The 43,019-nt window shown below is 54.1% G+C and carries 36 protein-coding genes and 2 pseudogenes (1 of these 38 only partly in view); 25 read left to right on the forward strand and 13 right to left on the reverse strand.

Annotation, left to right across the window (positions count from 1 at the left end):
* The 17 genes from ftsL to mutT form a co-directional block, all read left to right on the forward strand.
* Nucleotides 1–34 carry the 3' end of a cell division protein FtsL gene (gene ftsL, locus NG42_RS14740; RefSeq protein WP_052900259.1) on the forward strand. Its footprint begins 290 nt before the window's first position, so the window shows 34 of its 324 coding nt (coding positions 291–324); the start codon falls outside the window, past its left edge; it ends in the stop codon at nucleotides 32–34.
* A 15-nt stretch (nucleotides 35–49) separates the two neighbouring features.
* A complete protein-coding gene (locus NG42_RS14745) occupies nucleotides 50–1,816 on the forward strand; it encodes a peptidoglycan glycosyltransferase FtsI (RefSeq protein ID WP_052900264.1) in 1,767 nt (588 codons plus the stop codon).
* Nucleotides 1,803–3,290, forward strand: a complete 1,488-nt coding sequence (gene murE / locus NG42_RS14750; RefSeq protein ID WP_052900266.1) for a UDP-N-acetylmuramoyl-L-alanyl-D-glutamate--2,6-diaminopimelate ligase — start codon at nucleotides 1,803–1,805, stop codon at nucleotides 3,288–3,290. Before NG42_RS14745 ends, murE begins: the two co-directional genes overlap by 14 nt.
* Nucleotides 3,287–4,648, forward strand: a complete 1,362-nt coding sequence (gene murF, locus NG42_RS14755; RefSeq protein WP_052900269.1) for a UDP-N-acetylmuramoyl-tripeptide--D-alanyl-D-alanine ligase — start codon at nucleotides 3,287–3,289, stop codon at nucleotides 4,646–4,648. The genes murE and murF overlap by 4 nt, the downstream gene beginning before the upstream one ends.
* Nucleotides 4,642–5,724, forward strand: coding sequence for a phospho-N-acetylmuramoyl-pentapeptide-transferase (mraY, locus tag NG42_RS14760; protein WP_052900271.1), 1,083 nt, complete (start codon nucleotides 4,642–4,644; stop codon nucleotides 5,722–5,724). Before murF ends, mraY begins: the two co-directional genes overlap by 7 nt.
* Nucleotides 5,725–5,726: 2 nt before the next feature.
* Nucleotides 5,727–7,043 carry a UDP-N-acetylmuramoyl-L-alanine--D-glutamate ligase gene (gene murD / locus NG42_RS14765; protein WP_052900273.1) on the forward strand — a complete coding sequence of 439 codons (1,317 nt, stop codon included), beginning with the start codon at nucleotides 5,727–5,729 and terminating at the stop codon, nucleotides 7,041–7,043.
* A complete protein-coding gene (gene ftsW, locus NG42_RS14770; RefSeq protein WP_052900275.1) occupies nucleotides 7,043–8,257 on the forward strand; it encodes a cell division protein FtsW in 1,215 nt (404 codons plus the stop codon). The genes murD and ftsW overlap by 1 nt, the downstream gene beginning before the upstream one ends.
* Entirely contained in the window at nucleotides 8,254–9,309 is a 1,056-nt protein-coding gene (gene murG / locus NG42_RS14775; protein WP_052900277.1) for an undecaprenyldiphospho-muramoylpentapeptide beta-N-acetylglucosaminyltransferase, read from the forward strand. Before ftsW ends, murG begins: the two co-directional genes overlap by 4 nt.
* A gap of 52 nt (nucleotides 9,310–9,361) precedes the next feature.
* Nucleotides 9,362–10,840 carry a UDP-N-acetylmuramate--L-alanine ligase gene (gene murC, locus NG42_RS14780; RefSeq protein WP_052900336.1) on the forward strand — a complete coding sequence of 493 codons (1,479 nt, stop codon included), beginning with the start codon at nucleotides 9,362–9,364 and terminating at the stop codon, nucleotides 10,838–10,840.
* Complete coding sequence (locus NG42_RS14785; RefSeq protein ID WP_052900279.1) at nucleotides 10,833–11,753, forward strand: D-alanine--D-alanine ligase; 921 nt, start codon at nucleotides 10,833–10,835, stop codon at nucleotides 11,751–11,753. Before murC ends, NG42_RS14785 begins: the two co-directional genes overlap by 8 nt.
* Before the next feature lies 1 nt (nucleotide 11,754).
* Nucleotides 11,755–12,600, forward strand: coding sequence for a cell division protein FtsQ (gene ftsQ / locus NG42_RS14790; RefSeq protein WP_052900281.1), 846 nt, complete (start codon nucleotides 11,755–11,757; stop codon nucleotides 12,598–12,600).
* Complete coding sequence (gene ftsA / locus NG42_RS14795) at nucleotides 12,597–13,853, forward strand: cell division protein FtsA (protein ID WP_052900283.1); 1,257 nt, start codon at nucleotides 12,597–12,599, stop codon at nucleotides 13,851–13,853. Before ftsQ ends, ftsA begins: the two co-directional genes overlap by 4 nt.
* A gap of 119 nt (nucleotides 13,854–13,972) precedes the next feature.
* The gene (ftsZ, locus tag NG42_RS14800) at nucleotides 13,973–15,127 is read left to right on the forward strand and encodes a cell division protein FtsZ (RefSeq protein ID WP_052900285.1); all 1,155 of its coding nucleotides are present in this window, start codon (nucleotides 13,973–13,975) and stop codon (nucleotides 15,125–15,127) included.
* Between the two features lie 102 nt (nucleotides 15,128–15,229).
* Complete coding sequence (lpxC, locus tag NG42_RS14805) at nucleotides 15,230–16,147, forward strand: UDP-3-O-acyl-N-acetylglucosamine deacetylase (RefSeq protein WP_052900287.1); 918 nt, start codon at nucleotides 15,230–15,232, stop codon at nucleotides 16,145–16,147.
* Between the two features lie 305 nt (nucleotides 16,148–16,452).
* Complete coding sequence (gene secM, locus NG42_RS14810) at nucleotides 16,453–16,953, forward strand: secA translation cis-regulator SecM (protein WP_052900289.1); 501 nt, start codon at nucleotides 16,453–16,455, stop codon at nucleotides 16,951–16,953.
* Nucleotides 16,954–17,040: 87 nt separating this feature from the next.
* Nucleotides 17,041–19,746, forward strand: coding sequence for a preprotein translocase subunit SecA (secA, locus tag NG42_RS14815; protein WP_052900291.1), 2,706 nt, complete (start codon nucleotides 17,041–17,043; stop codon nucleotides 19,744–19,746).
* Nucleotides 19,747–19,799: 53 nt separating this feature from the next.
* Complete coding sequence (gene mutT / locus NG42_RS14820; RefSeq protein WP_052900293.1) at nucleotides 19,800–20,189, forward strand: 8-oxo-dGTP diphosphatase MutT; 390 nt, start codon at nucleotides 19,800–19,802, stop codon at nucleotides 20,187–20,189.
* A gap of 48 nt (nucleotides 20,190–20,237) precedes the next feature.
* Here mutT and yacG read toward each other — a convergent pair whose 3' ends face one another.
* The 3 genes from yacG to coaE are packed head-to-tail and all read right to left on the reverse strand — an operon-like array spanning nucleotide 20,238 to nucleotide 21,816.
* The gene (yacG, locus tag NG42_RS14825) at nucleotides 20,238–20,444 is read right to left on the reverse strand and encodes a DNA gyrase inhibitor YacG (RefSeq protein WP_052900295.1); all 207 of its coding nucleotides are present in this window, start codon (nucleotides 20,442–20,444) and stop codon (nucleotides 20,238–20,240) included.
* 12 nt (nucleotides 20,445–20,456) lie between these two features.
* Nucleotides 20,457–21,200, reverse strand: a complete 744-nt coding sequence (gene zapD, locus NG42_RS14830; protein WP_052900298.1) for a cell division protein ZapD — start codon at nucleotides 21,198–21,200, stop codon at nucleotides 20,457–20,459.
* Between the two features lie 4 nt (nucleotides 21,201–21,204).
* A complete protein-coding gene (gene coaE, locus NG42_RS14835; RefSeq protein ID WP_052900300.1) occupies nucleotides 21,205–21,816 on the reverse strand; it encodes a dephospho-CoA kinase in 612 nt (203 codons plus the stop codon).
* A 243-nt stretch (nucleotides 21,817–22,059) separates the two neighbouring features.
* Between coaE and NG42_RS14840 the strand changes: the two genes are divergently transcribed.
* Nucleotides 22,060–23,100 carry a GMP reductase gene (locus NG42_RS14840; protein WP_052900302.1) on the forward strand — a complete coding sequence of 347 codons (1,041 nt, stop codon included), beginning with the start codon at nucleotides 22,060–22,062 and terminating at the stop codon, nucleotides 23,098–23,100.
* A gap of 57 nt (nucleotides 23,101–23,157) precedes the next feature.
* On the opposite strand, the gene hofC is transcribed toward NG42_RS14840, so the two are convergent.
* The 4 genes from hofC to nadC all read right to left on the reverse strand — a co-directional run bounded on the left by hofC (nucleotide 23,158) and on the right by nadC (nucleotide 27,302).
* Nucleotides 23,158–24,357 carry a protein transport protein HofC gene (hofC, locus tag NG42_RS14845; RefSeq protein WP_052900304.1) on the reverse strand — a complete coding sequence of 400 codons (1,200 nt, stop codon included), beginning with the start codon at nucleotides 24,355–24,357 and terminating at the stop codon, nucleotides 23,158–23,160.
* Nucleotides 24,350–25,753, reverse strand: coding sequence for a type II secretion system protein GspE (gene gspE, locus NG42_RS14850; RefSeq protein WP_052900306.1), 1,404 nt, complete (start codon nucleotides 25,751–25,753; stop codon nucleotides 24,350–24,352). Before gspE ends, hofC begins: the two co-directional genes overlap by 8 nt.
* The gene (gene ppdD / locus NG42_RS14855) at nucleotides 25,750–26,199 is read right to left on the reverse strand and encodes a prepilin peptidase-dependent pilin (protein WP_052900308.1); all 450 of its coding nucleotides are present in this window, start codon (nucleotides 26,197–26,199) and stop codon (nucleotides 25,750–25,752) included. Before ppdD ends, gspE begins: the two co-directional genes overlap by 4 nt.
* 203 nt (nucleotides 26,200–26,402) lie before the next feature.
* Entirely contained in the window at nucleotides 26,403–27,302 is a 900-nt protein-coding gene (nadC, locus tag NG42_RS14860) for a carboxylating nicotinate-nucleotide diphosphorylase (protein ID WP_052900310.1), read from the reverse strand.
* 185 nt (nucleotides 27,303–27,487) lie between these two features.
* On the opposite strand from nadC, the gene NG42_RS14865 reads away from it, so the two are divergent.
* The 3 genes from NG42_RS14865 to ampE are packed head-to-tail and all read left to right on the forward strand — an operon-like array spanning nucleotide 27,488 to nucleotide 30,179.
* Nucleotides 27,488–28,690, forward strand: coding sequence for an amino acid deaminase (locus NG42_RS14865; protein ID WP_052900311.1), 1,203 nt, complete (start codon nucleotides 27,488–27,490; stop codon nucleotides 28,688–28,690).
* A gap of 59 nt (nucleotides 28,691–28,749) precedes the next feature.
* The gene (gene ampD / locus NG42_RS14870) at nucleotides 28,750–29,328 is read left to right on the forward strand and encodes a 1,6-anhydro-N-acetylmuramyl-L-alanine amidase AmpD (RefSeq protein WP_052900313.1); all 579 of its coding nucleotides are present in this window, start codon (nucleotides 28,750–28,752) and stop codon (nucleotides 29,326–29,328) included.
* The gene (ampE, locus tag NG42_RS14875) at nucleotides 29,325–30,179 is read left to right on the forward strand and encodes a beta-lactamase regulator AmpE (RefSeq protein ID WP_052900315.1); all 855 of its coding nucleotides are present in this window, start codon (nucleotides 29,325–29,327) and stop codon (nucleotides 30,177–30,179) included. Before ampD ends, ampE begins: the two co-directional genes overlap by 4 nt.
* Here ampE and NG42_RS14880 read toward each other — a convergent pair whose 3' ends face one another.
* The 3 genes from NG42_RS14880 to aroP all read right to left on the reverse strand — a co-directional run bounded on the left by NG42_RS14880 (nucleotide 30,180) and on the right by aroP (nucleotide 34,089).
* Nucleotides 30,180–31,130: a glycoside hydrolase family 43 protein gene (locus NG42_RS14880; RefSeq protein WP_052900317.1), complete on the reverse strand. Its 951-nt coding sequence runs from the start codon at nucleotides 31,128–31,130 to the stop codon at nucleotides 30,180–30,182.
* Nucleotides 31,130–32,542 carry a glycoside-pentoside-hexuronide (GPH):cation symporter gene (locus NG42_RS14885; RefSeq protein WP_052900319.1) on the reverse strand — a complete coding sequence of 471 codons (1,413 nt, stop codon included), beginning with the start codon at nucleotides 32,540–32,542 and terminating at the stop codon, nucleotides 31,130–31,132. Before NG42_RS14885 ends, NG42_RS14880 begins: the two co-directional genes overlap by 1 nt.
* Before the next feature lie 191 nt (nucleotides 32,543–32,733).
* Entirely contained in the window at nucleotides 32,734–34,089 is a 1,356-nt protein-coding gene (aroP, locus tag NG42_RS14890; RefSeq protein ID WP_052900321.1) for an aromatic amino acid transporter AroP, read from the reverse strand.
* Nucleotides 34,090–34,614: 525 nt separating this feature from the next.
* Here aroP and pdhR point away from each other — a divergent pair.
* From pdhR to lpdA, 4 genes are all read left to right on the forward strand, one after another.
* Nucleotides 34,615–35,379, forward strand: a complete 765-nt coding sequence (gene pdhR, locus NG42_RS14895; protein ID WP_052900323.1) for a pyruvate dehydrogenase complex transcriptional repressor PdhR — start codon at nucleotides 34,615–34,617, stop codon at nucleotides 35,377–35,379.
* Between the two features lie 182 nt (nucleotides 35,380–35,561).
* Nucleotides 35,562–38,225 (forward strand): pyruvate dehydrogenase (acetyl-transferring), homodimeric type, encoded by a 2,664-nt coding sequence (aceE, locus tag NG42_RS14900; RefSeq protein WP_052900325.1) that lies wholly within the window; start codon nucleotides 35,562–35,564, stop codon nucleotides 38,223–38,225.
* A 13-nt stretch (nucleotides 38,226–38,238) separates the two neighbouring features.
* Nucleotides 38,239–40,140 (forward strand): pyruvate dehydrogenase complex dihydrolipoyllysine-residue acetyltransferase, encoded by a 1,902-nt coding sequence (aceF, locus tag NG42_RS14905; RefSeq protein ID WP_052900327.1) that lies wholly within the window; start codon nucleotides 38,239–38,241, stop codon nucleotides 40,138–40,140.
* 139 nt (nucleotides 40,141–40,279) lie between these two features.
* Nucleotides 40,280–41,704: a dihydrolipoyl dehydrogenase gene (gene lpdA / locus NG42_RS14910; RefSeq protein ID WP_052900329.1), complete on the forward strand. Its 1,425-nt coding sequence runs from the start codon at nucleotides 40,280–40,282 to the stop codon at nucleotides 41,702–41,704.
* Nucleotides 41,705–41,736: 32 nt separating this feature from the next.
* Here lpdA and NG42_RS14915 read toward each other — a convergent pair whose 3' ends face one another.
* The 3 genes and pseudogenes from NG42_RS14915 to NG42_RS23140 all read right to left on the reverse strand — a co-directional run.
* The gene (locus NG42_RS14915) at nucleotides 41,737–42,144 is read right to left on the reverse strand and encodes a putative T6SS immunity periplasmic lipoprotein (protein WP_052900331.1); all 408 of its coding nucleotides are present in this window, start codon (nucleotides 42,142–42,144) and stop codon (nucleotides 41,737–41,739) included.
* A 57-nt stretch (nucleotides 42,145–42,201) separates the two neighbouring features.
* Nucleotides 42,202–42,522, reverse strand: a pseudogene (locus NG42_RS23885) (putative T6SS immunity periplasmic lipoprotein); the annotation flags it as partial.
* Nucleotides 42,523–42,781: 259 nt separating this feature from the next.
* Nucleotides 42,782–43,019 (reverse strand): annotated as a pseudogene (locus NG42_RS23140) (type IV secretion protein Rhs); the annotation flags it as partial.

The following is a 43,019-nucleotide window of genomic DNA, read 5'->3' on the forward strand; positions in this document are numbered from 1 at the left end:
GGCGCAGGAAAATATAGTGGTACAGCAACAATAAGGAACCACGGACTCAATGAGAGCCGCAACCAAGACGCTTAAATTGAAAAAACAGGAAGAGAAGGCCAGCTTTGTAAGCTGGCGCTTTGCGTTGCTGTGCGGTTGTATTTTACTGGCTCTGACAGGCTTGCTGCTGCGTGTGGCTTATTTACAGGTGATTAACCCGGATAAGCTGGTACGTGAAGGGGATATGCGCTCGCTGCGCGTGCAGGCGATTCCGACCGCACGTGGGATGATCAGCGATCGCGCCGGGCGTCCGTTAGCGGTCAGCGTGCCGGTCAACGCCATCTGGGCCGATCCGAAAGAGCTGCATGACCATGGCGGCATTACCCTCGACAGCCGCTGGAAAGCGCTGTCCGATGCGCTGTCAATTCCGCTCGATCAACTGGCGAGTCGGGTGAATGCCAACCCGAAAGGGCGCTTTGTCTATCTGGCTCGCCAGGTGAATCCGGCGATTGGCGACTACATCAAAAAACTGAAACTGCCTGGCATTCATCTGCGCGAAGAGTCGCGTCGTTACTATCCCGCCGGGCAGGTCACCTCACATCTGATTGGTTTTACCAATATCGATGGTCAGGGTATCGAAGGCGTGGAAAAAAGCTTCGATAAATGGCTGACTGGCCAGCCCGGCGAACGTATCGTGCGTAAAGATCGTTTTGGGCGCGTAATCGAAGATATCTCCTCGGTGGACAGTCAGGCAGCCCATAACCTGGCGTTAAGCATTGACGAGCGCCTGCAAGCGCTGGTTTACCGCGAGCTGAACAATGCCGTGGCGTTTAACAAAGCCGAATCCGGTACTGCGGTGCTGGTGGATGTGAATACCGGCGAAGTGCTGGCGATGGCTAACAGCCCGGCCTATAACCCGAATAACCTCAGCGGTACGCCGAAAGATGTAATGCGTAACCGTGCCATCACCGATATCTTCGAACCGGGTTCAACGGTGAAGCCGATGGTGGTGATGACCGCGCTGCAACGTGGCGTGGTGAAAGAGAATACCGTACTGAATACCGTGCCGTACCGCGTCAATGGTCATGAGATCAAAGACGTGGCGCGCTACAGCGAATTGACCCTGACCGGGGTTCTGCAGAAATCGAGTAACGTCGGTGTTTCAAAGCTGGCGTTAGCGATGCCGTCCTCAGCGTTAGTAGATACTTACGCGCGCTTTGGATTGGGTAAGGCGACCAATTTGGGGTTGGTCGGAGAAAGCAGTGGCTTATATCCTCAAAAACAACGGTGGTCTGACATAGAGAGGGCCACCTTCTCTTTCGGCTACGGGCTAATGGTAACCCCGTTACAGTTAGCGCGAGTCTACGCAACCATTGGCAGCTATGGCATTGCCCGTCCGCTGTCGATTACCAAAGTTGACCCGCCGGTCAATGGCGAACGCGTCTTCCCTGAACCGCTGGTGAAAACTGTGGTGCATATGATGGAGAGCGTGGCGTTGCCAGGCGGCGGCGGCGTAAAAGCGGCAATTAAAGGTTATCGCATTGCGATTAAGACCGGTACCGCGAAAAAAGTCGGCCCTGATGGTCGCTACGTCAATAAATATATTGCTTATACCGCGGGCGTTGCGCCTGCGAGCCATCCTCGTTTTGCGCTGGTGGTGGTGATTAACGATCCACAGGCCGGTAAATATTATGGTGGTGCGGTTTCTGCACCGGTGTTTGGCGCCATCATGGGCGGCGTATTGCGCACCATGAACGTCGAGCCGGATGCGCTGCCGACCACGGACAAAAACGATGTGGTACTTAACAAGAAAGAGGGATCAGGTGACAGATCGTAACTTGCGCGACCTACTGGCTCCGTGGGTGCCCGGCGCACCGGAGCGTCCGCTTCGTGAAATGACACTGGATAGCCGCCAGGCGGCATCCGGCGATCTGTTTGTGGCGATTGCCGGCCATCAGGCCGATGGACGACGTTTTATTCCGCAGGCTATCGCTCAGGGTGTGGCGGCGGTGATTGCTGAAGCTGATGGCGTCGCAGAAGATGGTCATATCGCCGAAATGCACGGCGTGCCGGTGATTTACCTGGCGCAGCTGCCACAGCGCCTCTCGGCACTGGCCGGACGTTTTTACCAGCAGCCAGGCGAGCAACTGCGTCTGATTGGCGTGACCGGAACCAACGGTAAAACCACAACTACCCAGTTGCTGGCGCAGTGGGCCAATCTGCTGGGTGAAACCGGTGCGGTGATGGGCACTGTCGGTAACGGCCTGTATGGTCAACTGGTATCGACAGAAAATACCACCGGTTCCGCAGTAGATGTTCAGCACGTGCTGCATTCACTGGTGGAAAAGGGCGCGACCGTGGCAGCGATGGAAGTTTCCTCCCACGGGCTGGTGCAGCATCGCGTTGCGGCGCTGCCGTTTGCCGCTGCTGCTTTTACCAATCTCAGTCGCGATCACCTGGATTATCATGGTGATATGACGCGCTATGAGGCCGCCAAATGGCTGCTGTTCTCTGAGCACCAGGTCGGCCAGATGATTATTAATGCGGATGACGAAGTGGGGTATCGCTGGTTGCAAAACCTGCCGGATGCCGTTGCCGTCACCATGGAAAACAACTTGCAGCCGGGCTGCCGTGGTCGCTGGCTGAAAGCCATCGGGATCAACTATCACGACAACGGCTTCTCGGTAACTTTTGAATCCAGCTGGGGTAATGGCGTTATCGACAGCCGCCTGATGGGCGCATTTAACGTCAGCAACCTGCTGGTGGCGCTGGCGACTTTACTGTCGCTGGGCTATCCGTTGACCGAACTGATCGCTACCGCCAATCAGTTGCAGCCAGTTTGTGGTCGCATGGAAGTGTTCAGTGCGCCGGGCAAAGCGACGGTGGTAGTGGATTATGCTCACACCCCGGATGCGCTGGAGAAAGCGCTGGAAGCGGCGCGCCTGCACTGTAAAGGCCAGCTGTGGTGTGTGTTCGGCTGTGGCGGCGACCGCGATAAAGGTAAGCGCCCACTAATGGGAGCGATTGCCGAGCAGTTCTCCGACGTGGTGGTGATTACTGATGACAACCCGCGCGGTGAAGAACCGGCGGCAATTGTTGAAGGTATTCTTTCCGGCTTACTTGATGCAGGCCGCGCACGGGTAGTGCACGGGCGTGCGCAAGCGGTCACTAACGTCATTATGCAGGCGCAGGAAGATGACGTGGTGGTGGTGGCCGGTAAGGGCCACGAAGATTATCAGCTGGTCGGCAATCGCCGACTGGATTACTCCGATCGTGTGACGGTCGCCCGCTTGTTAGGAGTGGTGGCATGATCGCGCTTTCTCTGCAACAGCTGGCCGACATTACCTCGGGTACGCTACACGGCAGCGATCTGACCTTCGCTGACGTCACCACCGATACGCGGAAAGTGTCCGCAGGGGCGCTGTTTATCGCGCTGCAAGGCGAACGCTTTGATGCGCATGAGTTTGTCGGTGAGGCGATCGCTAAAGGTGCCGCCGGATTACTGGTAAGTAAGCACTTACCGGTGGCCGTGCCGCAGGTGGTGGTTAGCGACACGCGTATTGCGCTGGGTCAGCTGGCAGGCTGGGTACGCCAGCAGAGCGCTGCCCGCGTAGTGGCACTGACCGGCTCGTCCGGTAAGACCTCGGTAAAAGAGATGACCGCCGCGATTCTGCGCATCTGCGGTGAAACGCTGTATACCGCCGGGAATCTGAATAACGATATCGGCGTACCGCTGACGCTGTTACGCCTGACGCCTGAGCACCAGTATGCGGTGATTGAGCTGGGTGCTAACCATCAGGGCGAAATTGCTTACACCACCGATTTGACCCGTCCGGAAACCGCGCTGGTGAATAACCTCGCCGCCGCGCATCTGGAAGGCTTTGGCTCACTGGCGGGCGTTGCCAAAGCCAAAGGCGAAATTTTCGAAGGGCTGGCCGCTACCGGCACCGCCATCATCAATGCTGACAGCAACGACTGGCCGCACTGGCAGAACCATCTGCACCATAAAACCCTGTGGCGTTTCTCGGTGGAGCCGCAGGCGGACAGTGATTTCTTTGCCAGCAATATTCGTTTCAGCACTCAGGGCACGCAGTTCACCCTGAATACGCCAGCAGGCGCAACGGAAGTTACGCTGCCGCTGCCTGGCCGTCACAATATTGCTAACGCGCTGGCCGCTGCGGCGCTGGCATTGTCAGTGGATGCGCCACTTGACGCGATTCAGCAGGGGTTAGCCTCACTGAAAGCGGTGCCGGGGCGACTGTTCCCGATAGCGTTAAACGCCACGCAACTGCTGATTGATGACAGCTACAACGCCAATGTCGGCTCAATGACCGCCGCCGCGCAGGTGCTGGCAGAGATGCCGGGTTATCGCGTAATGGTGGTGGGCGATATGGGCGAACTGGGCGCGGAAGCCGTCGAATGTCACCGCGAAGTCGGTGAAGCGGCACGTCTGGCCGGTATCGATCGGGTGCTGAGTGTCGGAAAACTCAGCCACGGTATTAGTGAGGCCAGCGGTGTTGGCGAGCATTTTAATGATAAATCAGCGCTGGCGGCACGTTTGTCCGCGCTGCTGTCCGAGCATCAAGAGATGACCATTTTAGTTAAAGGTTCACGTAGTGCCGCCATGGAGCAGGTAGTACAGACCTTACAGGAGAAAGGAACATGTTAGTCTGGCTGGCCGAACATTTGGTCGCTTTTTATTCTGGCTTTAACGTCTTTTCCTATTTGACGTTCCGCGCCATCGTCAGCCTGCTGACCGCACTGTTCCTCTCTTTATGGATGGGGCCGCGTCTGATTGCCTATCTGCAAAAATTACAAATTGGACAGGTCGTGCGTAATGACGGCCCGGAGTCGCATTTCAGCAAACGCGGTACGCCGACGATGGGCGGCATTATGATCCTCGCCTCCATCACCATTTCGGTGCTGATGTGGGCCTATCCGTCTAACCCGTATGTCTGGTGCGTGCTGTTTGTGCTGGTGGGTTACGGCATTGTCGGATTTATTGATGACTATCGCAAAGTGGTACGTAAAGACACCAAAGGGCTAATCGCGCGCTGGAAGTATTTCTGGCAGTCGGTGATTGCGCTGGTGGTGGCATTTGCCATGTACGCCATCGGTAAAGATACCCCGGCGACTCAGCTGGTGGTGCCGTTCTTTAAAGACATCATGCCGCAGCTCGGCCTGCTTTATCTGTTGCTGGCCTACTTTGTGATTGTCGGTACCAGTAACGCGGTCAACCTGACCGACGGGCTGGATGGCCTGGCGATTATGCCAACGGTGTTTGTGGCCGCGGGCTTTGCGCTGGTGGCCTGGGCGACCGGTAACGTTAACTTTGCCGCCTACTTGCATATTCCTTATCTGCGTCATGCGGGTGAGCTGGTGATTGTCTGTACCGCGATTGTTGGTGCCGGGTTGGGCTTCTTATGGTTCAACACCTATCCGGCGCAAGTGTTTATGGGTGATGTTGGCTCACTGGCGCTGGGCGGCGCGCTCGGTACTATCGCTGTGTTGCTGCGTCAGGAGTTCCTGCTGGTGATTATGGGCGGGGTATTTGTGGTTGAAACCCTGTCGGTGATTTTGCAGGTGGGATCGTTCAAGCTGCGCGGACAACGTATTTTCCGCATGGCACCGATTCATCACCACTATGAATTGAAAGGCTGGCCGGAGCCGCGTGTCATTGTGCGCTTCTGGATTATTTCGCTGATGCTGGTGCTGATTGGCCTGGCAACGCTGAAGGTGCGTTAATCATGGCAGACTATCAGGGTAGAAAAGTGGTCATTATCGGGTTGGGCCTGACCGGTCTCTCCTGTGTTGATTTCTTTTTAGCGCAAGGCGTTACGCCACGCGTGATGGATACCCGACTGTCACCGCCAGGCCTCGACAAGCTGCCAGAAACCGTAGAGCGTCATTTAGGCTCGCTCGATGATGGCTGGTTGCAGGCCGCCGATCTTATTATTGCCAGCCCAGGTATGGCGCTGGCGCATCCTTCTTTAATGGATGCCGCAGCGGCGGGCGTGGAGATTATCGGGGATATCGAACTGTTCTGCCGTGAAGCAAAGGCACCGATTGTCGCGATTACCGGCTCCAACGGTAAAAGCACCGTCACCACGCTGGTGGGGGAGATGGCAAAAGCCGCCGGTTGGGCGGTGGGTGTCGGCGGTAATATCGGCCTACCGGCGCTGACATTATTGCAGCATCCGGCGCAGCTGTATGTGCTGGAGCTGTCGAGCTTCCAGCTGGAGACCACCCACAGCCTGAAAGCGGCGGCGGCGACCATCCTCAATGTGACTGAGGACCATATGGATCGCTATCCGCTTGGTTTGCAGCAGTATCGCGCCGCGAAGTTACGTATTTATGAACACGCGGCAGTCTGCGTGGTAAATGCCGATGACGCGCTGACCATGCCGGTGCGTGGCGCGGACAAGCGCTGTATCAGCTTTGGCGCTGACGTGGGTGATTATCATCTTAACCGTCAGCAGGGCAGCACCTGGCTGCGCGCTAACGGCGAAAAAGTATTGAGTGCCGATGAGATGAATCTCGTCGGGCAACACAATTATACCAATGCGCTGGCCGCACTGGCGCTGGCCGATGCGGTTGGCCTGCCGCGTGCGACCAGCCTGAAAGCGCTGACCACCTTTAGTGGCCTGGCGCACCGTTTCCAGCTCGCCTGGCAGCATAACGGCGTGCGCTGGATTAACGATTCGAAGGCGACCAATGTGGGCAGTACCGAAGCGGCACTGAATGGACTAAAGCTTGAGGGCACACTGTGGCTGCTGTTGGGCGGTGACGGCAAATCTGCTGATTTCAGTCCGCTGGCGCGCTATCTGCAAGGCGATAACGTCCGCGTGTATAGCTTTGGACGCGACGCGGCCGCGCTGGCTGAATTACGCCCGGAGATTTCCGTGCGCACGGAAACCCTGCAACAGGCGATGGAACAGATTGCAGCGCAGGTACAGCCGGGCGATATGGTGCTGCTGTCGCCGGCCTGTGCCAGCCTCGATCAGTTCCGTAACTTTGAACAGCGCGGCGATCTGTTTGTGCAACTGGCAAAGGAGCTTGGCTGATGCGATTTCCTGGTCTGAGCCTCGCCGGTGGTATTACTCATCGCCTGAAAGAGTGGGTGATGGGTGCGCGTGAAAGCGACGCGTCGTCAATGGTGCTGTATGACCGCACACTGTTGTGGTTAACCTTTGGGCTGGCAATTATTGGCTTTGTGATGGTGACCTCGGCATCGATGCCGGTGGGGCAGCGTCTGTCGGACGATCCGTTCTTCTTCGCCAAGCGTGACGCCTTTTATCTGTTGCTGGCGTTGGGTATGGCGCTGGTGACGCTGCGGGTGCCAATGGAAGTCTGGCAGCGCTACAGCAATATTATGCTGATGGCTTCAGTGGCAATGCTGCTGATTGTGCTGGTGGTCGGTAGCTCGGTCAACGGCGCATCGCGCTGGATTGCCCTCGGGCCGCTGCGTATCCAGCCAGCAGAGTTATCGAAGTTGTCGCTGTTCTGCTATCTCGCCAGTTATCTGGTGCGCAAGGTAGAAGAAGTCCGTCACAACTTTTGGGGTTTCTGTAAGCCGATGGGCGTGATGGTGGTGCTGGCGGTGTTACTGCTGGCGCAGCCGGACCTCGGCACGGTGGTGGTGCTGTTTGTGACCACGCTGGCGATGTTGTTCCTGGCGGGGGCGAAATTATGGCAATTTCTGGCAATTATCGGCTCGGGTATTTTTGCCGTTTGCCTGCTGATTATCGCTGAACCCTACCGTATGCGCCGCGTCACCTCCTTCTGGGATCCGTGGGAAGACCCGTTCGGCAGCGGCTACCAGCTGACTCAGTCATTGATGGCATTTGGCCGTGGTGAGTTCTGGGGCCAGGGCTTAGGTAATTCAGTGCAAAAACTGGAGTATTTACCGGAAGCGCATACCGACTTCATTTTCTCGATTATCGGGGAAGAACTGGGTTATATCGGTGTGGTTTTTGCCCTGTTAATGGTATTCTTCGTCGCTTTTCGCGCGATGTCGATTGGCCGCCGGGCGTTAGAGCTTGACCAGCGTTTTTCCGGCTTTTTAGCCTGTTCGATTGGCGTATGGTTTAGCTTCCAGGCACTGGTTAACGTCGGTGCGGCCGCGGGCATGTTGCCGACCAAAGGTCTGACGCTGCCGCTAATCAGTTACGGTGGTTCCAGTCTGATTATTATGTCGACGGCGATCGTACTGTTATTGCGCATAGATTATGAAACGCGCCTGGCAAAAGCGCAGGCGTTTACACGAGGTGCCCGATGAGTGGTAAGCGACTGATGGTGATGGCTGGCGGAACCGGCGGGCATGTTTTCCCCGGGCTGGCGGTAGCACACCATCTGATGGAGCAAGGCTGGCAGGTTCGCTGGCTCGGCACCGCTGACCGAATGGAAGCGGAACTGGTTCCTAAGCACGGCATCGAGATTGATTTTATTCGCATCACTGGCCTGCGTGGCAAGGGTGTGAAAGCACTGTTACTGGCACCGATGCGTATTTTCTCCGCCTGGCGTCAGGCGCGGGCGATTATGAAGGCGTATCAACCCGATGTGGTACTGGGAATGGGCGGTTATGTGTCCGGCCCTGGCGGCCTGGCGGCCTGGAGCTGCGGTATCCCGGTGGTGCTGCATGAACAAAATGGTATCGCCGGCCTGACCAATAAAGGGTTGTCGAAAATTGCCAAAAAAGTGTTGCAGGCGTTTCCCGGTGCGTTTCCGAATGCCGATGTGGTGGGCAACCCGGTACGTACCGATGTGCTGGCGCTGCCGTTACCCGGAGAGCGACTGGCCGGGCGTGAAGGGCCGATTCGCGTGTTAGTGATCGGTGGTAGCCAGGGCGCGCGGGTGCTGAACCAGACGCTGCCACAGGTGGCGGCAAAAATGGGTGATGGCATCACGTTGTGGCATCAGGTGGGTAAGGGCGCGCTGGAGAGCGTACTTCAGGCTTATCAGGATGTCGGACAGACGCAGCATAAAGTCACCGAGTTTATCGATGATATGGCTGCGGCCTACGCCTGGGCTGATGTGGTGGTTTGTCGCTCTGGCGCGTTAACGGTGAGCGAAATCGCTGCAGCAGGTTTACCGGCGATTTTTGTGCCGTTTCAGCATAAAGATCGTCAGCAGTACTGGAATGCACTACCGCTGGAGCAAGCGGGTGCAGCCAAAATTTTTGAGCAGCCGCAGTTTACTGCGGAAGTGGTGGCCGAAACGCTGGCAGGCTGGGATCGCCCAACGCTGCTGCTGATGGCAGAGAAGGCACGTGCGGCGTCGATTCCCGATGCTACCGGGCGTGTCGCCGATGCCGTTGCCGCCACGGCATGATAAATATGATTTTCAGGGGCCGGATAAATGCGGCTCGCAACAGGCAGAAAAGATGAATACACAACAATTGGCGAAACTGCGTTTAATGGTGCCCGAGATGCGTCGCGTCCGGCACATTCACTTTGTCGGCATCGGTGGTGCTGGCATGGGCGGTATTGCCGAAGTGTTGGCCAACGAAGGTTATGAGATTAGTGGTTCTGATTTAGCGCCGAACGCGGTTACCCAGCATCTGGCAGCATTGGGCGTCACTATTCACTTTAACCATCGCCCGGAAAACGTCAGTGATGCCAGCGTCGTGGTGGTGTCAACGGCGGTTTCCCAGGATAACCCGGAACTGGTTGCCGCGCGTGAAGCGCGTATCCCGGTGATCCGCCGCGCTGAAATGCTGGCTGAACTGATGCGCTATCGTCACGGTATTGCGGTTGCCGGTACGCACGGTAAAACCACTACCACGGCGATGGTTTCCAGTATTTATGCTGAAGGTGGACTGGATCCGACATTTGTTAACGGGGGGCTGGTTAAAGCGGCAGGCACGCATGCTCGCCTTGGCAGCAGCCGTTATCTGATTGCGGAAGCGGATGAGAGCGACGCGTCGTTCCTGCATCTGCAACCAATGGTGGCGATTGTCACCAATATTGAAGCCGACCATATGGATACCTACCAGGGCGACTTCGAAAATCTGAAGCAGACATTTATTAACTTTCTGCACAACCTGCCGTTCTATGGACGTGCAGTGATGTGTATCGATGACGCAGTTATCCGTGACTTGCTGCCGCGCGTCGGGCGTCAGGTGACCACCTATGGTTTCAGTGATGACGCTGATGTGCGCATTGAAAACTACGAGCAGCGCGGTGCGCAGGGGCATTTCACGCTGGTACGCCACGATAAACCGTTAATGAAAGTGACGCTTAACGCGCCAGGCCGTCACAACGCACTGAATGCCGCCGCTGCCGTGGCCGTAGCCAGTGAAGAGGGCATTGAGGATCACGATATCCTCACCGCGCTGGAGAGTTTCCAGGGCACTGGCCGCCGTTTCGACTTCCTTGGCGAATATCCGCTGGCCGACGTCAACGGTGCCGAAGGGAGCGCAATGCTGGTTGATGACTATGGTCACCATCCAACCGAAGTTGACGCGACGATTAAAGCGGCACGCGCCGGCTGGCCAGACAAGAAACTGGTGATGATTTTCCAGCCGCACCGTTATACGCGTACTCGTGATCTGTATGACGATTTTGCCAATGTTCTGTCGCAGGTCGATGTGCTGTTAATGCTGGATGTATATGCCGCAGGCGAGTCACCGATCCCGGGGGCTGATAGCCGATCGCTGTGCCGTACCATTCGTGGTCGTGGCAAAGTCGATCCAATCCTGGTGCCCGATCATGACGACGTGCTGGATATGCTGGCTCCGACCCTGTCAGGCAACGATTTGATCCTGGTTCAGGGTGCAGGTAACGTCGGTAAAATTGCGCGCAAACTGGCGGAGAACAAGTTACAACCGCAAATTATTAACGGAGAGGATCATCATGGCTGAGAAAGTAGCGGTATTGCTGGGTGGAACCTCCGCAGAACGTGATGTGTCTTTGCTTTCAGGCAGTGCGGTTCTGGCAGGATTACAACAGGCGGGTATTAATGCGCATGCTGTCGATATTCGGGATTTTCCGGCTACCCGCCTGAAAGAAGAAGGTTTTACAAAAGCATTTATCGCCCTGCACGGTCGTGGCGGTGAAGACGGTACTTTACAGGGGCTGCTGGAGTTTCTGCAGATCCCTTATACCGGCAGCGGCGTGATGGCGTCGGCGATCACCATGGACAAGATGCGCACCAAACTGCTGTGGCAGGGGGCGGGTCTGCCGGTGTCGCCGTATGTGGTGATTAACCGCCAGCAGATGAATGCGGGTGTGAACGGCGAACTGGCGGAACGTATCGCCGCGCTCGGTATGCCGGTGTTTGTTAAGCCAAGTTGTGAAGGCTCCAGCGTCGGCATCTCGCGCGTCAATCAACCGGATGATTTGCCGGCGGCGCTGGAAGAAGCTTTCCGACACGATAACGAAGTGCTGGTTGAGAAATTTTTAAGTGGTCCTGAGTACACGGTGGCGATTGTCGGCGATGAGATTCTGCCGTCAATTCGCATTCAGCCTGCCAGTGATTTTTATGACTATCAGGCTAAGTACATTTCTGACGATACCGAGTACTTCTGCCCAAGTGGCTTAACCGCCGAGCGCGAAGCCGAGTTAAGCACGCTGGTGATTGATGCCTGGCGTGCACTGGGTTGCAGCGGCTGGGGCCGGGTTGATGTGATGATGGATAGCGAAGGCGCTTTCTGTCTGCTGGAGGTCAACACCTCACCGGGTATGACCAGCCATAGTCTGGTACCGATGGCAGCGAAGCAGGCGGGAATCTCTTTTTCGCAGCTGGTAGCTCGTATTCTGGAGCTGGCTGACTGATATGTCTCAGGCGGCTCTGAATGTACGTAACCGGGAAGCGCAGGAGAAAGCGCGCACTGGCACCGGACGCAGCAATGGCTCACGTCTGGCAGGCATTATTTTCCTGCTGATGGTGTTAGGCACCATGGCGTTTGGCGGGTTGGTGGTGCTGAAGTGGATGAATGATGCGTCGCGCTTACCGCTGTCGACGCTGGTGGTGACCGGGAAAACCCACTACACCACCCATGACGATATTCGCCAGGCGATTTTATCACTGGGTTCGCCGGGAACGTTTATGTCGCAGGACGTCAACGTTATCCAGCAGCAAATTGAACGCCTGCCATGGATTCAGCAGGTGAGCGTGCGTAAGCAGTGGCCGGACGAATTAAAGATTCATCTGGTTGAATATGTCCCGGTTGCACGCTGGAATGATCTGCATATGGTTGACGCTGAGGGTAAATCATTCAGCGTACCGGCAAATCATATCGGTAAAGAAGAGATGCCGATGCTGTATGGCCCTGAAGGCAGCGAGCAGGAAGTCCTCACCGGTTATCGCGAGATGAGCCAGGTGCTGGCAGCAGATAAGTTTAAGTTGAAGATGGCCTCAATGACGGCACGACGTTCATGGCAGCTGGTGACGGGAGATGATGTCCGCATCGAGCTTGGACGTAATGATGACATGAAGCGTTTGAAGCGTTTTATGCAGCTCTATCCTTCGCTCCAGCAGCAGGCGACGGCAGAGAACAAACGCATCGGTTACGTTGATCTGCGTTATGACTCTGGCGCGGCAGTGGGATGGGCACCGGCATTTATTGAGCCGCAGGACAGTAATCAGCAACAGAATCAGGCACAGGCTAAACAACAATGATCAAGTCGACGGACAGAAAACTGGTAGTTGGACTCGAGATTGGCACCGCGAAGGTTGCCGCTTTAGTAGGGGAGGTTCTGCCCGATGGCATGGTCAATATTATCGGGGTCGGCAGCTGTCCTTCCCGCGGTATGGATAAAGGCGGCGTAAACGATCTGGAATCGGTAGTGAAATGCGTCCAGCGCGCTATCGATCAGGCTGAGCTGATGGCCGACTGCCAGATTTCGTCGGTTTACCTCGCATTATCGGGCAAACACATCAGTTGCCAGAATGAAATCGGGATGGTTCCGATTTCCGAAGAGGAAGTGACACAGGAAGATGTCGAGAATGTGGTACATACTGCTAAGTCAGTCCGCGTTCGTGATGAGCATCGTATCTTGCATGTTATTCCTCAGGAATATGCGATTGACTATCAGGAAGGGATCAAAAACCCGGTGGGTTTGTCTGGCGTGCGCATGCAGGCAAAAGTGCATTTGATCACCTGTCACAACGATATGGCGAAAAACATTGTTAAAGCCGTTGAACGTTGTGGCCTGAAAGTTGACCAACTGATCTTTGCCGGTCTGGCATCAAGCTTTGCGGTGCTGACCGAAGACGAACGCGAACTGGGTGTTTGCGTGGTGGATGTCGGCGGTGGCACCATGGATATTGCGGTCTATACCGGTGGTGCGCTGCGTCATACCAAAGTGATTCCTTACGCTGGCAATGTGGTGACCAGCGATATCGCGTACGCCTTTGGCACACCGCCAACCGATGCTGAAGCGATTAAAGTTCGCCATGGTTGTGCTCTTGGCTCGATCGTCGGTAAAGACGAAAACGTCGAAGTGCCGAGCGTCGGTGGGCGTCCGCCAAGAAGTCTGCAACGTCAGACGCTGGCCGAAGTGATTGAACCGCGCTACACCGAGCTGCTGAATCTGGTTAACGAAGAGATTCTGCAGTTGCAGGAACAGCTGCGTCAGCAGGGTGTGAAACACCATCTGGCGGCAGGGATTGTTCTGACCGGCGGTGCGGCACAAATTGAAGGGCTGGCCGCCTGTGCTCAGCGTGTTTTCCACACGCAGGTACGTATCGGCCAGCCACTGAACATAACCGGCTTAACCGATTATGCTCAGGAGCCTTACTACTCAACGGCGGTAGGCTTACTGCACTACGGAAAAGAGTCTCATCTGAACGGTGAGGCTGAGGTTGAAAAAAGAGCCTCGGTTGGCAACTGGTTTAAACGTATCAACAGCTGGCTGAGAAAAGAGTTTTAATTTTAGAAAAGGGGATTCATACCTAAAAAAATTTCGCGTTACGGCTAATACCGCTGCAGCGTGAAAGATAAAAGGTATTATTAGATCCCCAGGCGACAGGCACATAACGGAGAGAAATTATGTTTGAACCTATGGAATTAACCAATGACGCGGTGATTAAAGTCATCGGCGTCGGCGGGGGCGGTGGCAATGCCGTAGAGCATATGGTGCGTGAGCGCATCGAAGGTGTGGAATTCTTCGCTGTGAACACTGACGCGCAAGCGTTACGTAAAACGGCGGTCGGTCAGACTATTCAAATTGGTAACGGAATTACCAAAGGTCTGGGTGCCGGGGCAAACCCGGAAGTCGGTCGTAACTCTGCTGAGGAAGATCGTGAAGCACTGCGTTCAGCACTGGAAGGTGCGGACATGGTGTTTATCGCAGCCGGTATGGGCGGCGGTACCGGTACCGGTGCGGCACCTGTCGTTGCCGAAGTGGCGAAAGATCTGGGGATCCTGACGGTTGCCGTGGTGACCAAGCCGTTCAATTTCGAAGGCAAAAAACGCATGGCATTTGCCGAGCAGGGTATCGCTGAGCTGTCCAAGCATGTCGATTCACTGATCACTATTCCAAACGACAAGCTGCTGAAAGTGCTGGGTCGTGGCATCTCTCTGCTGGACGCATTCGGTGCGGCTAACGACGTACTGAAAGGTGCCGTGCAGGGTATCGCCGAGCTGATTACCCGTCCGGGTCTGATGAACGTCGACTTCGCTGACGTGCGTACCGTGATGTCTGAAATGGGTTACGCCATGATGGGTTCTGGCGTGGCTTGTGGTGAAGACCGTGCTGAAGAAGCAGCAGAAATGGCGATCTCCAGCCCGCTGCTGGAAGATATCGACCTGTCTGGTGCGCGCGGCGTGCTGGTCAACATCACCGCTGGCTTCGACCTGCGTCTGGATGAGTTCGAAACCGTGGGTAATACCATCCGTGCCTTCGCGTCTGATAACGCGACCGTGGTGATTGGTACTTCTCTGGATCCAGAAATGAATGACGAACTGCGTGTGACTGTGGTTGCGACCGGTATCGGCATGGACAAACGTCCGGAAATTACGCTGGTGACCAACAAGCAATCCAGCCAGCCAGTAATGGATCATCGCTACCAGCAGCACGGTATGGCTCCACTGCCTCAGGAGCAAAAACCGGCCGCGAAAGTGGTGAACGATCAAAGTGCACAGACTAACAAAGAACCTGATTATCTGGATATTCCAGCCTTCCTGCGTAAGCAGGCGGATTAAGAATAACCTGAGAATTTGGATTCTCCGCTCTTTGTGCTAAAATGTTCGCCCGTCAGTGATATACACTGGCGGTCGGATGAGTAATTTTTGCGAGATAATGTGATGATCAAACAACGGACATTAAAACGTATTGTTCAGGCGACTGGAGTCGGTTTACACACCGGCAAAAAAGTCACACTGACCTTACGCCCTGCGTCGGCTAATACCGGGGTCATCTATCGTCGCACTGACTTGAATCCACCGGTTGATTTCCCGGCTGATGCCAAATCCGTGCGTGATACCATGCTCTCTACTTGCCTGGTTAATGAGCATGGCGTGCGTATTTCAACAGTCGAACACCTGAACGCAGCACTTTCCGGTCTGGGTATTGATAACATTGTGGTTGAAGTTGATGCGCCTGAAATCCCGATTATGGACGGTAGCGCAGCACCCTTTGTCTATCTGCTGATGGACGCAGGCATTGAAGAGCTGAACAGCGCTAAGAAATTTGTTCGCATCAAACAACCAGTCCGGGTTGAAGACGGCGACAAATGGGCTGAAATCAAGCCATACAATGGTTTTTCGCTGGACTTTACCATCGACTTTAACCATCCGGCGATTGATTCCAGCGCACAACGTTACAGCATGAATTTCTCTGCTGAAGCGTTTACGCGTCAGATCAGCCGTGCACGTACTTTCGGCTTTATGCGTGAAATCGAATATCTGCAGTCTCGCGGCCTGTGCCTCGGCGGCAGCTTCGATTGTGCAATCGTGGTGGATGACTACCGCGTATTGAACGAAGACGGTTTACGCTTTGAAGACGAATTTGTGCGTCACAAAATGCTTGATGCGATCGGTGACCTGTTTATGTGTGGCCACAATATCATTGGTGCGTTTACCGCATTCAAATCGGGTCATGCATTGAATAACAAGCTGTTGCAGGCGGTTATGGCGAAGCAGGAAGCCTGGGAATGGGCAACGTTTGAAGACGAAGCTGAACTTCCGCTGGCATTCAAGGCACCCAATCTGGTTCTGGCGTAAGCCTGAACTGACTATAACGACTGGTTGAGCTGGTACTCTCTCCGGCCAGTGAGGCCAGTCGTTCTATTATTTTTCCCTCTTTTTAGTCACGCCACACTCTGCCTTAAGCGCAGTGCAACCGGCTGCTGGCTGTCAGTTTTTCGCGTTCAAATGCTGTTTTCTTGTCCGAATAACCGGACATTTCCCGCTGTGAATAGATTTATCCTGATGTCGGCCGTGACTAATAATGGTAGTATTTGCGCTCAGTAAAATTATCGATTTCAGTGGCTCCAGCCTGAGTGGTTTGGGCGCAGTGGCGGAATAAAGTGATCGGCATTCTTAATCGTTGGCGACAATTTGGCAGACGTTACTTCTGGCCGCATCTCCTGTTGGGGATGGTCGCGGCGAGCTTCGGCCTGCCTGTCACCCACGCCAGCGAACAGAGAAGCCCGGAAACGTCGTCCAATAATCTGACCATCGGGAATGTTGCGCGCTTCGACAGCCTGGCGCTGTTGCAGGAGAGTGCGCGTCGCCCGAACGTTAATGTCGACTATTGGCACCAGCATGCGATCCGCATCGTTATTCGCCACCTCTCTTTTGCCTTAACGCCGCAGCATCTGCCGACCGCAGAGCAGGCGCTTCCGCTTGAAGTACAAAAACTCGCACTGCTCGACACGCTGAATGCGTTGTTGACTCATGAGTCTCGCCCCCCGGTTATTATCCGCGATACTCCACGCCATCATCACACGCTGCGCGCTGCGCATCACAGCGGGTTGTGGCTGGCGCAGGTGCAGGGCATTCGTGCCGGACCGGCTAATCTCGCCTGAAGTATTCAGAGCACAGCTCTACAAATTTTATAATCAAAACAACGCTGTAAGCCGTAAGGAACCTGCGGCTGGAGAGAAGTATTTATTATGTTGACGAAAATTTTAACCAAAGTTTTTGGTAGCCGTAACGATCGTACTTTGCGCCGTATGCGTAAAGCTGTCGAAACCATCAATAAGATGGAACCGGAATTTGAAAAGCTTTCTGACGAACAGCTGAAAGCGAAAACTGACGAATTCCGTGCGCGCCTGGCAAAGGGCGAAACCGTGGACAGCCTGATTCCTGAAGCGTTTGCCACCGTGCGCGAAGCCAGTAAGCGCGTATTTGGTATGCGTCACTTTGATGTGCAGCTGCTCGGCGGTATGGTGCTGAATGACCGCTGCATCGCGGAAATGCGTACCGGTGAAGGTAAAACTCTGACCGCAACCCTGCCAGCTTACCTGAATGCGTTAAGCGGTAAGGGCGTGCATGTGGTTACCGTCAACGACTATCTGGCACAGCGTGATGCCGAGAATAACCGCGGGCTGTTCGAATTCCTCGGTCTGAGCATCGGTATCAACCTGCCAGGCATGCCAGCGCCAGCTAAACGTGCGGCCTACGCTGCCGACATCACCTACGGTACCAATAACGAATACGGCTTTGACTACCTGCGTGACAACATGGCATTCAGCCCGGAAGAGCGCGTACAGCGTAAACTGCACTATGCGCTGGTGGATGAGGTTGACTCCATCCTGATCGATGAAGCCCGTACCCCGCTGATCATCTCCGGCCCGGCTGAAGACAGCTCCGAGATGTATACCCGGGTTAACAAAATTATCCCGCACCTGATCCGCCAGGAGAAAGAAGATTCCGATACCTTCCAGGGTGAAGGTCACTTCTCCGTTGATGAGAAAGCGCGTCAGGTTCACCTGACCGAACGCGGTCTGGTCAATATCGAAGAGCTGCTGGTCAGCGAAGGCATCATGGAAGCGGGCGAATCACTCTACTCGCCGACCAACATTATGCTGATGCACCACGTGACCGCAGCACTGCGCGCCCACGTCCTGTTTACCCGCGATGTTGATTACATCGTCAAAGACGGTGAAGTGATTATCGTCGATGAACACACCGGGCGTACCATGCAGGGTCGTCGCTGGTCTGATGGTCTGCATCAGGCAGTAGAAGCGAAAGAAGGCGTTGAAATTCAAAACGAAAACCAGACTCTGGCTTCTATCACCTTCCAGAACTACTTCCGTCTGTATGAAAAGCTGGCCGGTATGACCGGTACGGCGGACACCGAAGCATTTGAATTCAGCTCAATCTACAAACTGGATACCATTGTGGTGCCAACTAACCGTCCAATGGTGCGTAAAGATCTGCCGGACCTGGTCTATATGACCGAGAAAGAGAAGATTGATGCGATTATCGAAGATATTCGCGAGCGCACTGTGAATGGTCAGCCGATTCTGGTCGGTACCATTTCCATTGAGAAATCGGAAGTGGTCTCCCAGGAGCTGGAGCGTGCGGGCATCAAGCACAACGTACTGAACGCCAAGTTCCACGCCCGCGAAGCGGATATCGTGGCACAGGCGGGTCAGCCAGGCGCGGTCACTATCGCCACCAACATGGCGGGTCGTGGTACCGATATCGTGCTGGGTGGTAGCTGGCAGGCAGAGATTGCTAATCTGGAAGAGCCAACGGCAGATCAGATTGACGCGATTAAAGCCGCGTGGAAAATTCGTCATGATGCGGTTCTGGCATCGGGCGGCCTGCATATTATCGGTACTGAGCGTCACGAATCACGCCGTATTGATAACCAGCTGCGTGGTCGTTCCGGTCGTCAGGGTGACCAGGGGTCATCGCGTTTCTATCTGTCGATGGAAGATGCACTGATGCGTATTTTCGCCTCCGATCGCGTTTCGAATATGATGCGTAAACTGGGGATGAAACCCGGCGAAGCGATTGAGCATCCGTGGGTCACTAAAGCGATTGCCAATGCACAGCGTAAAGTTGAAAGTCGCAACTTCGATATCCGTAAGCAACTGCTGGAATACGATGACGTTGCCAACGATCAGCGTCGCGCGATTTACACCCAGCGTAATGAACTGCTGGACGTGTCTGACGTTAGCGAAACCATTCACAGCATCCGCGATGATGTGTTTAAAACCACCATCGACAGCTATATTCCGCCGCAGTCACTGGAAGAGATGTGGGATGTTGCCGGTCTGGAAGAGCGCCTGAAAAACGATTTCGACCTGGAAATGCCAATTGCCGAGTGGCTGGACAAAGAACCTGAGCTGCATGAAGAGACGCTGCGTGAGCGCATCATGGAGCAGGGCAAAGAAGTCTATCTGCGTAAAGAAGAAGTGGTTGGCACCGAAATGATGCGCAATTTCGAAAAAGGCGTGATGCTGCAAACGCTCGACTCACTGTGGAAAGAGCACCTGGCCGCAATGGACTACCTGCGTCAGGGCATCCATCTGCGTGGCTACGCGCAGAAAGATCCTAAGCAGGAGTACAAGCGTGAGTCGTTCGCCATGTTTGGTGCGATGCTGGAATCACTGAAATATGAAGTGATCAGCACCCTGTGCAAAGTGCAGGTGCGTATGCCAGAAGAAGTGGAAGCGATGGAAGAGCAGCGCCGTCAGGAAGCTGAACGTCTGCAACAGCAGCAGCAGCTGAGCCATGTTGACAGTGAGACTGCGGCAGCTGAAGAGCTGTCCGGCCAGACCGGTGAGCGCAAAGTGGGTCGTAACGATCCTTGCCCATGCGGTTCCGGCAAGAAGTTCAAGCAGTGTCATGGCCGCTTAGCCTGATAGTCATTCCTCCCCCATACTGTGGGGGAGGACGCTTAAAAGGGAGTTAAACAATGAAACACCTGCAAGTTGCGGTGGGTATCATTCGCAATGCCAGCAAGGAAATCTTTCTCGCGCAGCGTTCAGCCAGTTCGCATATGGCCAATATGTGGGAGTTTCCCGGTGGCAAGATTGAAGCTGATGAAACTGCCGCGCAGGCATTAAACCGCGAGCTACTGGAAGAGACCGGAATTGAAGTCACTAATGCGGTGCCTTTCGATACTGCCGATCATACTTATCAGGATGTCCGCGTTACGCTGCACTTCTTTATCGTCGAAGGCTGGAACGGCGAACCTTATGGCCGTGAAGGACAACCGATGCGCTGGGTGCCACAGGCTGAACTGGTGGCGGACGAGTTCCCACCGGCCAACAGCCCAATCGTTGCACGCCTGCTGGCTGAATAATCGTTCGACCTGCTGAATGGCGGCGAAATCGCCGCCGGTTCAGACAGTTCAATGACGATCGATCTGATCTTCACTCCAGTCATCGCTCTCTGACAAATCGCCGCTACTGGCAATTCGCTTCTCTTCTGCCGCCCACTCTCCGAGATCAATCAGCTGGCAGCGCTTACTGCAGAATGGCCGGAACAGGCTCAGCGCATCCCAGATCACATCTTTGCCACAGGTCGGGCAGTTTACTATGGTGACTTCATCTTTCATTACGGTAAACCTTTAACAACAAGCCAGTTCAAAATCGAGTCGGGCAGGAACCTCACCGCGTTCACTGTCGAGCGGCAGGAAACGGATCGCATAACGGCTTTTATGCCCCGAAACTTGTGGATAGAGTGAGTCTTCCAGCATCAGCTGTAAACGCAGCAGATCGGCATCTTCGGCATTATCCTGAAAGAAACCGTTCAGGCTGGTGTGGCGACGAAATATGCCTGACTGACGAATCAAATCGAGGATCAGGGTCAGCGCTTCGCGTAGCGGATCCAGTGATGCCATCCAGATCGCAACCTGAGCATCGCGCACGGCTTGATCCACATGCAACCAGATATGCAGAGTCGGCAGATCAAAACTGCAACAGCCGCCGGGAATACTCAGGCGCTGGCGCACCAGACCAATTAACCGGTCTTCACGTAACAACTGCCCCATACGTGGCGCACCCATTAGCCTGGTCGAGCAGTTTTTCAGGCGGGCGCTTAAGTTATTCACCAGTTCCATATCGACGCCCGGCACTTCTGCCCAGGAGCGCAATTTCTGCTGCTGGCGTTCCAGCTCTTTCACGATATCAGTACGCAGCTCGCCGCGCTCAAAAACGTCAAGTAAATCAGCGGTGTTGCGGAAAAAGGTCAGCGCCCCGAGATGATCGGTAATGTTCTGGCTGGCCTGTAGCTGCTTAAGTAAAAATTCAATACGTAGCCAGGTACGCATTTTTTCATTCAGGGGATGCTCAAAAAGAATCGTTGTGCTCATGCGGTTAATCCTGTTTCGCTGACGTCGCCAGCGCGAGATAACGCTGGTGTAACGCAGCAACAAGTGGCGCTACGCTTTCGGGTAAACCACTGTTATCAATGACATCATCAGCTACGGCCAGACGCGCTTCACGCGTTGCCTGCGCAGCAAGAATATTGTTAGCCTGTTCACGACTGATATTGTCGCGGGCCATGGTGCGGGCCAGCTGAATGGACGGCTCAACATCAACCACCAGCACGCGATCCGCCAGCGTATGCAGATTGTTCTCGACCAGCAGCGGCACAACCCACAGACACCACAGGGACTGGGTTTCGGCCAACTGACGGCGGGTTTGCTGATGGATTATCGGATGAAGTAAATTGTTCAGCCACAGTTTGTCGGCCGGGGCGCTGAAAATACGCTGACGCAGGCTGGTACGATTCAGAGTGCCGTCGGCATTCAGCATTTCATCACCGAATTTTTCGGCAATCGCCTGCAACGCTGGCTGACCAGGCTCAACCACCTGGCGAGCGATGACATCAGCATCGACCACATCCACACCCAGCTCGGCAAAGACCCTGGCGATGGTGCTTTTTCCACTGCCGATGCCACCGGTCAGTGCGACGATATAGCCCATAAGCCCTAATTCCAGAGTAGCTTGCGAAAGGCATCATCATGCAGGCGATTTCGTGCAACCATCAGCCTGAATTTTGAGGTACAGATCACAAGTGAGTTTCACAGGTAAATTTAAGGGATTGTAGCGTAAATAAAGCTGTTTTCGCAGTCTTGTCGTCGCGATTTTAGCGCGTATGATAGCTTCACTGGAGCTGGGCAGCAGCACCCGATCGTCAGATCGTCGCCACTAACCAGGAAATATGTCATGCGTATCGAAGAAGATTTAAAACTGGGCTTTAAAGATGTTCTTATCCGGCCTAAGCGTTCCACGCTGAAAAGCCGCTCTCAGGTTGAACTGGAGCGTCAGTTCACCTTCAAACATTCAGGTATTGCCTGGTCAGGCGTTCCAATTATTGCCGCTAACATGGATACCGTTGGCTCTTTTCGCATGGCAGAAGCGCTGGCGTCATTTGATATTCTTACCGCAGTACACAAACATTACAGCGTTGAGCAGTGGCAGGAGTTTGTTGCGCGCGTGCCGGAAACGGTTCTGAAATATGTCATGGTCTCAACCGGAACCTCAGAAGCTGACTTTATCAAAATGAAGCAGATTCTGGCACTTTCCCCGGCACTCAACTTTATCTGTATCGATGTGGCGAATGGCTACTCCGAGCATTTTGTTGAGTTCTTACAGCGCGCGCGTGAAGCCTGTCCGGGCAAAACCATCTGTGCCGGCAATGTGGTGACCGGTGAAATGGTGGAAGAGCTGATTCTCTCCGGTGCGGACATTGTCAAAGTGGGCATTGGTCCTGGCTCGGTCTGTACTACCCGGGTTAAAACTGGCGTGGGATATCCACAGCTTTCCGCCGTGATCGAATGTGCTGATGCGGCGCACGGCCTTGGCGGTCAGATCGTCAGTGACGGTGGCTGCTCCGTGCCGGGCGATGTGGCAAAAGCCTTTGGCGGCGGCGCAGACTTCGTGATGCTGGGCGGTATGCTGGCGGGTCATCACGAGTGTGAAGGCACTATCGTGGAAGAGAATGGCGAACAGTTTATGCTGTTTTACGGCATGAGCTCGGAATCTGCCATGAAGCGCCATGTCGGCGGCGTGGCGCAGTATCGTGCCGCGGAAGGCAAAACGGTGAAATTACCGCTGCGCGGCCCGGTTGAGGATACCGCGCGCGATATTCTTGGTGGCTTGCGTTCTGCCTGCACTTACGTCGGCGCGGAACGGTTGAAAGAGTTGACCAAGCGCACCACCTTTATCCGGGTGGCCGAGCAAGAAAACCGCGTGTTTACCCGCTAAATCTTAGCCGTCGGGCGGCGAAAACGCCGCCCTCTGCTGAAGGCGTATTGCCGCCCATTATCCCAGCGCATCCCCCAGTCCAAAAATCGGCAGATACATTGCTACCACCAGAATGCCGACAATCAGGCCAATCACCACCATCATTAGCGGCTCCAGCGTGGCAGCCAGACTATCAGCCAGTTCGTGCGTTTGATCTTCGTGCCATTGGGCGAGACGCGCCAGTAACACATCCAGCGAGCCAGCCTCTTCACCGACTTTAATTAGCTGATGGCATAGCGGGGTAAAAAGTTGATGTTGCACCAGTGCCTGATGCAACGGCTTACCCGCAGCAATATGCTGCTGAAGCTGGACGATAGCTTCTCGCCATAAACAGTGACTCAGGGTCTGCTCCACTGCCTCTAAGCTTTGCAGTAAGGTTAGCCCGGCCCGCTGGGTCAGCGTCAGAGTGGTAAAGATTTGGCTAAGCTGACTGCCACGATACAGTCGTGAAATCAGCGGCACCCGCAACAGCAGTCGCTGTTCATTACGCTGCCAGTTAATGCGCTTTTTACGCTGACTGCGCCAGAACCAACCTGCGATGACGACCCCCACCGTCAGTGGCGCGATACTGCTTTGCAGCATCACTGATAATGTCATCACTGCGGCGGTAAAAGCCGGTAGCGGCGTATCAAATACCGCATAGATCGAGACAAATTCCGGCAGCACAAATACCAGCATTCCGATAGTAACGGCCAGCGCGACCGCCAGAATAAACAGCGGATAGCGCAGCGCTTTCACTACCTTTTTTTGCAGCTGCTGCTGACGCTCCTGCTGAGTAGCCAACTGAAAGCAGCATTCATCCAGCTGGCCGGTAACCTCACCAACATGCATCAGGGCAGGGAACAGTGGCGGGAAAATCTCCGGCCAGCGGTTCAGCACCTGGGAAAACGGTTCACCCTGCTCAACCTTCACCTGGATATCCAGTAACAGTGCCTGCCAGCCGGGATGCGGATGACCATCAGCCAGCAACGTTAACCCTTGAGACAGGGTCATCCCGGCTTTCAGCAGGGTAGCCAGCTGCCGAATCAGCATGATTTTTTGCTGCCATTGCCATTCTCCGGGGCGATAAGTTTTGCCTGCTTTGATGCGAACTGGCGAACAGCCAGCATCCATCAGCGTTTGCATCACGCCCAGCGAATTGTCGCTTAGCTGCGACCCTGCGATAAAATCGCCTCTGGCATCAATCGCCTGCCAGCTAAACAGTGTGTGTTTAGCCATCGCAGCTTCCTACAATGCGGTTAACCTCCTCCAGTGAAGTTTCGCCGCGATTTACCGCATGCAGACCTTCGGTAAACAGTGAGTTCAGCCCCTGCTGTTGTGCCAGCGTGACGAGCTCGTCCGGCGTGGCATTGGCGGCGATGGCATGCTGCAGTGGCTCGCTGATCGGTAACAGCTCAAACAGTGCCAGTCGACCGTAATAACCGGAAAAGCAGTGATCGCAACCGGTGGCTCGCCAGGTCTGTACACTGCCCGGCCACAACGCTGCCGGAAAATGGCTGACGACCTGGTCCGGCTGACGGCAGTGTGGGCACAAACGCCGTACCAGACGCTGCGCAATCACCAGTTTTAGTGCCGATGCCAGCAGGTAGCCGGGAATACCCATCTGCCCGAGTCGCGTCAGCGTTTCGCTGGTGGAGTTAGTGTGTAAGGTCGACAGCACCAGATGACCAGTCTGCGCCGCCTTGATAGCAATTTCTGCGGTTTCACCGTCACGAATCTCCCCTAACATAATCACATCAGGATCCTGGCGCAGCAGTGCCCGCAGTACGCGATGAAAATCCAGGCCGGACTTACTGTTAATTTGCGTTTGATTTACCCCTGGCAGCGGAATTTCAACCGGATCTTCCACGCTACAGAGGTTTTGTCCCGGATGGTTTAATGCGCTTAACCCGCTGTAGAGCGTGAAGGTTTTACCACTGCCGGTTGGGCCTGTGACTAAAATCAGCCCCTGCGGCCGCGCCAGTGCTTCGCGATAGCACCTGAGCGCATCGTCGGGCATGCCAAGTTTGTTAAGATCAATGGCGACCGTTTCGCTTTGTAGCAAACGAATCACCGCTTTTTCACCAAACCGCGTTGGTAACGTTGAGATACGAAATGACTCGTTTTTAGCGTTCAGCTCAAGGGTAAACTGTCCGTCCTGCGGCATGCGCCGCTCGGCGATATCGAGATTGGCTAAAATTTTCAGGCGGGCGATCAGCGATGCCGTGACGCCGTCATAGCTGCCTTTTAGTGGATGCAGCACGCCATCAATCCGCAGCCGCACGCGTAAACCGCTGGCCTGAGGTTCAAAATGGATATCAGAAGCGCGTCGCTGCAGGGCCGCCAGCAGAGTCTGATTGACCAGTTCAACCGCAGAGGCGCTGTGAGCCTCGTCAGGCGCGCTTTCGCGCGCCATCTGTCTGGCCGGTTCACTCTGTCCATATTGTTCAATACGCGCCTGCGGCCAGCACTCCACCTCCACTTCACACTGACTGGCGAAGCGCAGTGCTTCAATCATCTGATGATCCGGCATTTCACTGACTGCGACATGCAGCCGTTGTGCGCTGTGCTCCAGAATGATCGCCTGATAACGCTGGCAGAGTGTCTGAATGGTGCGTTGATTTTCGCTGTTCATCGGCTTGCCGCCGTGACGTCATCAAAGCGGAAAACATCATTGCAGGCATCCACCAGATTCGACTGGCTGCTGGTGCAGGTGCGCTGCCAGCTGATGCGCCCATCGCCACTGCTCCATACCGGGCTTAGCACCACGCTTAAGCCTGTCAGGCTCTCCTGACCGACCAGAGTAATGACGCCAGCAGCCACTGCAACGCTGAGTACATAACGTGAGCCAACACCCACCGGAACACCATTACTTCCGGCACTGCAGTTGGTCGTTGCGCCGCGTTCTACAGTGCAGAGTTCCACCGCGGTTTTGTACGGCACCATGGTTTGCAGCATGTCGGTTAGCGCTGCCTTTTGCAGGTAGTTCTGGTAAGCCGGTATGCCTATTGCACTAAGAATGGCGACGATACCGACCACAATCATCAGCTCCATCAGGGTAAATCCGCGTTGCTTGTCCATTGCTGTTGCTCTCCTTAAGTAGTGATACGGCACCTTAAGCAGCCTGCGTGCGGCATGCCAGTGGCTAAGCAGTTCGCTGCGAGAGGTCACGAAAACTATTTAGTTGGCGAACAGCAGGCGACAAACGAAATGGAAGCGGCTTCGCAAATGAGTGGCACGGGCGGCGAAACACCGCCCGTGGAAAAAATGGGTGACGGGGAAGATCAGGAAGCGGATTTGAAGCGCATGGAGAGATCCAGCGCGCGCACATGTTTGGTCAGTGCGCCAACGGAGATGTAATCGACGCCGGTTTCCGCAAAGGTCCGCAGGGTTTCATCGGTCACATTGCCCGACACCTCAAGCTGGGCGCGCCCTGCGGTTAATGCTACGGCTTCACGCATCTGTTCGACGCTGAAGTTGTCCAGCATGACGATATCCGCTCCGGCGGCCAGCGCCTGTTGCAGCTCATCAAGGGATTCCACCTCCACTTCAACCGGTACATCCGGATGCAGCCAGAAGGCTTTTTCCACCGCCTGACGAATCGAGCCGGTAGCAATAATATGGTTCTCTTTGATCAGAAACGCGTCAGAAAGCCCAAGCCGATGGTTGCTGCCGCCACCGCAGAGCACGGCGTATTTCAGCGCGGTGCGTAAACCCGGCAGCGTTTTACGCGTATCCAGCAGGCGGGTCTGGGTTCCCTGCAACAGCGCGACATAGCGACTGACTTCGGTGGCCACGCCAGACAGGGTTTGCACAAAGTTTAGCGCGGTGCGTTCAGCGGTGAGAATCAGCTGCGCCGGGCCATCAATTTCAAACAGCGTCTGATCGGCGCTGACGCTATCACCATCATCCACATGCCAGGTCAGCTGGGTGCGATTACCAAGCTGAATAAATACCTCTTCCACCCAGCGCTTACCGCAAAAAATGCCGGTTTCACGGGTAATCACGGTGGCATGGGATTGGGTATCAGCGGGTAACAGGCTGGCAGTAATGTCGTTGCAGGCCTCCACCTCACCGCCTAAATCTTCCCGCAGCGCCTGAGCCACCGCAGCAGGAATATCATTTTCAATACGGCCCAGCAGTTCCGCACGGCGGCTGTCTGAGTCGTAGCGACGCGTCGTCATAATCAAGCTCCGAAAATTCGGAAAAAAGAGTCCGGACACTCTAGCGCGTTTGTTCAGGGCTTGCCATCTTGCGCTGGAAGCGAAGGCGCATTTAGACAATCATTGTTGAGTAATTGAAATCATCATGGCATAGAGTGAAGGTATTCACTTCAATGTTATCAATGGCTAACCGACTGAGGAAAACTATGCAGGTTACATCGATTCGGGAAAAAGGCGTGCCGGTCAGCGGCAAACAACTGTTGCAGGACGTCTCGCTGCCAGCGTTAGTGCTACACCGTTCCGCATTACTGCATAACCTCAGCTGGATGCAGGAGTACGCCGCCCGACACGGCGCTGAGCTGGCACCCCATGGCAAAACCACTATGGCACCGCAGCTGTTTCTGCGCCAGATCGAGGCCGGATCCTGGGGCATTACCCTGGCAACGGCGACCCAAAGTGCGGTTGCCGCGCAGCACGGCATCCGTCGCATCCTGATGGCGAATCAGCTGCTGGGGCAGGCGAATATGCAGATCGTGGCGGATTTACTGCGCGACGGTGAGCTGGAGTTTCACTGCCTGGTCGACAGTGTGGAAAATGTGCATCAGCTCGGACAGTTTTTCACCGCGCAGGGATTAACGCTAAATGTGCTGCTGGAAGTGGGCGTGGTGAATGGCCGCTGCGGTTGTCGCAGCCAACAACAGATTGATGAAGTTATTGCGGCGGTGGCGCAGCATCACTCGCTGGCGCTCAGCGGCATCGAAGGTTATGAAGGCGTCATTAATAGCGAGAGCGAACAGCAGGATGTGGAAACCTTTATCGCGCGGCTGGTAGAGATTGCGCTGGCGCTGAAAGCATCCGGCCAGTTCAGCAGCGCACGGCCGATTATTACCGCGTCCGGCTCGGCCTGGTACGATCGGGTGGCCGAAGCCTTTGCGCGTCAGGATGCACGTGAGGCCTTTATTACACTGATGTGCCCCGGCTGCTATCTGGTGCACGATCACGGCATTTATCAGCAGGCGCAACATGCTCTGCTGGAGCGACACCCGGAAATGCACCGGGCTTTATTACCGGCGATGGAAGTGTTCGCTTATGTGCAGTCGGTGCCGGAGCCGGGGCGGGTGATTGCTGCGCTCGGTAAGCGCGATATTGCTCACGATAGTCTGCCCGTACCGTTGCGGGTTTATCCGCAGGGCAGCACCGATGCGCAGGTGCTCGACGCGGGGTATCGGGTGCTAAGGCTGATGGATCAGCATGCGTTTATCGAGGTCTCTGACGATCACCGGCTAACGCCGGGCGATATTATCGCGTTTGGCGCCTCGCATCCTTGTCTGACTTTTGATAAATGGCGACGTCTGTGCGTGGTCGACGATCGGTTGCAGGTGACTGAGACGCTGGAAACTTTTTTCTAAACTCGCCGCCAAAAAAACCGTGCTACTCTGAGGAAAACGAGGTGACAGGAGGGAAGGGCATGCAGTTGCAAGATGGCTGGATTGTGGGTGTAAAACAGGTGCCATCGCCACATTTTAATTCACGTCCGGCAGAGGAAGTGCCTTCGCTGCTGGTGGTGCACAATATCAGTCTGCCGCCGGGTGAATTTGGTGGCCCGTATATTGACGCGCTGTTTACCGGCCAGCTTGATGCCAGTGCGCACCCGTTTTTCGCCGAAATTGCGCAGTTACGGGTCTCGGCGCACTGTCTGATTCGCCGTGACGGAGAAATCGTGCAGTATGTTCCTTTCCATCTGCGCGCCTGGCATGCGGGGATTTCATGCTGGCAAGGACGTGAAAACTGCAATGATTTTTCCGTTGGTATTGAGCTGGAAGGCACTGACACCCTGCCGTATACCGAAGTGCAGTATCAGGCGCTGCAACAGGTCACGGCGCTGTTAATGCAGCACTATCCGCTGACCATTGAGCGTATTACCGGGCACAGCGATATTGCCCCCGAACGTAAAACCGATCCCGGACCGGCATTCGACTGGGAAAAATTCCGCCACGGGTTAAGCCATCAGTCCGGGGACGCCATTTCGAAGGAGCGCAATGCATGACCTTATTTAGCCTGTTGCTGGTATTAGGTTGGGAACGGTTGTTCAAATCGGGTGAGCACTGGCAGCTGGATCACCGTCTGGAACCGCTGTTTCGCGGCCAAAAACGGTTTTCACTGCTGCGCACATTGCTGATGACGCTGCTGGCGATGGCGGCAGTGCTGGTGATTATCACATCGCTGAAAGGGCTGTTTTTCGGCGTGGTGCAGCTGATTTTCTGGATTATGATTGGCCTGCTGTGTATTGGTGCCGGATCGGTACGGCTGCACTATCACGCGTATCTCAAGGCGGCCAGCCATGATGACAGTCATGCGCGTGATGCGATGGCGGAAGAGCTGACATTGATTCATGGTGTGCCGGTGGACTGCAACGAGGGCGAGTTCCTGCGTGAACTGCAAAATGCGCTGCTGTGGATTAACTTCCGCTATTATCTGGCTCCGCTGTTCTGGTTTGTGGTGGGTGGCGCGTATGGTCCGGTATTGCTGGTGGGTTACGCGTTTCTGCGTGGCTGGCAAAGCTGGCTGGCGCGACACCATTCGCCGCTGGCGCGTTCGCAATCCGGCATTGATGCGATTTTGCATTGGGCAGACTGGATTCCGGTGCGGCTCGCCGGGGTTGCCTATGCGCTGCTGGGCCACGGTGAGCGCGCGCTACCGGCATGGTTCGCCTCGCTGGGCGATCGCCACAGTTCGCAATATCAGGTGCTGACCCGCCTCGCGCAGTTCTCGCTGGCACGGGATCCGCACCTGGATAAAGTCGAGACACCGCGCGTGGCGGTGGCTCTGGCGAAAAAGGTGTCATTGGTGATAGTGGTGGTGGTCGCCATTCTCACCATTTATGGCACGCTGGTATAGTTACTGCTCCGCAGGCGGCACGCCGAAATCTGGCATGCCGTGCTGATCCCAGCGAAATGTTTTAATACGCGTATGGCGATTCGGGTCCCACAGCGGATCGCCCTCAATTTCCGTATAGTTGCGGGCGTGATACACCAGCACATCTGCGCCATTTTCGGCCACGGTAAAGCAGTTATGGCCGGGGCCATACTGACGATGATCCCAGTGGGTGCTGAACACCGGACGCGCCGATTTAGACCAGTTAGCCGCCTGCATTGGATCGGCATCCGCATCAATCCATAACAATCCCATACAGTAGTTTTCATCGGTGGCGCTGGCGGAATAGCTGACAAACAGTTTGTCGCCATGGCGGATGACCGCCGGCCCTTCGTTAACGCTAAAACCGGCACACTCCCATTGGTATTGTGGACGGCTAAGCATCACCGGCGGTGTTTTCAACGTCCAGGGATTTTCCAGTTCCGCCAGGTACAGATTGGAGTTGCCGGGAATGACCGGATCTTTCTGCGCCCATAAATACCAGTTTTTTCCCTGATGCTGAAAAGCGGTCGCGTCCAGCGCAAAGCTGTCGATGGGCGTCTGCACCTGGCCGCGTTCAAGCCAGTTGCCGCTGAGCGGGTCCGCATCGCGGCACTCCAGCGCAAACATGCGGTGCTGAAACAAGCCGTCTTTAATTGTCCGGCTGGGGGCTGCCGCGAAGTAAATCATCCAGCTTTCGTCGATAAGATGCAGTTCCGGTGCCCAGATCAGTTCGCTCATTGGGCCGCTGTCTGGTTTGCGCCACACCACCACCGGCGTGGCATCGCGCAGCCCGAGCAGGGTGCTGGCGCGGCGGATTTCCAGCCGATCGTATTCCGGCACCGAGGCGATAAAGTAGTAGTGATCGTTATGGCGCAGAATAAAAGGGTCAGCCCGCTGTTCGATTAGCGGGTTCGGCCAGTTCAGGTCACTCATTACGCCACTCCTTCTGGTTTGATCTCAATGGATTTTTCGTCGCGGTATTCGCTCAGCTCGCGATAGTTTTCACGCCGCTTCGCCAGGTCGATTTGAATGGTTTGCATCAGCTGACGGTCCACTTTCATCAGCCGAACCACGCCCGCCGTGAGCAGATAACCGATGCCGGGGATGACGGTAAACAGCAGCATAATGCCGTTAATCGCCGTGGCGCTTTGCTGCTTCGCGCCAGCATCATACCCGTACCACGACAGCAGAAAACCGACCATCGCGCCCGCTACCGCCAGCCCGACTTTAAGGAAGAACAGATTGCCGGAGAAACTGATGCCGGTAATGCGTTTGCCGGTTTTCCATTCACCGTAGTCATCTACGTCAGCCATCAGTGACCAGTGCAGTGGCGATGGGATCTGGTGGAAGATATTCAGCAGGAAATACATCACCACAATCAGTACCGTGGCCTGTGGATCGAGGAAGTAAAAACCGGTGGAGAAAATCGCCAGCACGATATTGGTCCAGAAAAACACTTTCAGTTTGCACCAGCGGTCGGTAAGCACTTTTGCCAGCGTACTGCCGATCATCATGCCGATCACGCCCAGGCTGATAAATAGCGTGGCAAAGCTGGTTGATTGCTGCATCACCCAGATAACGTAATACATGGTGGCCGCCATACGAATAAACCCGGGGCAGACATTACACAGCGTCAGCAGCAGAATGCGCACCCATTGATCGTTTTTCCACACATCCTTTAAGTCGGCCTTCAACTGATCATTACTTGGCACTGCCGGTTTAATGCGTTCGCGCACCGTAGCAAAGCAGAACAGAAACATACACAGGCCAATGACTGCCATGACACCCATCGCCATCTGGTAGCCGCGTGCTTTATCTTCACCGCCAAACCATTCGGCCAGTGGCAGCAGGGAAAGCGACAGAATCAGCGTGGCGATGCCGACCATCACAAAACGGTAGGACTGGCAGGAGACGCGCTCGCCGGGATCGTTGGTGATCACCCCGCCCAGTGAACAGTAAGGAATATTAATCGCGGTATAAGCCAGTGACATCAGGAAGTAGGTTACAAAGGCGTAGATGACTTTGCTCTCATAGCTCCAGTCCGGCGTGGTAAACATCAGCACGCTGAACAGCACGTAAGGTACCGAAACCCACAGTAACCATGGACGAAAACGCCCCCAGCGGCTGCGGGTGCGATCGGCAATCGCCCCCATAATCGGGTCGGTGACCGCATCCAGTACCCTGACCGACAGTAACAGCACCCCGACCAGTGCCGGAGCAAGACCGAAGACATCAGTATAGAAGTAGCTTAAAAACAACATGATGGCACCGCCAATCATATTGCAGCCCGCATCACCCATGCCGTAACCGATTTTTTCTTTAACTGAAAGCGCTGTTGCCTTCATCGTCTGTTCTCCCACCCTCGGACAGTATCCTGCGTTGAGAAAACATTATTAATGGTTATGTGTCAGCGTGTGCAGCAGTAAACCGTCGCACAGATGGACAAAATGACTGTGGGGATGAAAGTGTGAGGGAGTTAACAATCGTGGGAGAGGAAAATTATTGATACGGGCGACGAGAACGCCGCCCGTAAAGATTACGCTTTTTGCGTTTTTTTCTTAATGGCGTAGCCGATTGCCAGCACCAGCACCCAGACCGGAATTAACCAGACGGAGATAGCCATCGAAGGGGTCATCGCCATAATCACCAGAATGCCGAGCATAAATGCCAGACAGATCCAGTTACCCAGCGGGTAGAACAGCGCCCGGAAGCGCGTGGTAATACCTTGCTGATCTTTCTTACGACGGAACTTCAGGTGCGCCAGGCTGATCATGGCCCAGTTAATCACCAGCGCCGAAACCACTAACGACATCAGAATACCGAAAGCTTCACCTGGCATCAGGTAATTGACCAGTACACAAATGGCGGTAGCCAGTGCCGAAACCCCAATCGCAATGATCGGTACGCCACGCGCATCAACTTTCAGCAGCGCTTTCGGACCGTTACCTTGCTTCGCCAGGCCGTACAGCATACGACTGTTGCTGTACACGCAGCTGTTATACACCGACAGTGCCGCCGTCAGAATTACCACGTTCAGGGCGTTCGCCACCAGGCTGTCGCCGAGATCGTGGAAAATCATCACGAACGGGCTGCCGCCTTCGACCACTTTGGTCCATGGATAAAGTGACAACAGTACCGCCAGCGAGCCGATATAGAAAATCAGGATACGATAGATAACCTGATTGGTCGCTTTAGGAATACTTCTTTCCGGATCGTCAGCCTCAGCAGCGGTAATCCCCACCAGTTCAAGTCCACCGAAGGAGAACATAATCACCGCCATGGCCATTACCAGCCCGGAGACGCCATTCGGGAAGAAGCCCCCGATATCCCAGATATTACTCACATGCGCTTCCGGGCCACCTTTGCCGCTGAACAGCAACCAGCAACCGAAGACGATCATGCCAATGACCGCGACCACTTTGATAATCGCAAACCAGAATTCCATTTCGCCATAGACTTTGACGTTGGAGAGGTTAATTGCGTTGATCAGTAAGAAGAAGACAGCGGCAGAGACCCAGGTCGGGATTTCCGGCCACCAGTACTGCACATAAATACCAACGGCGGTCAGCTCGGCCATCGCCACCAGCACATACAGCACCCAGTAGTTCCAGCCGGAAGCGAAACCGGCGAAGTCACCCCAGTATTTATAAGCGAAGTGGCTAAATGAACCAGCAACCGGCTCTTCTACTACCATTTCGCCCAACTGACGCATGATCATAAAAGCGATAAAGCCGCCGATGGCATAACCCAATAACACCGACGGGCCAGCCATTTTAATGGTCTGCGCAATACCCAGAAACAGGCCAGTCCCTACTGCGCCACCCAATGCGATCAGCTGAATATGGCGATTTTTCAATCCCCGCTTCAGTTCATCGCCCTGCACTTTTTCCATATAAACCTCGTTATGTCGTTATTTTTATTGGAGCCTTTTCGCAACATTGGTCGAATTTGTAACCAAAATGTTGCGTATAACGTATTGATTACTTTACAGTATCGGCGTCTTAAAAATAGGGTTGATGCTTTCTCCGCGACAAGAATAGTGATAAGTGCAGACCTTTGCACTTGCTTTCGCTTTTCGTGCGGCAGAATGAATAAAAAATCGACGCTCGCTCACACTCTGCGACAGATCTTTTCTGGCATAAAAGGCAAAAAATGACGAATAGCGTTACCTTATGGTTAAGCGCGAGAAACCACACTAATCCCGTGTAAGGTTTGGTAAAAATTAGCGCCGTTAACCTTCCTGTATTGTTGCTTTACTACTATTTCTGACGCGATATCAGTATCTTTACAACGTGAGCCAGCCCCGGTTTCAGGCTGATGCCATATAGACACAAGGTGAATACTTTGTTACTTTAGCGTCACCTTTTTGCAATTGGTATTACCAATTTACTCCGGCATATGGCATGAAGAAGGGATGATGGCCTACAGCAAAATCCGCCAACCAAAGTTATCCGATGCAATCGAGCAACAGCTCGAGTCTCTGATTATGGAAGGGACGCTGCGTCCGGGTGAAAAGCTGCTTCCTGAGCGTGAGCTCGCCAAACAGTTTGATGTATCCCGCCCCTCTTTACGTGAAGCTATCCAGCGTCTGGAAGCAAAAGGTCTGCTGCTGCGCCGTCAGGGCGGTGGCACATTCGTACAAAAAAGTCTGTGGCAAAGCCTGAGCGATCCGCTCGTTGAACTGCTTGCCGACCATCCTGAATCACAGTTCGATCTGCTGGAAACCCGTCACGCGCTGGAAGGCATTGCTGCTTACTACGCGGCGTTACGCGGCACCGACGAAGATTTGCAGCGCATACGCGACTGCCACGTGTTGATTCAGCAGGCGCAGGACAGCGGCGACTTAGATGCCGAAGCGGATGCGGTGATGCAGTATCAGATAGCCGTCACAGAAGCGGCGCATAATGTGGTGCTGCTGCATTTACTGCGCTGCATGGGGCCGATGCTGGAACAGAACGTACGACAGAACTTTGAATTGCTCTACTCGCGCCGGGAAATGTTGGCGAAAGTGAGCGGTCATCGCGCCAGCATTTTTGCGGCGATTGTGGCCCGTGAGCCGGAACAGGCCCGCGAAGCGTCACACCGCCATCTGGCGTTTATCGAGGAAATATTGCTGGACAGAAGTCGGGAGCAGAGTCGTAGAGAGCGCTCCTTGCGACGTTTACAGCAACGTAGGGAATAACGCGTAAATATAACGCGGCAACTATGCCTGATATCCCTGGCGTGGCAGCTTACACCGCCGCCGCGTCAGCGCTAAAAGGTATAAACGACGAGCCTGTCTCCATGTGTTCTGGCAACCCCAGAGCACAAGGAGGCAGGCTCCAGACAATTCAACGTATTAGACACAGATAAGGAATACCCCCCATGTCAGAACGTTTACACAATGACGTGGATCCGATTGAAACTCGCGACTGGCTACAGGCGATCGAATCGGTCATCCGTGAAGAAGGTGTTGAGCGCGCACAGTATCTGATTGATCAGGTAATGAGCGAAGCACGTAAAGGCGGCGTTAAAGTGGCGGCAGGCACCGGTGCCAGCCAGTACATCAACTCCATTGCCGTTGAAGACGAGCCGGATTACCCGGGCAACACCTCTCTGGAGCGTCGTATCCGTTCCGCGATCCGCTGGAACGCCATTATGACGGTTCTGCGTGCATCGAAGAAAGATCTGGAGCTGGGCGGTCATATGTCCTCTTTCCAGTCTTCCGCCACCATTTATGAAGTGTGCTTTAACCACTTCTTCCGTGCGCGTAATGATAAAGACGGCGGCGATCTGGTCTATTTCCAGGGTCACATTTCTCCGGGCGTTTACGCACGTGCCTTCCTTGAAGGCCGTCTGACTGAAGATCAGATGAACAACTTCCGTCAGGAAGTTCACGGTAAAGGTCTTTCTTCTTACCCGCATCCAAAACTGATGCCTGACTTCTGGCAGTTCCCGACCGTTTCTATGGGCCTTGGCCCGCTGGGTGCGATCTACCAGGCGAAATTCCTCAAGTATCTTGAGCACCGTGGTCTGAAAGAGACCTCTGCGCAGACCGTTTACGCTTTCCTTGGTGATGGCGAAATGGACGAACCAGAATCCAAAGGTGCGATCACTATCGCTACCCGTGAGAAGCTGGACAACCTGTGCTTTATCATCAACTGTAACCTGCAGCGTCTGGACGGACCGGTAACCGGTAACGGCAAGATCATCAACGAACTGGAAGGCATCTTTGCCGGTGCTGGCTGGGAAGTGATCAAAGTGATCTGGGGCGGACGCTGGGATGAGCTGCTGCGTAAAGATACCAGCGGTAAACTGATTCAGCTGATGAACGAAACCGTTGACGGTGACTATCAGACCTTCAAATCTCGTGACGGCGCTTATGTGCGCGAACACTTCTTCGGCAAATATCCGGAAACCGCAGCGCTGGTTAAAGATATGACCGACGACGAGATTTGGGCGTTGAACCGTGGCGGCCACGATCCGAAGAAAATCTACGCGGCACTGAAAAAAGCGCAGGACACCAAAGGCAAGCCGGTGGTGATTCTGGCACATACCATCAAAGGTTATGGTATGGGTGACACCGCAGAAGGTAAGAACATTGCTCACCAGGTGAAGAAAATGAACATGGATGGCGTGCGCTATATCCGTGATCGTTTCAACGTGCCGGTTGACGATGCCAATATCGAAAAACTGCCTTACGTGACCTTCGAAGAGGGTTCTGAAGAGCATAAATATCTGCACGGCCAGCGTGAGAAGCTGGGTGGCTACTTGCCAACCCGTCAGGCGCAGTTTACCGAGAAGCTGGATATGCCAGCGCTGGAAGATTTCCAGTCACTGCTGGAAGAGCAGAACAAAGAGATCTCCACCACGATCGCTTTCGTGCGTGCCCTGAATGTGATGCTGAAGAACAAGTCGATCAAAGATCGCCTGGTGCCAATCATCGCCGACGAAGCGCGTACTTTCGGTATGGAAGGTCTGTTCCGCCAGATCGGTATCTACAGCCCGAATGGCCAGCAGTACACTCCACAGGACCGTGAGCAGGTTGCTTACTATAAAGAAGACGAGAAAGGTCAGATCCTGCAGGAAGGTATCAACGAACTGGGCGCAGGTGCATCCTGGCTGGCGGCGGCAACGTCTTACAGCACCAACAACCTGCCAATGATTCCGTTCTACATCTACTACTCGATGTTCGGTTTCCAGCGTATCGGCGACCTGTGCTGGGCAGCAGGTGACCAGCAGGCTCGTGGCTTCCTGGTCGGCGGAACTTCCGGTCGTACCACGCTGAACGGTGAAGGTCTGCAGCACGAAGATGGCCACAGCCATATTCAGTCGCTGACCATTCCTAACTGTATCTCTTACGATCCAGCTTACGCTTATGAAGTCGCGGTCATCATGCACGATGGTCTGGTGCGTATGTACGGCGAAGCGCAAGAGAACGTCTACTACTACATCACCACGCTGAACGAAAACTACCACATGCCTGCGATGCCGCAGGGTGCGGAAGAGGGTATCCGTAAGGGTATCTACAAGCTGGAAACCGTAGAAGGTAGCAAAGGTAAGGTTCAGCTGCTGGGTTCAGGCTCTATTCTGCGTCACGTTCGTGAAGCGGCACAGATCCTGGCGAAAGATTACGGCGTCGGTTCTGACGTTTACAGCGTGACCTCGTTCACCGAACTGGCACGTGATGGCCAGGATTGTGAGCGCTGGAACATGCTGCACCCAACTGAAGAAGCACGCGTGCCGTACATTGCTCAGGTAATGAACGATGCACCAGCAGTCGCTTCCACCGACTATATGAAACTGTTTGCTGAACAGGTTCGCAGCTACGTGCCGGTCAGCGATTATCGCGTTCTGGGGACTGACGGCTTTGGCCGTTCTGACAGCCGCGAAAATCTGCGTCACCACTTCGAAGTGGACGCATCTTACGTAGTTGTTGCAGCACTGGGCGAACTGGCCAAACGCGGCGAAATCGATAAGAAAGTGGTGGCGGAAGCGATCACCAAATTCAATATCGATGCCGACAAAGTTAACCCGCGTCTGGCATAAGAGGTAGAGATTAATGGCAATCGAAATCAAGGTACCGGATATCGGTGCAGACGAAGTTGAAGTCACTGAGATTCTGGTGAAAGTTGGCGACAAAGTTGAAGTTGAACAGTCGCTGATCACCGTTGAAGGTGACAAGGCCTCGATGGAAGTCCCTTCGCCAGAAGCTGGCGTAGTGAAAGAGATCAAAGTGGCCACCGGTGACAAAGTTGAAACCGGCAAACTGATCATGATTTTCGAATCCGCCGACGGTGCAGCTGATGCTGCACCTGCTCAGGCAGAAGAGAAAAAAGAAGCGGCGAAACCGGCTGCTGCGCCAGCATCCAGCGAAAGCAAAGACGTTGCCGTGCCGGATATCGGCTCTGACGAAGTTGAAGTCACCGAGATTCTGGTGAAAGTGGGCGACAGCGTTGAAGCTGAGCAGTCACTGATCACCGTCGAAGGCGATAAAGCGTCGATGGAAGTGCCGGCACCTTTCGCCGGTACAGTTAAAGAGATCAAAATCGGCACCGGCGACAAAGTCAGCACCGGTTCACCGATCATGGTATTCGAGATCGCCGGTTCTGGCGCAGCGGCACCTGCTGCTGCTGAAAGCAAAACCGAAGCGGCTCCGGCAGCAGCGCCAGCGGCAGCCAGCGGTGCGAAAGACGTTAACGTACCGGATATCGGCGGTGACGAAGTTGAAGTGACCGAAGTGATGGTGAAAGTGGGCGACAAAGTTGCCGCTGAACAGTCACTGATCACCGTTGAAGGCGACAAAGCGTCAATGGAAGTGCCGGCGCCATTTGCCGGTACGGTGAAAGAGATCAAGATCAATACCGGTGACAAAGTCAGCACCGGCTCGCTGATTATGGTGTTCGAAGTGGAAGGCGCTGCGCCTGCCGCTGCGGCACCAGCAGCGAAGAAAGAGGAAGCGGCTGCCGCGCCGGCTAAGCAAGAAGCGGCTAAACCAGCAGCGAAAGCGGAAGGCAAGAGCGACTTCGCCGAAAACGACGCTTACGTGCATGCCACGCCGGTTATCCGTCGTCTGGCACGCGAGTTCGGTGTTAACCTGGCGAAAGTCAAAGGCACTGGCCGTAAGAACCGTATTCTGAAAGAAGACGTGCAGGCTTACGTGAAAGATGCCGTGAAACGCGCCGAGTCTGCACCTGCTGCAGCGACCGGTGGCGGTATTCCTGGGATGCTGCCGTGGCCGAAAGTTGATTTCAGCAAGTTCGGTGAAATCGAAGAAGTCGAGCTGGGTCGTATCCAGAAAATCTCTGGTGCTAACCTGAGCCGTAACTGGGTGATGATCCCGCACGTTACGCAGCACGACGAAGCCGATATTACCGAAGTGGAAAACTTCCGTAAGCAGCAGAATGACGAAGCAGCGAAGAAGAAACAGGATCTGAAGATCACCCCACTGGTGTTCCTGATGAAAGCGGCTGCCAAGGCGCTGGAAGAGTTCCCACGTTTCAACAGCTCGCTGTCGGAAGACGGTCAGAAACTGACGCTGAAGAAATACATCAATATCGGTGTGGCGGTTGATACGCCAAACGGTCTGGTGGTTCCGGTGTTCCGTGACGTCAACAAGAAAGGCATTGTTGAGCTGTCGCGTGAGCTGGCGGTGATTTCGAAGAAAGCGCGTGACGGTAAGCTGACGGCCTCTGATATGCAGGGCGGTTGCTTCACCATCTCCAGCCTTGGCGGCATTGGCGGTACGTCGTTTACCCCAATCGTCAACGCGCCGGAAGTGGCGATCCTCGGCGTGTCTAAATCGTCGATGAAACCGGTCTGGAACGGCAAAGAGTTTGTGCCGCGCCTGATGCTGCCACTGTCACTCTCCTTCGACCATCGTGTTATTGATGGCGCAGCAGGTGCCCGTTTCGCGGCTTACATCGGTACCATCATGGCGGATATCCGCCGTCTGGTGATGTAACAGTAACCAAGGCCGGCAATTGCCGGCCTTGTTGTAAGCATTCATGTTGCCGTGTGTTTGCAGTCTGTTAACAATTCTGTAAACTCTTGCGGTGAAAACGTCCGAGTGGATTAAGGCGTTTAGCAAATAAGAGGTCATGATGAGTACAGAAATTAAAACTCAGGTCGTGGTACTTGGGGCTGGCCCTGCAGGCTATTCTGCAGCTTTCCGTGCTGCTGATTTAGGTCTGGAGACCGTCATTGTAGAGCGTTACAGCACCCTTGGTGGTGTTTGCCTGAATGTTGGCTGTATCCCGTCTAAAGCGCTGCTGCACGTCGCGAAAGTGATTGAAGAAGCCAAAGCGCTGGAAGAACACGGTATCGTATTTGGTAAACCTGCCACCGATATCGACAAAATTCGTTCCTGGAAAGAAAAAGTCATCAACCAGCTGACCGGTGGTCTGGCAGGGATGGCGAAAGGCCGCAAAGTGAAAGTGGTCAACGGTCTGGGTAAATTCACCGGTGCTAACACCCTGGTGGTTGAAGGCGAAAATGGTGCCACCACCATTAACTTCGACAATGCGATTATCGCCGCGGGTTCACGCCCAATTGAACTGCCATTTATCCCACATGAAGACCCACGCGTTTGGGATTCCACCGATGCACTGGAGCTGAAAGAAGTTCCTGAGCGTCTGCTGGTGATGGGCGGCGGTATTATCGGTCTGGAAATGGGCACCGTGTATCACGCACTGGGTTCACAGATCGATGTGGTAGAGATGTTCGATCAGGTTATCCCTGCCGCTGATAAAGACGTGGTGAAAGTGTTCACCAAACGTATCAGCAAGCAATTTAACCTGATGCTGGAAACCAAAGTCACTGCGGTAGAAGCCAAAGAAGACGGCATCTACGTGACGATGGAAGGCAAAAAAGCGCCGGCAGAACCACAGCGTTATGACGCGGTGCTGGTGGCTATCGGTCGTGTCCCTAACGGTAAACTGCTGGATGCCGGTCAGGCGGGTGTGGAAGTTGACGAGCGTGGCTTTATCCGCGTCGACAAGCAGCTGCGTACCAACGTGCCGCATATCTTCGCTATCGGCGATATTGTTGGTCAGCCAATGCTGGCACACAAAGGCGTGCATGAAGGCCACGTGGCAGCGGAAGTGATTGCCGGTAAGAAACACTATTTCGATCCGAAAGTGATTCCATCGATTGCCTACACCGAGCCGGAAGTTGCCTGGGTGGGTCTGACCGAGAAAGAAGCGAAAGAGAAAGGCATCAGCTACGAAGTTTCCACCTTCCCGTGGGCCGCTTCTGGCCGTGCAATCGCTTCTGATTGTGCAGACGGTATGACCAAACTGATTTTCGACAAAGAGACTCATCGCGTTATCGGTGGTGCGATTGTCGGGACTAACGGCGGCGAGCTGCTGGGTGAAATCGGTCTGGCGATTGAAATGGGTTGTGATGCAGAAGATATCGCCCTGACCATTCATGCGCACCCAACGCTGCATGAATCTGTTGGTCTGGCTGCTGAGATTTTTGAAGGTAGCATCACCGACCTGCCAAACCCGAAAGCGAAAAAGAAATAATTTTTCGTTGCCAGGTTTGATAAAGCGGCTCCTCAGGGAGCCGTTTTTTTATGCTTAAGTTGCGCCGGGGTGAAGTCTGCAATCCAGTTTTTACGGATGCCATCTCCATAATCTTTGTGAGTATCGATACTGATAAAGTACTCACTATTTTCATCGAAATCATAACTATATTCGATGAAATTGTTTATTTTTATTGGTTTAAATAATCGGTTTATATCATCCAGTCGCCAGACTTCTTTCATGTATCCATCAACATTTTTACTGACAGAGATACTGGTTAATAACCAGATTCCACTTCTGCTTTCACGAGTGTCAGGAATTGAAAGGCAGGGCTTATTATTGACCAGGTAAACCTCCGCAGACGCGAAGGGGGAATAACGGTAAGTGCATCCGGTAAGCATCAGGATGCTAATAAATAGCAGGCCGCGAATCAGGATCATGGGCGGCTTCATCGTCTAAAATAGAATTAATACGACCTTGGTTAATTATTATTTCTGCTACGGCTTTAAATCCTGCAACTGAAAATTTGCGCCCCAGAATCGTTTGGTTTCGATGTTATCAGGTGGCACGATAGTATAGATGGTAACACCATATTCCTGATATGGCTCGAATTTATAGTCAACCGGAATACATTCACCGGGCACCACTATCTTAATTGGAAAATGAAGATCGTTACTGCTCCATACTCGGTGCATATAGCCATCTGCAAATCGTTTGCTGACGGCAATATTAAGTACACGAGACTGATTATTTACTGTGACTGACTCTTTTTCTACTTTAAAGCAGGGTTGCCCATCGTCTTTGAGTGAGACGGCGGCGGTTCTGTAGGGTCCTGGATGAAAAAAAACATCCGGCTAACATAGTGCAACATAATATCAGAGAAGTTTTTTTCATTTGAATAAACCTTTTTTATCAGTTGGATCGCTAAGAAACCAACTCAATACTCTTTCATACTTAGCAAGTAAATCTGGTCCAACAATCCCTGTGAATAATCTTACTTCAAGCCAGAGATTGATGCCTGAAAATTTAAGAATATAGTAGTCGGCAATGATTGAGGCTTGTTATTCCATTGGATAATTAGCTAAGTATAATATGATGCTGCCAGACATGAGCCATTTCATATATAAATAACTGCTTTTCTGTCACTTGTTCTTGAGAAAAGTCATTCTTATAAATTAATGTAGGATAGTACATCTCGCCATTTGGCGTCATGGCAGTATCCTTATGCTGGAGGCCAAATGGCAAGTAACCACCGTGATGTACCCGGACCCGGCGGTAATCAATGGCGTTTTTAAATACAGACTTAGCCATTTCT

Source organism: Winslowiella iniecta, assembly GCF_001267535.1.
Taxonomy (GTDB): Bacteria; Pseudomonadota; Gammaproteobacteria; order Enterobacterales; family Enterobacteriaceae; genus Erwinia; species Erwinia iniecta.

Coding starts and splice junctions, on each gene's coding strand:
- aceF (WP_052900327.1), top strand. CDS start 38,239: ATGGCAATCGAAATCAAGGTACCGGATATCGGTGCAGACGAAGTTGAA.
- mutT (WP_052900293.1), top strand. CDS start 19,800: ATGAAACACCTGCAAGTTGCGGTGGGTATCATTCGCAATGCCAGCAAG.
- lpdA (WP_052900329.1), top strand. CDS start 40,280: ATGAGTACAGAAATTAAAACTCAGGTCGTGGTACTTGGGGCTGGCCCT.
- lpxC (WP_052900287.1), top strand. CDS start 15,230: ATGATCAAACAACGGACATTAAAACGTATTGTTCAGGCGACTGGAGTC.
- zapD (WP_052900298.1), bottom strand. CDS start 21,200: ATGAGCACAACGATTCTTTTTGAGCATCCCCTGAATGAAAAAATGCGT.
- aroP (WP_052900321.1), bottom strand. CDS start 34,089: ATGGAAAAAGTGCAGGGCGATGAACTGAAGCGGGGATTGAAAAATCGC.
- NG42_RS14885 (WP_052900319.1), bottom strand. CDS start 32,542: ATGAAGGCAACAGCGCTTTCAGTTAAAGAAAAAATCGGTTACGGCATG.
- ftsQ (WP_052900281.1), top strand. CDS start 11,755: ATGTCTCAGGCGGCTCTGAATGTACGTAACCGGGAAGCGCAGGAGAAA.
- ftsA (WP_052900283.1), top strand. CDS start 12,597: ATGATCAAGTCGACGGACAGAAAACTGGTAGTTGGACTCGAGATTGGC.
- ppdD (WP_052900308.1), bottom strand. CDS start 26,199: ATGGACAAGCAACGCGGATTTACCCTGATGGAGCTGATGATTGTGGTC.
- ftsW (WP_052900275.1), top strand. CDS start 7,043: ATGCGATTTCCTGGTCTGAGCCTCGCCGGTGGTATTACTCATCGCCTG.
- NG42_RS14745 (WP_052900264.1), top strand. CDS start 50: ATGAGAGCCGCAACCAAGACGCTTAAATTGAAAAAACAGGAAGAGAAG.
- aceE (WP_052900325.1), top strand. CDS start 35,562: ATGTCAGAACGTTTACACAATGACGTGGATCCGATTGAAACTCGCGAC.
- ftsZ (WP_052900285.1), top strand. CDS start 13,973: ATGTTTGAACCTATGGAATTAACCAATGACGCGGTGATTAAAGTCATC.
- secA (WP_052900291.1), top strand. CDS start 17,041: ATGTTGACGAAAATTTTAACCAAAGTTTTTGGTAGCCGTAACGATCGT.
- murG (WP_052900277.1), top strand. CDS start 8,254: ATGAGTGGTAAGCGACTGATGGTGATGGCTGGCGGAACCGGCGGGCAT.
- pdhR (WP_052900323.1), top strand. CDS start 34,615: ATGGCCTACAGCAAAATCCGCCAACCAAAGTTATCCGATGCAATCGAG.
- NG42_RS14915 (WP_052900331.1), bottom strand. CDS start 42,144: ATGATCCTGATTCGCGGCCTGCTATTTATTAGCATCCTGATGCTTACC.
- coaE (WP_052900300.1), bottom strand. CDS start 21,816: ATGGGCTATATCGTCGCACTGACCGGTGGCATCGGCAGTGGAAAAAGC.
- ampE (WP_052900315.1), top strand. CDS start 29,325: ATGACCTTATTTAGCCTGTTGCTGGTATTAGGTTGGGAACGGTTGTTC.
- NG42_RS14865 (WP_052900311.1), top strand. CDS start 27,488: ATGCAGGTTACATCGATTCGGGAAAAAGGCGTGCCGGTCAGCGGCAAA.
- murD (WP_052900273.1), top strand. CDS start 5,727: ATGGCAGACTATCAGGGTAGAAAAGTGGTCATTATCGGGTTGGGCCTG.
- nadC (WP_052900310.1), bottom strand. CDS start 27,302: ATGACGACGCGTCGCTACGACTCAGACAGCCGCCGTGCGGAACTGCTG.
- murC (WP_052900336.1), top strand. CDS start 9,362: ATGAATACACAACAATTGGCGAAACTGCGTTTAATGGTGCCCGAGATG.
- NG42_RS14880 (WP_052900317.1), bottom strand. CDS start 31,130: ATGAGTGACCTGAACTGGCCGAACCCGCTAATCGAACAGCGGGCTGAC.
- NG42_RS14840 (WP_052900302.1), top strand. CDS start 22,060: ATGCGTATCGAAGAAGATTTAAAACTGGGCTTTAAAGATGTTCTTATC.
- murF (WP_052900269.1), top strand. CDS start 3,287: ATGATCGCGCTTTCTCTGCAACAGCTGGCCGACATTACCTCGGGTACG.
- hofC (WP_052900304.1), bottom strand. CDS start 24,357: ATGGCTAAACACACACTGTTTAGCTGGCAGGCGATTGATGCCAGAGGC.
- yacG (WP_052900295.1), bottom strand. CDS start 20,444: ATGAAAGATGAAGTCACCATAGTAAACTGCCCGACCTGTGGCAAAGAT.
- ampD (WP_052900313.1), top strand. CDS start 28,750: ATGCAGTTGCAAGATGGCTGGATTGTGGGTGTAAAACAGGTGCCATCG.
- gspE (WP_052900306.1), bottom strand. CDS start 25,753: ATGAACAGCGAAAATCAACGCACCATTCAGACACTCTGCCAGCGTTAT.
- NG42_RS14785 (WP_052900279.1), top strand. CDS start 10,833: ATGGCTGAGAAAGTAGCGGTATTGCTGGGTGGAACCTCCGCAGAACGT.
- mraY (WP_052900271.1), top strand. CDS start 4,642: ATGTTAGTCTGGCTGGCCGAACATTTGGTCGCTTTTTATTCTGGCTTT.